At 70.6% G+C, this 55,631-nt stretch carries 51 protein-coding genes and 3 pseudogenes (1 of these 54 running past the window's edge); 26 read left to right on the top strand and 28 right to left on the bottom strand.

Features of this window, described 5'->3' with window-relative positions:
* The 3 genes and pseudogenes from ACFU8W_RS22265 to ACFU8W_RS22275 all read left to right on the top strand — a co-directional run.
* Positions 1-95 (top strand): annotated as a pseudogene (locus tag ACFU8W_RS22265) (electron transfer flavoprotein subunit beta); the annotation flags it as partial.
* Positions 96-159: 64 nt separating this feature from the next.
* Positions 160-1,122 carry an electron transfer flavoprotein subunit alpha/FixB family protein gene (locus ACFU8W_RS22270; RefSeq protein ID WP_384039808.1) on the top strand — a complete coding sequence of 321 codons (963 nt, stop codon included), beginning with the start codon at positions 160-162 and terminating at the stop codon, positions 1,120-1,122.
* Between the two features lie 173 nt (positions 1,123-1,295).
* Complete coding sequence (locus ACFU8W_RS22275; protein ID WP_384039811.1) at positions 1,296-2,594, top strand: DUF6986 family protein; 1,299 nt, start codon at positions 1,296-1,298, stop codon at positions 2,592-2,594.
* 16 nt (positions 2,595-2,610) lie between these two features.
* On the opposite strand, the gene ACFU8W_RS22280 is transcribed toward ACFU8W_RS22275, so the two are convergent.
* Positions 2,611-3,453, bottom strand: a complete 843-nt coding sequence (locus ACFU8W_RS22280) for an alpha/beta fold hydrolase (RefSeq protein ID WP_384039814.1) — start codon at positions 3,451-3,453, stop codon at positions 2,611-2,613.
* A 147-nt stretch (positions 3,454-3,600) separates the two neighbouring features.
* Between ACFU8W_RS22280 and ACFU8W_RS22285 the strand changes: the two genes are divergently transcribed.
* Positions 3,601-4,818, top strand: a complete 1,218-nt coding sequence (locus tag ACFU8W_RS22285; protein WP_384039817.1) for a M20 family metallopeptidase — start codon at positions 3,601-3,603, stop codon at positions 4,816-4,818.
* A 19-nt stretch (positions 4,819-4,837) separates the two neighbouring features.
* Here the strand turns inward: ACFU8W_RS22285 and ACFU8W_RS22290 are convergent, their stop codons facing one another.
* Positions 4,838-6,028 (bottom strand): MFS transporter, encoded by a 1,191-nt coding sequence (locus ACFU8W_RS22290; RefSeq protein ID WP_345511506.1) that lies wholly within the window; start codon positions 6,026-6,028, stop codon positions 4,838-4,840.
* Positions 6,029-6,127: 99 nt separating this feature from the next.
* On the opposite strand from ACFU8W_RS22290, the gene ACFU8W_RS22295 reads away from it, so the two are divergent.
* Entirely contained in the window at positions 6,128-7,120 is a 993-nt protein-coding gene (locus ACFU8W_RS22295; RefSeq protein WP_384039820.1) for a DUF5937 family protein, read from the top strand.
* Positions 7,121-7,146: 26 nt separating this feature from the next.
* Here ACFU8W_RS22295 and ACFU8W_RS22300 read toward each other — a convergent pair whose 3' ends face one another.
* Positions 7,147-8,175 (bottom strand): LacI family DNA-binding transcriptional regulator, encoded by a 1,029-nt coding sequence (locus ACFU8W_RS22300; protein ID WP_345511925.1) that lies wholly within the window; start codon positions 8,173-8,175, stop codon positions 7,147-7,149.
* A gap of 183 nt (positions 8,176-8,358) precedes the next feature.
* Between ACFU8W_RS22300 and ACFU8W_RS22305 the strand changes: the two genes are divergently transcribed.
* Positions 8,359-9,324: an ROK family protein gene (locus ACFU8W_RS22305; protein ID WP_384039823.1), complete on the top strand. Its 966-nt coding sequence runs from the start codon at positions 8,359-8,361 to the stop codon at positions 9,322-9,324.
* A 198-nt stretch (positions 9,325-9,522) separates the two neighbouring features.
* Here the strand turns inward: ACFU8W_RS22305 and ACFU8W_RS22310 are convergent, their stop codons facing one another.
* Positions 9,523-11,565 carry an NPCBM/NEW2 domain-containing protein gene (locus ACFU8W_RS22310; RefSeq protein WP_384039826.1) on the bottom strand — a complete coding sequence of 681 codons (2,043 nt, stop codon included), beginning with the start codon at positions 11,563-11,565 and terminating at the stop codon, positions 9,523-9,525.
* A 267-nt stretch (positions 11,566-11,832) separates the two neighbouring features.
* Here ACFU8W_RS22310 and ACFU8W_RS22315 point away from each other — a divergent pair, with 267 nt between their 5' ends.
* The 4 genes from ACFU8W_RS22315 (at position 11,833) to ACFU8W_RS22330 (ending at position 15,293) form a co-directional block, all read left to right on the top strand.
* On the top strand, positions 11,833-13,122 hold the full coding sequence (locus ACFU8W_RS22315) for an ABC transporter substrate-binding protein (RefSeq protein WP_384039829.1): 1,290 nt from the start codon (positions 11,833-11,835) through the stop codon (positions 13,120-13,122).
* A 16-nt stretch (positions 13,123-13,138) separates the two neighbouring features.
* The gene (locus tag ACFU8W_RS22320) at positions 13,139-14,053 is read left to right on the top strand and encodes a carbohydrate ABC transporter permease (RefSeq protein WP_266988736.1); all 915 of its coding nucleotides are present in this window, start codon (positions 13,139-13,141) and stop codon (positions 14,051-14,053) included.
* On the top strand, positions 14,050-14,976 hold the full coding sequence (locus ACFU8W_RS22325; protein WP_384039832.1) for a carbohydrate ABC transporter permease: 927 nt from the start codon (positions 14,050-14,052) through the stop codon (positions 14,974-14,976). The genes ACFU8W_RS22320 and ACFU8W_RS22325 overlap by 4 nt, the downstream gene beginning before the upstream one ends.
* A gap of 125 nt (positions 14,977-15,101) precedes the next feature.
* Positions 15,102-15,293 carry a hypothetical protein gene (locus ACFU8W_RS22330; protein ID WP_327247859.1) on the top strand — a complete coding sequence of 64 codons (192 nt, stop codon included), beginning with the start codon at positions 15,102-15,104 and terminating at the stop codon, positions 15,291-15,293.
* 273 nt (positions 15,294-15,566) lie between these two features.
* Here ACFU8W_RS22330 and ACFU8W_RS22335 read toward each other — a convergent pair whose 3' ends face one another.
* On the bottom strand, positions 15,567-16,526 hold the full coding sequence (locus ACFU8W_RS22335; RefSeq protein ID WP_384039835.1) for a DMT family transporter: 960 nt from the start codon (positions 16,524-16,526) through the stop codon (positions 15,567-15,569).
* A 68-nt stretch (positions 16,527-16,594) separates the two neighbouring features.
* Here ACFU8W_RS22335 and ACFU8W_RS22340 point away from each other — a divergent pair, with 68 nt between their 5' ends.
* The 3 genes from ACFU8W_RS22340 to ACFU8W_RS22350 all read left to right on the top strand — a co-directional run bounded on the left by ACFU8W_RS22340 (position 16,595) and on the right by ACFU8W_RS22350 (position 19,578).
* Positions 16,595-17,455, top strand: coding sequence for a LysR family transcriptional regulator (locus ACFU8W_RS22340; RefSeq protein ID WP_384039838.1), 861 nt, complete (start codon positions 16,595-16,597; stop codon positions 17,453-17,455).
* 91 nt (positions 17,456-17,546) lie between these two features.
* Entirely contained in the window at positions 17,547-18,185 is a 639-nt protein-coding gene (locus tag ACFU8W_RS22345; protein WP_384039841.1) for a LysE family translocator, read from the top strand.
* 1,126 nt (positions 18,186-19,311) lie between these two features.
* Complete coding sequence (locus ACFU8W_RS22350; RefSeq protein ID WP_266988742.1) at positions 19,312-19,578, top strand: hypothetical protein; 267 nt, start codon at positions 19,312-19,314, stop codon at positions 19,576-19,578.
* Position 19,579: 1 nt separating this feature from the next.
* Here the strand turns inward: ACFU8W_RS22350 and ACFU8W_RS22355 are convergent, their stop codons facing one another.
* Together ACFU8W_RS22355 and ACFU8W_RS22360 are read right to left on the bottom strand one after the other, a co-directional pair.
* Complete coding sequence (locus tag ACFU8W_RS22355; RefSeq protein WP_266988743.1) at positions 19,580-19,804, bottom strand: hypothetical protein; 225 nt, start codon at positions 19,802-19,804, stop codon at positions 19,580-19,582.
* A gap of 203 nt (positions 19,805-20,007) precedes the next feature.
* Positions 20,008-20,088, bottom strand: a pseudogene (locus tag ACFU8W_RS22360) (transposase); the annotation flags it as partial.
* Positions 20,089-20,260: 172 nt separating this feature from the next.
* Between ACFU8W_RS22360 and ACFU8W_RS22365 the strand changes: the two are divergent.
* A complete protein-coding gene (locus ACFU8W_RS22365; RefSeq protein WP_384039844.1) occupies positions 20,261-20,668 on the top strand; it encodes a PPOX class F420-dependent oxidoreductase in 408 nt (135 codons plus the stop codon).
* A 37-nt stretch (positions 20,669-20,705) separates the two neighbouring features.
* Here the strand turns inward: ACFU8W_RS22365 and ACFU8W_RS22370 are convergent, their stop codons facing one another.
* Positions 20,706-20,882 (bottom strand): hypothetical protein, encoded by a 177-nt coding sequence (locus tag ACFU8W_RS22370; RefSeq protein ID WP_345510710.1) that lies wholly within the window; start codon positions 20,880-20,882, stop codon positions 20,706-20,708.
* A 197-nt stretch (positions 20,883-21,079) separates the two neighbouring features.
* Here ACFU8W_RS22370 and ACFU8W_RS22375 point away from each other — a divergent pair, with 197 nt between their 5' ends.
* Positions 21,080-22,117, top strand: a complete 1,038-nt coding sequence (locus ACFU8W_RS22375; protein WP_384039847.1) for an NUDIX domain-containing protein — start codon at positions 21,080-21,082, stop codon at positions 22,115-22,117.
* Here the strand turns inward: ACFU8W_RS22375 and ACFU8W_RS22380 are convergent.
* On the bottom strand, positions 22,076-22,786 hold the full coding sequence (locus ACFU8W_RS22380; RefSeq protein WP_384039850.1) for an MBL fold metallo-hydrolase: 711 nt from the start codon (positions 22,784-22,786) through the stop codon (positions 22,076-22,078). The two genes, ACFU8W_RS22375 and ACFU8W_RS22380, sit on opposite strands and share 42 nt — an antisense overlap.
* Positions 22,787-22,967: 181 nt before the next feature.
* Positions 22,968-24,332: a dipeptidase gene (locus tag ACFU8W_RS22385; RefSeq protein WP_384039852.1), complete on the bottom strand. Its 1,365-nt coding sequence runs from the start codon at positions 24,330-24,332 to the stop codon at positions 22,968-22,970.
* 184 nt (positions 24,333-24,516) lie between these two features.
* Here ACFU8W_RS22385 and ACFU8W_RS22390 point away from each other — a divergent pair, with 184 nt between their 5' ends.
* Positions 24,517-25,731: a geranylgeranyl reductase family protein gene (locus ACFU8W_RS22390; RefSeq protein ID WP_327247867.1), complete on the top strand. Its 1,215-nt coding sequence runs from the start codon at positions 24,517-24,519 to the stop codon at positions 25,729-25,731.
* Positions 25,732-26,009: 278 nt separating this feature from the next.
* On the opposite strand, the gene ACFU8W_RS22395 is transcribed toward ACFU8W_RS22390, so the two are convergent.
* Entirely contained in the window at positions 26,010-26,459 is a 450-nt protein-coding gene (locus ACFU8W_RS22395; protein WP_384039855.1) for a nitroreductase family deazaflavin-dependent oxidoreductase, read from the bottom strand.
* A 130-nt stretch (positions 26,460-26,589) separates the two neighbouring features.
* Here ACFU8W_RS22395 and ACFU8W_RS22400 point away from each other — a divergent pair, with 130 nt between their 5' ends.
* The 3 genes from ACFU8W_RS22400 (at position 26,590) to ACFU8W_RS22410 (ending at position 29,509) form a co-directional block, all read left to right on the top strand.
* Positions 26,590-27,333 (top strand): TetR/AcrR family transcriptional regulator, encoded by a 744-nt coding sequence (locus ACFU8W_RS22400; protein ID WP_384039858.1) that lies wholly within the window; start codon positions 26,590-26,592, stop codon positions 27,331-27,333.
* 134 nt (positions 27,334-27,467) lie between these two features.
* Positions 27,468-28,847, top strand: a complete 1,380-nt coding sequence (locus ACFU8W_RS22405) for a sensor histidine kinase (RefSeq protein WP_384039861.1) — start codon at positions 27,468-27,470, stop codon at positions 28,845-28,847.
* Entirely contained in the window at positions 28,844-29,509 is a 666-nt protein-coding gene (locus ACFU8W_RS22410) for a response regulator (RefSeq protein ID WP_384039864.1), read from the top strand. The genes ACFU8W_RS22405 and ACFU8W_RS22410 overlap by 4 nt, the downstream gene beginning before the upstream one ends.
* Here ACFU8W_RS22410 and ACFU8W_RS22415 read toward each other — a convergent pair.
* Entirely contained in the window at positions 29,470-29,784 is a 315-nt protein-coding gene (locus ACFU8W_RS22415) for a DUF6332 family protein (RefSeq protein ID WP_384039866.1), read from the bottom strand. The two genes, ACFU8W_RS22410 and ACFU8W_RS22415, sit on opposite strands and share 40 nt — an antisense overlap.
* Before the next feature lie 103 nt (positions 29,785-29,887).
* On the bottom strand, positions 29,888-31,387 hold the full coding sequence (locus ACFU8W_RS22420; RefSeq protein WP_384039869.1) for an MFS transporter: 1,500 nt from the start codon (positions 31,385-31,387) through the stop codon (positions 29,888-29,890).
* Positions 31,388-31,474: 87 nt separating this feature from the next.
* Here ACFU8W_RS22420 and ACFU8W_RS22425 point away from each other — a divergent pair, with 87 nt between their 5' ends.
* Positions 31,475-31,876, top strand: coding sequence for a MarR family winged helix-turn-helix transcriptional regulator (locus tag ACFU8W_RS22425; protein WP_384039872.1), 402 nt, complete (start codon positions 31,475-31,477; stop codon positions 31,874-31,876).
* Between the two features lie 49 nt (positions 31,877-31,925).
* On the opposite strand, the gene ACFU8W_RS22430 is transcribed toward ACFU8W_RS22425, so the two are convergent.
* From ACFU8W_RS22430 to ACFU8W_RS22440, 3 genes are all read right to left on the bottom strand, one after another.
* A complete protein-coding gene (locus tag ACFU8W_RS22430; protein ID WP_384039875.1) occupies positions 31,926-32,696 on the bottom strand; it encodes a maleylpyruvate isomerase family mycothiol-dependent enzyme in 771 nt (256 codons plus the stop codon).
* Between the two features lie 30 nt (positions 32,697-32,726).
* On the bottom strand, positions 32,727-33,095 hold the full coding sequence (locus tag ACFU8W_RS22435) for an SCO4225 family membrane protein (protein WP_345510990.1): 369 nt from the start codon (positions 33,093-33,095) through the stop codon (positions 32,727-32,729).
* 110 nt (positions 33,096-33,205) lie between these two features.
* Positions 33,206-34,423 (bottom strand): MFS transporter, encoded by a 1,218-nt coding sequence (locus ACFU8W_RS22440; protein WP_384039878.1) that lies wholly within the window; start codon positions 34,421-34,423, stop codon positions 33,206-33,208.
* Between the two features lie 165 nt (positions 34,424-34,588).
* Between ACFU8W_RS22440 and ACFU8W_RS22445 the strand changes: the two genes are divergently transcribed.
* Positions 34,589-35,803, top strand: coding sequence for an ROK family protein (locus ACFU8W_RS22445; RefSeq protein ID WP_384039881.1), 1,215 nt, complete (start codon positions 34,589-34,591; stop codon positions 35,801-35,803).
* A gap of 24 nt (positions 35,804-35,827) precedes the next feature.
* On the opposite strand, the gene ACFU8W_RS22450 is transcribed toward ACFU8W_RS22445, so the two are convergent.
* Complete coding sequence (locus ACFU8W_RS22450) at positions 35,828-36,241, bottom strand: RidA family protein (RefSeq protein WP_345510725.1); 414 nt, start codon at positions 36,239-36,241, stop codon at positions 35,828-35,830.
* A 145-nt stretch (positions 36,242-36,386) separates the two neighbouring features.
* A complete protein-coding gene (locus tag ACFU8W_RS22455; RefSeq protein WP_384039885.1) occupies positions 36,387-36,965 on the bottom strand; it encodes a TetR/AcrR family transcriptional regulator in 579 nt (192 codons plus the stop codon).
* Between the two features lie 203 nt (positions 36,966-37,168).
* Between ACFU8W_RS22455 and ACFU8W_RS22460 the strand changes: the two genes are divergently transcribed.
* The 3 genes from ACFU8W_RS22460 to ACFU8W_RS22470 are packed head-to-tail and all read left to right on the top strand — an operon-like array spanning position 37,169 to position 40,811.
* Positions 37,169-37,471, top strand: a complete 303-nt coding sequence (locus ACFU8W_RS22460) for an SHOCT domain-containing protein (protein ID WP_345510727.1) — start codon at positions 37,169-37,171, stop codon at positions 37,469-37,471.
* The gene (locus ACFU8W_RS22465; RefSeq protein WP_384039888.1) at positions 37,468-38,244 is read left to right on the top strand and encodes an ABC transporter ATP-binding protein; all 777 of its coding nucleotides are present in this window, start codon (positions 37,468-37,470) and stop codon (positions 38,242-38,244) included. Before ACFU8W_RS22460 ends, ACFU8W_RS22465 begins: the two co-directional genes overlap by 4 nt.
* Complete coding sequence (locus ACFU8W_RS22470; protein WP_384039891.1) at positions 38,241-40,811, top strand: ABC transporter permease; 2,571 nt, start codon at positions 38,241-38,243, stop codon at positions 40,809-40,811. The genes ACFU8W_RS22465 and ACFU8W_RS22470 overlap by 4 nt, the downstream gene beginning before the upstream one ends.
* 78 nt (positions 40,812-40,889) lie before the next feature.
* On the opposite strand, the gene ACFU8W_RS22475 is transcribed toward ACFU8W_RS22470, so the two are convergent.
* Both ACFU8W_RS22475 and ACFU8W_RS22480 read right to left on the bottom strand, forming a co-directional pair.
* On the bottom strand, positions 40,890-41,414 hold the full coding sequence (locus ACFU8W_RS22475; RefSeq protein ID WP_384039894.1) for an ATP-binding protein: 525 nt from the start codon (positions 41,412-41,414) through the stop codon (positions 40,890-40,892).
* A gap of 222 nt (positions 41,415-41,636) precedes the next feature.
* Positions 41,637-41,945 (bottom strand): annotated as a pseudogene (locus ACFU8W_RS22480) (hypothetical protein); the annotation flags it as partial.
* A 245-nt stretch (positions 41,946-42,190) separates the two neighbouring features.
* On the opposite strand from ACFU8W_RS22480, the gene ACFU8W_RS22485 reads away from it, so the two are divergent.
* Positions 42,191-43,324 (top strand): PLP-dependent cysteine synthase family protein, encoded by a 1,134-nt coding sequence (locus ACFU8W_RS22485; protein WP_345510734.1) that lies wholly within the window; start codon positions 42,191-42,193, stop codon positions 43,322-43,324.
* A 79-nt stretch (positions 43,325-43,403) separates the two neighbouring features.
* Here ACFU8W_RS22485 and ACFU8W_RS22490 read toward each other — a convergent pair whose 3' ends face one another.
* The 5 genes from ACFU8W_RS22490 to ACFU8W_RS22510 form a co-directional block, all read right to left on the bottom strand.
* On the bottom strand, positions 43,404-43,883 hold the full coding sequence (locus ACFU8W_RS22490) for an SRPBCC family protein (protein ID WP_384039897.1): 480 nt from the start codon (positions 43,881-43,883) through the stop codon (positions 43,404-43,406).
* Positions 43,884-43,981: 98 nt separating this feature from the next.
* Positions 43,982-45,496 (bottom strand): SDR family oxidoreductase, encoded by a 1,515-nt coding sequence (locus ACFU8W_RS22495; protein ID WP_384040242.1) that lies wholly within the window; start codon positions 45,494-45,496, stop codon positions 43,982-43,984.
* A 165-nt stretch (positions 45,497-45,661) separates the two neighbouring features.
* Positions 45,662-47,683 (bottom strand): hypothetical protein, encoded by a 2,022-nt coding sequence (locus ACFU8W_RS22500; RefSeq protein WP_384039900.1) that lies wholly within the window; start codon positions 47,681-47,683, stop codon positions 45,662-45,664.
* A gap of 187 nt (positions 47,684-47,870) precedes the next feature.
* A complete protein-coding gene (locus tag ACFU8W_RS22505; RefSeq protein ID WP_345510737.1) occupies positions 47,871-48,317 on the bottom strand; it encodes an SRPBCC family protein in 447 nt (148 codons plus the stop codon).
* Between the two features lie 76 nt (positions 48,318-48,393).
* On the bottom strand, positions 48,394-49,236 hold the full coding sequence (locus ACFU8W_RS22510; RefSeq protein WP_384039904.1) for a DeoR/GlpR family DNA-binding transcription regulator: 843 nt from the start codon (positions 49,234-49,236) through the stop codon (positions 48,394-48,396).
* Between the two features lie 215 nt (positions 49,237-49,451).
* Between ACFU8W_RS22510 and ACFU8W_RS22515 the strand changes: the two genes are divergently transcribed.
* Positions 49,452-51,860 carry a hypothetical protein gene (locus ACFU8W_RS22515; RefSeq protein ID WP_384040245.1) on the top strand — a complete coding sequence of 803 codons (2,409 nt, stop codon included), beginning with the start codon at positions 49,452-49,454 and terminating at the stop codon, positions 51,858-51,860.
* A 26-nt stretch (positions 51,861-51,886) separates the two neighbouring features.
* Here the strand turns inward: ACFU8W_RS22515 and ACFU8W_RS22520 are convergent, their stop codons facing one another.
* The 3 genes from ACFU8W_RS22520 to ACFU8W_RS22530 all read right to left on the bottom strand — a co-directional run.
* A complete protein-coding gene (locus ACFU8W_RS22520) occupies positions 51,887-54,319 on the bottom strand; it encodes a right-handed parallel beta-helix repeat-containing protein (protein WP_384039907.1) in 2,433 nt (810 codons plus the stop codon).
* 150 nt (positions 54,320-54,469) lie between these two features.
* On the bottom strand, positions 54,470-55,078 hold the full coding sequence (locus tag ACFU8W_RS22525) for a hypothetical protein (RefSeq protein WP_384039911.1): 609 nt from the start codon (positions 55,076-55,078) through the stop codon (positions 54,470-54,472).
* A 130-nt stretch (positions 55,079-55,208) separates the two neighbouring features.
* Positions 55,209-55,631: the 3' portion of an MOSC domain-containing protein gene (locus tag ACFU8W_RS22530; RefSeq protein ID WP_384039914.1), read on the bottom strand. The gene runs 402 nt beyond the window's last position; the window shows 423 of its 825 coding nt (coding positions 403-825); its start codon lies beyond the right edge, outside the window; its stop codon occupies positions 55,209-55,211.

Raw genomic sequence — 55,631 nt, forward strand, 5'->3', positions numbered from 1 at the left:
AGCGTCCGGCCCGCACGGCGGGCACGATCGTCAAGGACGAGGGCGAGGGCGGCAAGCGGCTGGCTGAGTTCCTCGCGGGCCAGAAGTTCATCTGATCGGTCGGCCTGTTCGGCCCCGTACGTTCCTCTCACCCTCGTTTGTGCAGGAGATTGAAGTCCCATGGCTGAAGTTCTCGTCTATGTCGATCACGTGGACGGTGCCGTCCGCAAGCCCACTCTGGAGCTTTTGACGCTGGCCCGCCGGATCGGTGACCCGGTCGCGGTCGCGTTGGGCGGTGGTGCGGCCGGTACCGCGGCGGTGCTTGCCGAGCACGGTGCGGTCAGGGTCCTGACCGCCGAGGCGTCGGAGTTCGCCGATTACCTGGTCGTGCCGAAGGTCGATGCGCTGCAGGCCGCGTTCGATGCGGTGTCCCCGGCCGCGGTGCTGGTGCCGTCCTCCGCGGAGGGCAAGGAGATCGCGGCCCGGCTCGCGGTCCGGATCGGGTCCGGGATCATCACGGACGCGGTGGACCTGGAGGCCGGTGAGCTGGGTCCGGTCGCCACCCAGTCCGCGTTCGCGGCGTCGTTCACCACCAAGTCCCGTGTCTCGCACGGTGTCCCGGTCATCACGGTCAAGCCGAACTCGGCGCCCGTCGAGCCGGCCCCGGCCGCCGGTGCGGTCGAGGCCCTGGCGGTCTCGTTCTCCGCGCAGGCCACCGGCACGAAGGTTGTCTCGCGCACCCCGCGCGAGTCGACCGGGCGCCCGGAGCTGACCGAGGCCGCGATCGTGGTCTCCGGCGGCCGCGGGGTCAACGGTGCGGAGAACTTCGCGATCATCGAGGCGCTCGCCGACTCGCTCGGCGCGGCCGTGGGTGCCTCGCGCGCCGCGGTCGACGCCGGCTGGTACCCGCACTCCAGCCAGGTCGGCCAGACCGGCAAGAGTGTCTCCCCGCAGCTCTACATCGCCTCCGGTATCTCCGGCGCGATCCAGCACCGGGCCGGCATGCAGACCTCCAAGACCATCGTCGCGATCAACAAGGACGCCGAGGCCCCGATCTTCGACCTCGTCGACTACGGCATCGTCGGCGACCTCTTCCAGGTCGTCCCCCAGCTCACCGAAGAGGTCAACTCCCGCAAGGGCTGACCTGTCGGGGGGCTGTACCCCTGCTCGATGGTCCGGGGCCGCGTGGTGTTCTCACCGCGCGGCCCCGGACCGTTTCTGATCACCATTGACGCAGGTCCGGTGGCCTTATAACTTCACTATACGGATTGTTGATTCCGGGAAGCGGAAACAGCGGCACTGTGGAGGGTGTGGACATGGGTCAGCAGGAGAAGGTGGCAACGAGCCTCGCCGGTGCGGTCAGCGAGGAGATCAGTGCCTCCCTCACCACGGTGGACGCCGAACTCGCCCGCCGCTACCCGGGAGACCCCGGCACCCGCCAGCCCGTCCACACGGTCTACGTCCCCGGCGACACCTTTGCCGCAGAGACCATCCGTTCCTGGGGCGACCGGGCGCTCCGAGCCCTCGACGAGCATGCCCCCGATGCGGCCTCGTTCGCCACCGTCCTCGGCATCCCGGAGGAGCTCGCCGCGCCCGTTCACGACCGCGTCCGCGCCAAGCTGGAGCGCGAGCCCGTCGAAGACCTGCGCATCGACTTCGAGGACGGCTACGGCCCCCGCCCCGACGCCGAGGAGGACGAGGCTGCCGCCCGCGCCGCGCGGCTGGTCTCGGAGGCGTACGAGAACGGCACGGCGGCCCCGTACATGGGCATCCGGATGAAGTGCATGGAGGCCGCCGTGCGAGACCGGGGCATCCGCACCACGGACATTTTCCTCACCGGCCTGATGCAGGCGGGCGGGCTCCCCGAGGGCCTGGTGCTCACCCTTCCCAAGGTGACGTACCCCGAACAGGTCACCGCCTTCGTCCGGCTCCTCGACGCCTTCGAGCAGGCCCACGGCCTGCCGTCGGGCCGGCTCGGTTTCGAGATCCAGATCGAGACCAGCCAGTCCATCCTCGCCGCCGACGGCACCGCCGCCGTGGCCCGCATGATCGATGCCGCCGGGGGCCGCGCGACCGGCCTGCACTACGGCACCTTCGACTACAGCGCCTGCGTGGGCGTCAGCGCCGCTTACCAGGCCAGCGACCATCCGGCCGCCGACCACGCCAAGGCGGTCATGCAGGTGGCTGCCGCGGGTACCGGCGTACGTGTCTCCGACGGCTCGACCAACGTCCTCCCGGTCGGCCCCACCCACCAGGTCCACGAGGCGTGGCGGCTCCACTACGGGCTCACCCGCCGTGCGCTGGCCCGCGCCTACTACCAGGGCTGGGACATGCACCCCGGCCACCTGCCGACCCGTTACGCGGCCGTCTACGCCTTCTATCGCGAGGGCCTGGAACAGGCCGCCGCCCGGCTCGCCGCGTATGTCGCCAAGGCCGGCGGCGACGTCATGGACGAGCCCGCCACCGCCAAGGCTCTCAGTGGATACCTGCTGCGCGGCATCGACTGCGGTGCACTCGACACCGCCGAGGTCGCCCGCCTGACGGGGCTGACGCGGGCGGACCTCGACGCGTTCGCCTCGCCCCGGCGCGGAGGACTCACGGTGACGGCGCCGTAGGCCGTGGGCCGTACCGTCAGCCCCGCAGGAAGGTCTCGACGGTCCCGCTGAAGCGGACGGGATCGTCGAGCCACGGGAAGTGACCTGCGCCGGGCTGGACGGCCAGTTCGGCTTTGGGGAACAACCCTGCGACGGTGGCCGCGACGCGAGGAAGCGGACCGCTGTCCAGCTCGCCCGCGAGGACCAGGACCCGGGCGTCCAGCGCGGCAACGGCCTCGCGGGTCGTGGCAGGGGCGAAGGCATCGGGGGACGCGTAGACGTCCGCGGCCCCGTAGTTGCTCTGCTCGGCATCGGCCGCGGCGTGCGCCTGGGCGGCGGTGTCCCAACGGCCGTAGAAGAACGGGGCAATGGCATCCCAGTCGGCGTCGGTGGCGGAGCCTGCCCAGACGGCCTCGTACGCGTCGTGTGCGGCCTCGAACCACGGCTCGGCCCTGCGCAGCGCGGCGGCCTCGCGGCGATGCTCCTCGGTGAAGTCGACACCGAGGGCACGCGCACGGGCGGTGATCAGCGTGAGGGTCCGGACGCGCCGGGGGTGCCGGGCCGCGTGGAGGATCGCGAGATCGCCGCCCGCGGAGTGCGCCAGAACGTCCACGCGGTCCAGATCGAGGTGATCGCGGAACGCCTCCACATCGGCCACCTGCCGGTCGACGCGGTAGGTGGCCGGGTCGGCGGGGATGCCTGAGCCGCCGGTGCCCCGCAGATCGAGCATGACCAGTTGGCGCCGGCTCGCCAGGCCGCCCAGATCGCCGAGGTAGGCGGAGGCGCGCATGGGTCCACCGGGCAGGACGAGCACCGGCTCGCCCTCACCCACGAGGTGATAGGTGAGTTCGGTTCCGTCGGGAGCGGTGAAAGCAGGCATGGGGCCATCCTGGTGACCGTACGACAGACACAACAAGCGGTTTACGCGGAACTCCCCGTCGATACGCCGATTGCCGCCGGGAGGACCGGGGGTGGCGCGGGAGCCGAAAACGGCGAGGATGGCGGGACCGACTCGCGAGGAGACGCCATGACCGATGCCGCTCGCCGCCACGCCGACCTCCGCGGATCCGCTGCCGCGCTCCTGCCCGAACTGGTCGGGCTGCGCCGCGCGCTGCATCAGGAGCCGGAAATCGGCCTGGAACTGCCGCTGAGCCGGGCGAAGGTGCTGGCAGCGCTGGAGGGACTGCCCCTCGAGATCACCCTCGGCAAGCAGCTCACCTCGGTCACGGCCGTGCTCCGCGGCGCGCTGCCCGGACCGGTGGTGCTGCTGCGCGGCGACATGGACGCGCTGCCGGTGCAGGAGACCAGCGGACTGCCGTACGCCTCCGCCGTCCCCGGCGTGATGCACGCCTGCGGCCACGACCTCCACACCGCAGGACTGGTCGGCGCCACGCGGCTGCTCTGCGAGCGGCGCGACACTCTGGCCGGAACCGTGGTGTTCATGTTCCAGCCCGGCGAGGAAGGCGACGCCGGGGCCCGGGTGATGATCGACGAAGGTGTGCTCGATGCCGCGGGGACCAGGCCGGTGGCCGCGTACGCCCTCCATGTTGCGTCCGCCCTGCTGCCGCACGGTTTCGTCAGCACCCGCCCCGGACCGATCCTGGCCGCCGCCGACAGCCTCGACGTGACCGTGCGCGGGCGCGGCGGGCACGGATCCAGTCCGCACAGCGCCCTGGACCCCATCCCGGCTGCCTGCGAAGCCGTCACAGGGCTGCAGACCATGGTGACGCGCCGCTTCGACGCCTTCGACCCGGTCGTCGTGACCGTCGGCAGCTTTCACGCGGGCACCGCCCACAACGTCATTCCGGACGAGGCCGTGTTCTCCGCGAGCATCCGGTCCTTCTCGGCCGGGGCGCGGGCCCGTGTGCTCCAGGAAGCGCCCCGGGTCGTACGCGGCATCGGGGAGGCCCACGGGCTGACCGTGGAAGCAGTCGTCGACGAGGGCTATCCCGTCACCGTCAACGACCCCGTCGAGGCGGCGTACGCAGCCGAGACGGCGGCCCAACTGTTCGGGGCGGACCGCTGCTTCGAGCTGCCGCACCCGATCGCCGGGGCCGAGGACTTCGCCTTCATCGGTGAACACGTCCCCTCCGCCTATCTGATGCTCGGTGCCTGCCCGGCCGATCGCGACCCCGCCACAGCTCCCTACAACCACTCCCCGGAAGCCGTCTTCGACGACTCCGTACTGGGTGACGCCGCGGCGCTGCTCGCCGGGCTGGCGCTCGGACGGCTCAGCAGAGGCTGAGACCGGGCTCTCCGGTGTCTCAGGCCGCCAGCTCGTGGTTCATGCGACCTGTGATGCGGCCCGCGAGGGCAAGCGGCGCGACCGAGCAGAGGACACCGCCCAGCAGTGCCGACCACCAGAGGACCGCCGGACCGAGAGCCGTATAGACAGTGACGCCCAGGGTCAGGGCCGCGAACCGGGAGACCCCCCAGGTCCACTGGAACGCCCCCTGATAGCGGCCCCGTGCGTGGGCCGGGGCGAGGTTGGCGACGATCGCGGAGGCGATCCCGGACACGCACGCCTCGCCCACGGACCAGACCACCACCGACAGCGTGTAACCCGCGACGCTGTCCGCGACACCTGTGAGCGCCACACCCACGGCGATGAGAACGCTGCCGGCGGCGTGCACCGGAATCTGCGGCAGCCGTGCGAGGTGGGCTGTGGCGAACGGCTGCAGGACCACCACCAGCACCGCGTTGACCGCCGCCATGGCCCCGTAGACCGCAGGGGAAAGCGCACTGTCGTGGACGGCCAGCGGCAGGGCGACCTCGGTCAGTGAATAGACGAAGAGCTGTACCCCGAACAGGGGGAGCAATGCGAGCAGCAGCCGGTCGCGGAGGACGACGCCGTATCCGATGCCGTCGTGCGCCTCGGCCCGGTCCTTCGGCGTCCGTGTCTCGGCCACCCGGGTGGCGACGACGACGGCGTACAGCAGCATGGTCCCGGCGTCGACCGCGAAGAGCAGCCAGTAGCCGTGGGCGGCGAGGAATCCACCGAGGACGCCTGCCGCCGCCGTACCGATGTTGATGCCCCAGCCGAACAGTGCGTACGCCCGCCGTCGGCGCTCCGCGTCCACGGAGTCGGCCATCAGCGCGTACACCGCAGGGCTGATCATCGCGCCTGCCGCACTGAGCAGCAGCGCGGCGCCGGCCATCGTCAGCACACCCGGTGCGAGGAAGAGCGCACCCTGCGCTCCGGAGGCGCCGAGGAGACCGATGAGCATCGTCGGGCGGCGGCCGATCCGGTCGGCGAGCAGTCCTCCGACTGCGGGGCCGAGCAGGTTGCCCGCGCCCAGGGCGCCGAGGACGTACGAGGTCTGGGTGCCGGTGACGCCGCGTGCGGCAAGGAAGAACACGAGGAACGGAGTGACCAGGTAGCCGAGCCGGTTGATGATCGTGCCGGCGAAGAGGGTCCAGACCGTGGGCGGAAGGCCGCGAAAGGTGGAGAGCATGCGAGGAGCGTGCAGCCCCACCGCGATACCGGACCATTGATTAAGGTGGGACCGAATCCAACGGGCGATCGGCCCGAGGGACCGGGACAGCGGGGGCACATGGAGTCGGAACTGAGCTTCTCCACCGCAGACTTGGCGCAGACCCGCTTCGCCATCTCCCCGATGTGGGAGGTCGTCACCAGCTTCCGGCTGCTGCGCGCCGAGAGCGAACCGCCGCTGCACCGGCGCTGGGCCGCGCAGGTACGGCCCCGGCTGGCGGAAGCGGGGCTCGACCGCGGGTGGCTCGCCGAGCTGATCCCCGCCGGTGGATATCTCGCCGACTTCCTCAACCCGACACCGCCCGCCCCGTTCCCGGAACTCGCGGCCGAACTGGAGGCGATCCGGAAGACCCCGCCCGAGCGGGTGCGGACCGATCTCGACAGGCTCGGCGTCGAGCGGGACCTCGGGCGGTCCGCGCGGCTCGGACTGCTGCGCGAGGCTCCGGAACCGGCGCTGGAGAAGGTCGCCGCCGAGATCGAGACCTACTGGGAGCTGGCGCTCGCGCCGTACTGGGCCCGGATCCGCCGGCTGCTCGAAGCCGATGTGTTCCGCCGGGCGCGGCAGGTTGCCGAGCTCGGGGCCGCGCAGGTCCTCAATGAACTGCACGACTCGGTGCGATGGGACGAGAGCAGCCTGCGCCTGGTACGCCGCCACTGCGCCCTGACCCGCGCCGACTCGGGCGCGGGGATGCTGCTGGTGCCCTCCGTGTTCGCCTGGCCGCGGGTGCTCACCCGCTCGGTGGCGCCGGACCCTCCTCAACTCGCCTATCCGGCAAGGGGTATCGGCACCCTCTGGGAGCCGCGCAGCACCGCAGCCGCCGATGCGGTTGCCGCTGTCCTGGGCCGCTCCCGCACCCTGCTTCTGACCGAGCTCGACACCCCCGCGTCGACCACCGCGCTCGCCCGGCGTTCCGGACTGTCCGCGGCCGGCGTCTCCCAGCACCTCACGGCCCTGCGCGACGCGGGCCTGGTGACCGCCCACCGCGCCGGACGCTCGGTTCTCTACGCACGCACGTCAGTGGCGGACGCGCTGCTGACGCCCGCCGGAAGCTGATCGAGCCGGTCCGTCGACGCCCCGGCTCAGGCGGGCGGCAGTTCGCCCGAGCCGCGGGCGATGAGGGACGTCGGCAGTTCCACCCGCGCCGGGGCGTCGTCCGCGCCGTCCAGCCGGCGGAAGAGATGCTCGGCCGCCGTCCGGCCCACGGCCGCGGCGTCCTGGGAGATGACCGTGATGCCCAGCAGGTCGGCCAGTTCGATGTCGTCGAAACCGACCAGGGCGACCGGACGCTCCCGCTCCGCCAGCACGCGCACCGCGGTGACCGTCACCCGGTTGTTGCCCGCGAAGAGCGCGGTGACCGGTTCGGGACCCGAGAGCATCGCCTCGGCGGCCGCCCTGACCCGCGCCGGGTCGGTGGAGCCGAGGGAGACCCAGGAGTCCTCGACGGCGATCCCGGCGTCCGTCATCGCGGCGTGATACCCGCGAAGACGCTCGGTGGCCGTGTGGATACGCGGCTGGTCACCGATGAAGCCGATCCTGCGGTGTCCGTGCGCGATGAGATGGGCGACACCCTGCCGGGCGCCGCCGAAACTGTCGGAGAGGACGATGTCGGCGTCGATCCGGCCCGCCGGGCGGTCCACGAAGACGGTGGCGATCCCCGCCTTTATCTCCGGCTCCAGGTAGCGGTGGTCGTCACCGGCCGGAATCACGATCAGCCCGTCCACCCGGCGGGCGCACAGCGCGAGCACGAGTTCCTGCTCGCGCTCCGGGTCCTCGGCGCTCGAACCGTTGATGAGCAGGGCACCGTGGGCGCGGGCGACCTCCTCGACGGCGCGGCTCAGCGGCCCGTAGAACGGGTCGGCGAGATCCTCCAGGACCAGGCCGATGGAGGCGGTGCGACCCTTGCGGAGCACACGCGCGCTGTCGTTGCGGCGGAAGCCGAGCGCATCGATCGCCTCCTGGACCCGGCGCTCGGTGTCCGGTGTGACCCCCGGCTCGCTGTTGACCACGCGGGAGACCGTCTTGAGGCCCACTCCGGCCCTGGCGGCCACATCCTTCATGGTCGGCCGGTTGCCGTAGCGGGGCTCGGAGTGACGGGCGGTCTCTGCCACGATGCGCTGTCCTGTCGTCGGGTGCGGGCTGTCCGGCCGGTCGCAGACGGCTGCCGCGGAGGTGCCGGAGGCTGTGCCGTCGAGCATAGGCCCTGGACAACGTTGTCAACTGAATAGAGACTAGGCAGACTATTTACTGAAGCTGCAGGTCCCCGACCCCTCACTCATCCGGAGCCCACACCGATGCATACCGACCTCGTCGCCGCGCTCGACATCGGCGGCACCAAGATCGCCGGCGCTCTGGTGGACGGCAGTGGCACGCTCCTCGTGCGGGCGCAGCGGCCGACGCCCGCCCGGGAGAGCGGCGAGACGGTGATGGGCGCGGTGACGGACGTGCTGGCCGAGCTGACCGCATCGCCGCTGTGGGACCGGGCGACTGCCGTCGGCATCGGCAGCGCAGGTCCGGTGGATGCCTCGGCGGGGACGGTCAGTCCCGTCAACGTTCCCGGCTGGCGCGACTTCCCGCTGGTGGACCGGGTGCGGAGGGCCGCCGGGGGGCTCCCCGTGGAGCTGGTCGGTGACGGGGTCGCGATGACCGCGGCCGAGCACTGGCTCGGTGCGGCCCGCGGTTACGACAACGCGCTGTGCCTGGTCGTGTCGACAGGGGTCGGCGGCGGTCTGGTCCTCGGCGGCAAGCTGCACCCGGGGCCTACCGGCAACGCCGGTCACATCGGTCACATCAGTGTGGATCTGGACGGCGACCCGTGTCCGTGCGGTTCGCGTGGCTGTGTGGAACGGATCGCCAGCGGGCCGAACATCGCCCGCCGCGCCCTGCAGGGCGGTTGGCAGCCCGGCCCGGACGGCGACGCCACGGCCGCCGCCGTGGCCGCGGCCGCACGGGCCGGACACCCGGTGGCGGTCGCCTCCTTCGAGCGCGCCGCGCAGGCGCTGGCCGCCGGAATCGCCGCCACCGCCACGCTGGTCGAGATCGACATCGCCGTCATCGGTGGGGGAGTGGCCGGTGCGGGCGACGTCCTCTTCGCTCCGCTGCGCCGCGCCCTGCGCAGCTACGCCACACTCTCGTTCGTCCAACAGCTCACGGTGGCACCCGCGGTGATGGGTACGGACGCGGGTCTGGTGGGCGCCGCGGCCGCCGCCTCGGCGGTCAGGCCGGGTGGGGCGGCGGCCGCGGCCGTACTGAGCGGCTGAACACGGTCCGGCTGCCGGGCGGTGCGCGGCGACCCGTCCCCTCCGGCAGCCCAACCAGGTTCGGAAGCCGGGCGTGCCCGGTGGCCGCGCCCCTGCCCGGAACCGTTCGGGAAGCGCCTCCAGGCCCGTACTCGGTGCCCGCCCGGCCCTCTTACCGGGCGGGCACTCCTCCTACGGCGCCCGGCACCCGTGCCGGACTCAGCACCCGATCCGCAGGTTCGCCCAGTCGGCGTGGTCGTAGTTGATCCCGTCCCCGCCGTCGGTGACCACCAGACGTACCACCTGCGCGCCGCTCACATCCGCGGTGATCGGCTGCGCGGCCATCGCGTTGGTCAGGACACCGGTCGATGCCACCTTCGTGCCGTCCGCCCAGATCTCGAACGACACCGTGCCATTGGTCCCCGTCTCGTCGTCGACTCCGACCTGGGCGGTCACGGCGCTGCACGCACCACCCGTGTAGAACTCGACGGCGCTGTCCGCGTGTACCCCGAGCCCCTTGGCGAAGACGGTGCCGCCGATGGTCATCGGATTGCCGTCGCCCGCCTTGCTCTCACCGTTGCTGGTGTCCTTCTCGACCGGACCCCAGCCGTTGGACGCGGAGAGCTGCGGCAGATCGCTCAGATAGCTGTTGCCCGCCGGGGGTGCCACCACCACATGCGCCTGGAACGGCACCGAGGACCGCACGTGCGTCCCGGTCGGTGACCGGTACTGGGCGCTGAGCTTCAGATCGTACGTACCGGTGGCTGTGCCCGCGGGAGGCGTCACCTGCCAGCGTGTGGTCAGCGCACGGCCGGTGGGCACGGCGTCGGTGCCGGTCGGCGACAGCGCCTCGATCTGCCAGCCCGAGGGGCCGGTGAGTGTCGCGGAGACGCTCTTGGCAGGCGTACGGCCCAGATCGGTGACCGTCGTCGTCAGCGGCGCGCTGCGGCCGGCCTCCACCAACGGGCTTCCGTTCAGGCCGAGTTCCACGGCCGGCGGGTAGGCGGCCCACTTGCTGTCGGCGGCGACGCGCAGCAGTACCGTGCCGTGCGCCGGGACGGTCGCAGAGATGCCGCCCGCCGTGTTGTACGTCGTGTGCTGCCACAGGTCGCGCGTCGTGTAGGCGTCGGCCTCCGGCAGACCCACCTCCTTCGCGGTCGTCGAGATGCGCTGCGCGGACCCGGTCTCGTTGAAGAGCGCCACGACCCGGCTGCCGTCCTCCATCTCCTTGGCGACGACCCAGCGCCCGCCGGTGGAGGAGACCACGGCGCCCTGCTTTCCCAGCGGGTCCTGATCGACCGCGATGACCTCCCGGTTCGAGAGGATCTCGAAGGTCTCCGGAGTCGCCTTGCGCAGATCGGAGCCGATGAGCAGCGGCGCCGCCATCACGGACCACATGGAGAAGTGGGTGCGGTACTCGGTGTCCGTCATTCCGCCGTTGCCGACTTCGAGCATGTCGGGGTCGTTCCAGTGCCCCGGTCCCGCGGCGGCGGCGAGCGGCAGGTTCTGCTTCATGATCGACAGCATGCTGCCCCAGCTGTCGCTGATGTCACCCGTCGTGCGCCAGAGATTGCCGACGTCGGCGGCCCACTCCCAGGGCTTGTTCTGGCCCCACTCGCAGATGCTGTAGACGATGGGACGGCCGGTGGCCTCCAGTGCCTCGCGCATCGTCGTATAGCGCTTCTTCGCGTCGACGCCCTGGTTGTTGCAGTTGTCGTACTTGAGGTAGTCGACGCCCCAGTCCGCGAACTGCTGTGCATCGCTGTACTCATGGCCGAGTGCCCCCGGCAGTCCGACGCTGTCGCACGTCTTCGTGCCCGCGCTGGTGTAGATGCCGAGCTTGAGCCCCTTGGAGTGGACGTAGTCCGCGACGGCCTTGATGCCGTTCGGGAAGCGCACCGGGTCGGCCTCCAGTTTGCCGTCCGCGTTGCGCTGCGGCTTCGCCCAGCAGTCGTCGAGGTTGACGTACTGGTAGCCGGCTTCCTTGAGGCCCTTCTCGACGAAGATGTCGGCGATTCCCTTGACCATCGCCTCGTTGAACTCGGCCCGGCAGTGGGTCGAGTTCCAGTTGTTGAATCCCATCGGTGGGGTGAGCGCGAGCCCGTTGTCGGACTGCGGGCTGATCGCTGCGGCAGGCGCCGTCGTCGGTGAGTCCGCGACGGCGGGAGCGGTTGCGCCCGCTGCGCAGAGCAGACCGGCGGCCAGCGCTCCGATGACTGTTCTGCCGCTTGTGCGGGTCGTACGGGTTGGAAGATGACGCATCGTAACGTTCCTCCACACTCGTGTCAGATCGGATGACAACATGTGCACGCCAAGGGCGCGCGATTACGTTAGGGCGTGTTGGAGTCTGTTGGAAGGGGTGCGGTAAAGGTTGTTCGGTATCTCGTCAAAACCCTTGACGACACCCCTACTTGGGGGTGGGATCCAATCGCACGTTCGGTTGTGTTGGGTTGCATCCCGGAGGAGGGGGTCATGGCGCACTCGTCGTACGACAGGTCAAGCGTGCCCGGCAGTGTGGCAGGACATCGGATGTCTCGGCGAAATCTGCTGCGTGGTGCAGCAGTTGGCGCGGGCGCGATCACGCTTCCCTCGCTGCTCACGGCATGCAGCAGTGGCCCCGGTGGTGACGGCAAGACGATCCATCTGGGGTCGAATTCGTCCGACCCCATTCCCAAGAAGGCTTTCGCCGACGCGTTCAAGGCATACGAGGCGCAGTCCGGAGGACGGAAGATCGTGGTCAACACCGTTGACCACAACACCTTCCAGGAGAACATCAACAAATACCTGCAAGGCAATCCGGACGACGTGTTCATGTGGTTCGCCGGCTACCGGATGCAGTTCTTCGCCAAGAAGGGACTGCTGCACGACATCAGCGACAACTGGCAGCACTACGAAGGGTTTTCGTCCGCGCTGAAGGCCCAGTCCACCGGTGAGGACGGCAAGCAGTACCTCACGCCGTACTACTACTACCCGTGGGCCGTCTTCCACCGGAAGAGTCTCTTCGCCGACCGCGGCTACCAGGCGCCCACGACCCTCGACGAGTACGTGGCGCTCGCCAAGCAGATGAAGAAGGACAAGCTCGACCCCATCGCGTTCTGCGACAAGGACGGCTGGCCCGCGATGGGCACCTTCGACTACATCAACATGCGGACCAACGGCTATGACTTCCACAAGAGCCTGATGGCCGGCGAGGAAGCCTGGACGGACAAGCGCGTCAAGGACGTCTTCGACACCTGGCGCCGCCTCCTTCCGTACTGCCAGCAGGGTGCCAACGGCCGCACCTGGCAGGAGGCCGCAACCAGCCTGCAGAAGAAGGAAGCCGGCATGGCGGTCTTCGGGCTGCCGCACCCCGGCGCCCAGTTCCCCAAGGGCGAACAGGAGGACATCGACTTCTTCCCGTTCCCGGTCATCAACCCGGAGCACGGCCAGGACGCCGTCGAGGCGCCGATCGACGGGTTCCTGCTGGCGAAGAAGTCGAAGAACCTCAAGAACAAGAAGACGCTGGAGAGCGCCAAGGACCTCGTGAAGTGGCTGGCCACCGGCAAGGCCGAGGACATCTACCTCAAGAGCGACCCCAACAACATCGCGGTCAACGATCAGGCGGACATCTCCCAGTACTCGGCGCTGCAGAAGAAGGCCGTGGAACTCGTCTCCGGTGCCAAGCAGATCTCCCAGTTCCTGGACCGCGACACCCGGCCGGACTTCGCCTCGACCGTCATGATTCCCGCCATCCAGAAGTTCATCAGCAACCCGAACGATGTGGACGGCCTGGTCAACGACATCGAGCGGCAGAAGAAGACCATCTTCGCCTCCGACTGAATCTGGAGTACCGACCGTGTCGTTCCTCTCGGAGCGGCGCACCGAACGGCGGGGCCCGCGGCGATTCTCCGGCCGCGACCTCGCCGTCATCGGTCTGCTGCTCGGCATACCCGTCCTGCTCGACATCGCCATCGTGTGGGGCCCGACCCTCGCCTCGATCGTGCTCTCCTTCACCAGCTGGGACGGCATCGGCGACATCAACTGGGTCGGTACGCAGAATTACGTGAACCTCTTCACCAATTACCCGCAGTTCTGGCCCGCCGCCCGGCACAACCTGCTCTGGCTGGCCTTCCTCGGGCTCGTCGCCGCGCCGTTCGGGCTGTTCCTCGCCGTACTCATCGACCGGGGCGTGCGGTTCAGCCGCTTCTACCAGTCGACGCTGTACATGCCGGTCGTGCTGTCGCTCGCCGTGGTCGGCTTCATCGCGCAGCTGATCTTCTCCCGCGACCAGGGGGCCCTCAACGCGATCATCGGGGACACCCGGTCGCCGACCGACTGGCTCGGCGACCCGGACCTCAACATCTGGATGGTCCTGCTCGCCGCGGCGTGGCGGCACACCGGCTATGTGATGATCCTCTACCTGGCCGGGCTCAAGGCCGTCGACCCCTCGCTGAAAGAAGCGGCCGCCATCGACGGGGCCAACGAGGCCCAGACCTTCTTCCGCATCGTCTTCCCCACGCTGCGGCCGGTCAACGTCATCGTCGGCGTCATCACCGTCATCGAGTCCCTGCGCGCCTTCGACATCGTGTACGCCGTCAACCACGGCCGCAACGGACTCGAACTTCTCTCGGTGCTCGTCACCGACAACATCATCGGCGAGGCGAGCCGCGTCGGCTTCGGATCCGCCATCGCCGTGGTCCTGCTCACCGTTTCCCTCGGATTCGTCGTGACGTACCTGGTCCAGGAGCTCCGAGGGGAGAAGAACCGATGACCGTCGACACCGCCCCCGCCCGCCCCGCCGCACAGCCCGCGCCCCCGCCACCCGCTGCGGTGCGCCGCGGCCTCCGCCCGGGCCGGCTCGGCGTGCACGCCTTCCTGATGGCGGTCTCGCTCGCCTTCCTCGCGCCGCTGCTGCTGGCGGTGTACGCCTCGCTGCGACCGTACGACGAGACCTCCGAGTACGGTTACTTCTCGCTGCCGAGGCATCTGTCGTTCGACTACTACCGGCAGGCGTTTGCCGACTCCGGGATGACGAAGTACTTCGTCAACACCATGATCATCGCCGTTCCGGGAGTGCTCGTCACCCTCTTCCTCGCCTCGTTCGTGGCCTTCGCCCTGGCCCGGCTGAAGATGCGCGGCGGGATCGTGCTGCTGATGCTCTTCACGGCCGGGAACCTGCTGCCCCAGCAGGTGATCGTGACTCCGCTGTACGTGGTGTTCAACCGCATCCCGCTGCCGTACTGGATGTCCGACTCGATGACGATGTACGACTCGTACTGGGCCGTCGTCGTCGTCCAGATCGGCTTCCAGATCGGCTTCTGCGTCTTCGTCCTCGCCAACTTCATGCGCACCCTGCCGCAGGAGATCCTGGAAGCCGCCATCGTCGACGGCGCGGGCGTCTGGACGCAGTACTGGCGGATCACGCTGCCGCTGTGCCGCCCGGCCCTCGCCGCGCTCGGCACGCTGCAGTTCACCTGGATGTACAACGACTTCCTCTGGGCCCTGGTCTTCGTCTCCGACGGCGACAAGCTGCCGATCACCTCCGCCCTCAACAACCTGCGCGGGCAGTTCTTCACGGACTACAACCTCCTCGCCGCGGGCTCGGTGATCGTCGCCCTGCCGACGCTCGTGGTCTTCCTGCTGCTGCAGCGGCACTTCATTGCGGGGCTCACCTTGGGATCGAGCAAGGGATAGGTCCGACCTGGGCACACCGCACCCGAGCGCCACAGAAGCGCCCCGCCGCGCACCTCCCCCCGACTCGGCGGGGTCGCCCGGCAGGTGCTGGTGATTCCCGGCCGCACCTGGGGAAGGATCGGTTCATGCCACCCACATGGATATCCCAAGAGCCCGCCAGGAACGGACAGGAACTGACCCTCGGGGAGCTCGGCGACTTCGTACAGAAAGCCATCGAGAGCGGAACACCGCTGACGCAGCCGCTCTCGATCGAGGCGAACAACCGCGGCAGGCGACTCAAGTGGATCGGTGTCGAAAGCCCCGCGAAGAAGAGCTGATCAGTTATCTCCGCCCGCGGCCCGCCGTTGAACCGGGTGATCACACTCAGGTTTGAGGGCGGGCCGCGCGACGGCGATGAGATCGGCGTCGACACCCACCACACCTGTCACCCGGCACAGCCCGCCCCGCCCGGCGACGACGGCCTGTACGCCCATGCCATGGTCGTGCGACTCGTCGGCCGGGCCCCGATTTACGGGGCCCCGGCCACATGCTGGTGGCGAAACGCCCCACGCCCCACGCCCCGCGGCCCGCCGGGCCGCTGTCAGCCACGGTCAGTCCGCGATGTCCCGGAGCGCCGCAGCTCGCACCCGTTCCTTGGACGAGGTGAATCCCTGTGCGGAGACCACGACGTTGCTGATGACGATCATCCCGATGCCGATCCATTCGTTGAGGTCGAGGGCTTGGCGGAGCAGGCCCCAGCCGGCCAGGGCCGCCCAGACGGGGTTGATGCTGGCGAAGGTGCCGAACATCCGGGCGGGTACTCGGCGCAGGGCGAGCAGGTCGGTGACGTAGGGCACGATCGAGGACATCAGTCCGCAGGCGACAGAGAGGGCGATTGCTGCGGCGGTGGGGGCGTGGAAGGCGAACCAGGTCACGGCGATCGGGGTCCAGGCGGCGGCGGTGACGAGGCCGGCCACGGCGGTTCCTTGCAGGCCGGGAAGACGCTGGCCGAGGGTGCGGTTGAGCAGGATGTAGGAGCCCCACGCCGTCGCGGCGAGCAGTGCCAGGGTGATGCCGATGATGTCGGCAGTGGGGCCGGGGTTGGTCAGCACCAGCACGCCGGCACCGGCCAGGACGGCACAGGCGATGTCGAGCACACGTCGTGAGCTTGCGATGGCGACGGTGAGCGGGCCGAGGAACTCCAGGGTGACGGCCAGGCCGAGCCCGATTCGGTCGATCGCGGCATACAGGCTGAGGTTCATCACACTGAACACGACCACCAGACCGAGGATCGGCCACCACTGGTCCTTGCGCAGGCCACGGAGGTTCGGGCGCACGATCGGCGTCAGGACGATTGCGGTGACGAATTGACGGACCGCGACCACGCCGACCGGACCGATCGCCGGGAACGCCAACGCACCCAGGGCGGCGCCGGTCTGGTTCGACGCCGAGCTGGTGAGCATCATCACGATGCCGGCACCACGCTGACGCGAGGTCGCCGTCGCAGCAGAGAGCTGCTCGCCGCCGGCCGGTGCGTTGTGCATGCGATCCGTGGTCTCAAGAGTGTCCATACGCCCATGGTGGGATCACGGAGCTGCATAACCTATTGCATGTTGCGGCCTTGCCATACGCTTGGGTTATGGATTGGAGTCTTCGAGAGCTGCGGTTCTTCGTCACTGCCGCCGAAGCGGGGTCGTTCACCGATGCCGCCGCGCAGTTGTACGTCTCGCAGGCGGCGGTCTCGCGCACGATCGCGGGCCTGGAGAAGACCGTCGGGGACAGGCTCTTGCGGCGGGTGCCGCGAGGGTGCGAGCTCACCATTACCGGACAACAGGTCCTGCCTCATGCGCGGAGGGTGCTGTCCGAGGCTGAGAGGTTCACCGAGTTCCTGACCTCGCGCCACGGCGTCCTGCGGCTGGGATATGCGTGGGCGGCTCTCGGGCGGCACACCGCGCGCCTGCAAAGGGACTGGGCTCAGCGCCACGATGCCATCGAGCTGGAGCTGGTCCGGCACAACTCGCCCACCGCAGGCCTGGCCGAGGGCCTGTGCGATGTGGCGATCGTGCGAAGACCAGTCGATGAGAAGCGATTCGACTCGCTCGTGGTAGGGCTGGAACGCCGGCTGGTCGCCTTCGCCTCCGACGACCCGCAGTGGTCGCGCCGGCGCCGACTGAGCATGGCCGAGATCGCCGACCGCACCGTGATCATCGATCCGCGGGTCGGGACCACCAGCAGCCAGCTGTGGAACGGCGCCGACCATTCACCCCAGTTCATCGAATCCACCGATGTCGACAGCTGGCTCGACGCCATCGCCGCCGGGCGCGGCGTGGGAACCACAGCCGAGGCGACCGCGCACCATCACCTGCGCCCTGGAGTGACGTACCGGCCCATCAAGGACGGCCCCCGCATCCCCGTCAGACTCGCATGGTGGCACGACCACCACCCCAACGGCCTGGGCGACCTGGTCGATGCCATCACCCAGCTCTACGCGATGGCCTAGAGCCTGTCTCTCAGGAGTAGAAGCCGAACGGCGCAAGATCCACCGGACCCGCCAAGAAGGCAGGCGATCTGCCGGGGTAGGCTGGCATTCCATGGCAATAAGCACTGCCCTGTGGTCCTTCGCCCTAGTCGTAGGGCTCCTCACTCTGACTCCTGGCCTCGACACGGCGCTGATCTTGCGCACGTCGGCCCTTGGCCGGCGCAGGAGAGCCTGGGGCGTCGTCCTCGGAATCCAGACCGGCACCCTGGTGTGGGGTGCGTTCACCTCCCTCGGAGTGACCGCGCTCCTCACGGCCTCTCACCTCGCCTACACCGCGTTGCGCTGGATCGGCGCCGTCTACCTGATCTGGATGGGGGCACGCATGCTCCGGGACACCTTCCGGGGTCTGCCTACACCGGGCATGGACGATTCCGTTCTGGCCGCCGGCGCGGACTCGGTCGGCGGCGGCTGGCGGCAGGGAACGCTCACCAACCTCCTGAACCCGAAAATGGGCGCCTTCTACGTCGCTGTCCTGCCCCAGTTCATCCCCCCAGGCACCGGCCACTTCACCATGGGCCTCCTGCTCACCACCGTGCACATCCTCATCGGTCTGCTCTGGTCCGCCGTCCTCATCGGCTTCGCTCGCATCCTGCACGGCTGGCTCCGCACGCCCCAGGCCCGCCGCCTGCTGGACCGAATCACCGGCACCGTCATCGGTATCTTCGGTATCAGGTTGGCCCTCAGTAACTGACGCTCCGACTGGCAGGGGCAGCGACCCGATCGGGTCGGCGGGCTGGGGGACCTGAACGGTGCCCCACAAGCGGATGTGCTAGGGCGTGTGTCGGAAGTCCCGCCTGCCCGGCGACGCCTGGCACGCACGCTCGCTGCGTTGTCGGGCTCGCCCGAGTACGTCCCGTACGAGGACGACCCTCCGCCTTGCGATCGCACGCACCAGACGCCGCCGGGCCCGCCCTTCGGGCGGACGGCGGGACTTCCGACACACGCCCTAGCAGTACCGATCCTCGGCCCGGCTGAAGCCACTGGTGTATCCACTGTTGTAGCCATCCGCGTAGCCCTGGGTGCGGAAGTTGGGGAACAGCCGTAGTTGCTGCTGATGCAGCTGTAGGGCTGTCTCAACCCGGCAGCTGTCCCTACCGTCCGTATACCCGGTTCTGAAGCCGTCTCGGTAACCGTCTCGGTAACCCTGCTGGTAGCCGTCCTGGTTTGGATAGCGTGCGGCTTCCAGTGCTGCAGAACTCGGCACGGCTGAGACCTGGGCGGCGACAGCCGCCGGCGAGAACGCGAGAGTGGCGACAACGAGCGCTGGGCTGAGCCGAGCAAGCAGGCGTCTGGCAGTCATGATTCACTCCTCGGACCGGCACTGGTTCAGAGTGGCAAAGCCCCTGGCAAGGAGCCCAATGCCCAGTTCTCTGCGCCTGATTGGCCGCCAAGGTGCCACCCGGTCTGCCTCTCCTAGCTTGCGCTTCCTCTCAGGTGATGTCATGTCGAGAAGGACCTTGGATCCGCATGCCTGGAGACCCGGGACCTGACCGCACAGGACCGCGCCACTGCGCGGGGCCTCAGTATCGCCCAGGAGAACGACGACCCCGGCTGGTGGACGCCGACATGGATTCCCTTCGGCGAGGCAACCGAAGGCCACGAGGGATTTCTTCTCGACACCGGAAACCCGACCTGCCGCGGGCGTCAGGAGCCCCGGCGAGGCGCCGCCGATCGCGGCTTCGTGGCGCGGCGGGAACGCGGGCACTGCGGAAGCCGGCCCACGGCAGCATCAGGAAGGCGATCCGTCCACGTGGGTCCGGAGCGGCGCAGTGCCGTGAGGCGTGGGCCATGTCAGTGGCGGCTGCGATGCTGCCTGCATGGACGAAATCATGCGACGGCGGGTGTACGGCGCCGACCACGACGATCCTGATCCGGGCCCGCAGCCCGGGCGTGCATACCGCGAGCTGGTCGGCGGCCCGCTCGACGGGCTGCTCCTCGACGTGACGGGCTGGTCGGAGGTGGCACTCGCCGACGGGGCCGCATTGATCACCGAGATCGGCATGCACGGCCCGGGTGGCAGGTCGGAGTACGGGCCGCGGGCGGACGATTCACTGAAGTGGGACTGGCGGGGAGACACGCCCTGAATCAGGTCGCCTCGTACTGGTGCGCTGCGGCGCCCTGCCATTCCACCAGGGCGGGGGTGTCGAGGGCCCGCTCAGGGTCCGCCATGCCGGCGTCGGCGAGAAACACAATGATGTCGCGGTCGCTGTGCGCCAGCCCGAGCTGTTCGTCGCGACCGTTGATATGGACGGTCACGAGCCTGGCGCCGGACGGTGTGGGGGCGTGAACGATGATCGGTGGAGTCGACATGGTTCCAGGGTGGCGCGTGATGCCGGTGTGCGCGCATCTGGCTGGTCCGGATGTGTGGTCCCCGAGGATCAGGGGTAAGGGCCGTGGTCCGGTTGCCCCGTCCTTCGGCCGATGGCCCTTGGTCGGCGGCGGGGGTCCTCGAGGTACCTGCCTGACCAGATGTTTGTGATCACCGGTCCGGGGGCGAATGGTGCGGTCAGGCTTCCCTCGAGTGAGTTGATCAGCTTCGGCAGGGCGACCTTCGGCGGGTAGTGCACCAGCAGGTGCACGTGGTCGGCTTCGCCCGGAGCGTGTCCACCAGCCGTCCGAGGTCGTCGCGAGACACCTGCGCATCGACGCGTGAACGGGTCGCCGCCGGAATTTCTGTTGCGGTGACGGGAGTTGACCCCGATGAACTCCCGGGGTGCCGAAGCGCCCACGACCCCGGACCTCGACCTCGAACGAAGGATTCCGACTGTGGCAGCCGAGCTCTCCGATGATTTGAAGAAGTACCTCGACGACTCGAAGGCCTTCGCCACCGTAGCCACCGTCCTGCCGGACGGGCGGCCGCATCTGACTGTTGTCTGGATCACGCGCGACGGAGACGACCTGTTGTTCTCCACGACCGTGGACCGGCTGCAGGGCAAGAATGCTGCCCGCGACCCGCGCATCACCCTGCTGATCAGCCCGCCCGAGAACCCGTACACCTATGCAGAGATCCGCGGTACCGCCACCGTCACGCCCGACAGCACCCACGAGCTGTTGAACGAGCTGGCGCACAAGTACACCGGTCAGGACTACGCAACGTTCAATCCGGCCTCGAAGAACGACGGTCAGCGGGTTGTCGTGCGGGTCTCCCCCGTCAGGGTCACCGGCAGGCTCTGACACGACGACCGGATTCCGGCCGCAGGCCGTGGCGGGGTCACCGGCCCCGGTCCGCCGCCTGCGACGGTACGACCACCAAGAAGGCGTCCTCCTCCAGGTCCATCACGACCTCGGCCGCCATACCCTCGCCCCGGCGCGCAGCCGCGAACTCCTCCGCAGGCCAGCTGCCTCGCGGACCTCCCGCGGGAAACCGCTCCAGTACTGTGCGCTGCACCGTGCACCCCCTTGCCTCGTCGGCTCCAACGACGCCCCGCCGTCCCCGTTACGGCCGCTCGCGCGCCCGACTCGTACGGTGGGACGCCTGCCGACGGGCGTCCGGCACTCGCTTTCGTGCAACAACATCGCCACAGCCGGGTTTTCGCGGCAGGGTGTTGCGGGCAAGCCACAGAGGGCTACGGAAGAGGGGGAACCGTGATCGTCTGGATCAACGGTGCGTTCGGGGCGGGCAAGACGAGCGCCGCGCGCGAACTGATCGATCTGATCCCGAACAGCACCTTCTACGACCCCGAACTGATCGGCGGGGAACTGCGGTACCTACTGCCCCAGAAGAGGCTTGCCGAGGTGACCGACTACCAGGACCTGCCGATCTGGCGGCGGCTGGTGGTGGACACGGCTGCCGCTCTGCTCGCCGAGGTGCCCGGGGTGCTCGTGGTGCCGATGACGCTGCTGCGACAGGAGTACCGCGACGAGATATTCGGAGGGTTCGCCTCCAGGCGCATTCCCGTGCGTCATGTACTGCTCTCATCTGAGGAAACGATCCTGCGGCAGCGGATCGCCGACCGTGAGGAAGTACCGGACGACCCGGAAGCCGGCGAGCGGGTACGGCAGTGGGCGTACGACCACATCGAGCCCTACCGGACAGCGCTCGGCTGGATCTCCGCGGACGCGCACACCATCGACACCAGCGCGCTGACCCCGTCCGAGACGGCCGAGCGCATCGCCGACGCCGTACGCACCGGGGCCGCCGGCGTGTGCGAGATCGTGCAGACGCCCGCGCCGACCGCGGAGACCCTCGCCGCCGGGGTGCTGCTCTTCGACGAACACGACCGGGTCCTGCTCGTCGACCCCACCTACAAGCCCGGCTGGGAATTTCCCGGCGGGGTGGTGGAGCCCGGCGAGGCACCGGCACAGGCCGGGATACGGGAAGTGGCCGAGGAGATAGGGATTCAGCTCGACCGGATCCCGAGCCTCCTCGTCGTCGACTGGGAGCCGCCGGACCCGCCCGGGTACGGAGGGCTGAGGCTGCTCTTCGACGGCGGGCTGCTGCACTGCCAGGACGCCGAACGGCTGTTGCTGCCCGGCTCCGAACTGCGCGGCTGGCGGTTCGTCACCGAGGCGGAGGCCGCAACGATGCTGCCGCCGAACCGGTACGAGCGGCTCCGCTGGGCGCTGCGGGCCCGCGAGCGGTCAACCGTGCTCAACCTGGAGGCCGGAGTCCCGGTCGGCTGACAGCTGCAGCACGGCCGCGGCGTCGACAGTGAGGGGATCACCGTGCCCGAAGCAGACCGTGGACGGGGCCAGCGCCGCCAGCCGCCGGAACGAGGCCAGTGCCTCGGCCCGGTCCGTGTTGAAGACACCCAGCATCACTTGACCGACCCCGGCCACGCAGTCGCCCGTGAACAGCACATCATGGTGCGGCAGATGGATGGCGAGTGACCCGGGTGTGTGCCCGGGGGAGTGGACCACGCGCGCCCCGCCGCCGAAGGGGAGTTCGTCGCCGTCGGTCAGTTCACGGTCGACCCGGGTCGGCGGGGCCGCGGGCACGGTCAGCGCATGCTCGTACAGCGGACGTTCCCAGTCGAGCAGTACGGGATCGGGGACCCGTTCCTCGCCACGGATCGCCGGGGCGTCGAGACGGTGGGCCAGGATGTCGGCCCCGTACCGGTCGGCGAGCTCCTGAGCGGCGCCGTAATGGTCGCGGTGGCCGTGGGTGATGACGATCCTGCTGATCCCGGCCGGGTCCAGGCCCAGGCCGTGCATGGCGTCCTCGATGCCGGTCGCCGCATCGATGGCGCCTGCATCGATCAGGGTCAGGTCCGCACCGTCGCGCCAGAGATACGCCTGGCCGACAGGGAAGCGGAACATGTGCAGCCGGGGGAGCACCTCTACGAGATCCATGTGGCGAACGTACGCAGACCCGTCCGTCCGCCGCACGGCTCTACGCTCTGGGCGAGCTTCGCTCAGCGCGTAGCCCGGAAGAACCGCGGGCCGTGCGCGTGCGGGCCGGGATCCGGATTCCGGGGCGGCCGTGCCCCCCGCGTACGAGAGGTGCGTCCGCCCCGGAACAGGTGTCGCGACGTCAGGAGCGCTTGGACTCCGCGTAGTTCTGCAGGAACAGTGCCTCGGCGACCGACAGCCGCTCCAGCTCCTCGGGCGACACGCTCTCGTTCACCGCGTGGATCTGCGCCTCCGGCTCGCTCAGACCGATCAGCAGGATCTCCGCCTCCGGGTAGAGCGCGGCGAGGGTGTTGCAGAGCGGGATCGAGCCGCCCATCCCGGACGTCTGCATCTTCTCGCCGGGGTACGCGGCTTCCATGGCCTGCGCCATCGACGTGTACGCCGGGCTGGAGGTGTCCGCACGGAACGCCTGGCCCTGGCCGACCTGCTCCACCGAGACCCTCGCCCCCCACGGGGCGTGCGCCTTCAGATGGGCGGTCAGCAGCTTCGTCGCCTCGGCCGCGTCCTGGCCCGGCGGCACCCGCAGGCTGATCTGCGCCCGCGCACTCGCCTGCAGCGACGGCGTCGCGCCGACCACCGGCGGGCAGTCGATCCCGATGACGGTGACGGCGGGCCGCGCCCAGATGCGGTCGGCGACGGTACCCGTGCCGATCAGCTCCACACCGTCGAGGACCTTCGCGTCCTTGCGGAAGTCGGACTCCGGATACTGCAGCCCGTCCCACTCGGCGTCCGTGGTGAGCCCGTCGACGGTCGTGGTGCCGTCCTCGGCACGCAGCGACGCCAGCAGCTGGATCATTGCGGCCAGCGCGTCGGGGGCTGCGCCGCCGAACTGCCCGGAGTGCAGGTTCCCTTCGAGGGTGTCGAGGGTGACCCGCAGCATCGTCATGCCGCGCAGTGTCGCGGTGACCGTCGGCAGACCGACCCGGAAGTTGCCGGTGTCGCCGATGACGATGGTGTCGGCGGCCAGCAGCTCGGGGTGCGCCTCGGCGTACCGCTCCAGGCCGCCGGTGCCCTGCTCCTCGGAACCCTCGGCAATCACCTTGACGGAGACCGGGACGCCGCCGTTGGCCTTGAGAGCGCGCAGGGCGAGGAGATGCATGATGAAGCCGCCCTTGCAGTCGGCCGCGCCGCGGCCGAACCAGCGGCCCTCGCGCTCCGTCAGCTCGAACGGCGGGGAGATCCAGGCCGACTCGTCGAGCGGCGGCTGCACGTCGTAGTGCGCGTAGAGCAGTACGGTCGGGGCGCCGGCCGGGCCGGGCAGGAAGCCGTAGACCGACTGGGTGCCGTCGGGGGTGTCGAGCAGGGCGACGTCCTGGAAGTCCTCGGCGCGCAGTGCGTCGGCGACCCAGGCTGCGGCCGCCTCGCACTCGCTCTTCGGGAACTGCGCGGGATCCGCCACCGACTGGAAGGCCACCAGCTCGGTCAGCTCCCCCTTGGCACGGGGCATCAGCGAGGCAATGGTCTCGGAAATCGGATGGGCGGTCATGGGCACGCTCCTCGTGGGTGCGACGTTATGTGTACGAATCCGTCTGCATGAACGCCGTGTGTGCGGCGCTGCATGTATGGCGAACGCACGGTCGATCCTCCCACAGCGGGGACCGGTCGCAAGGCGCCGTAGGATGCCGTGAGCAGCTTGGGCCACTGGTCGGGATCGGGAGCAGAAGCACATCGTGAGCAGCGAGAACGCAGACGCCGGACGTGAGCTTGAAGAGTCGTCCGTGTGGGATGTCGTCGTAGTCGGCGCCGGACCGGCCGGAGCCTCCGCGGCATATGCGGCGGCGGTCGCCGGGCGGCGGGTGTTGCTGCTGGAGAAGGCGGAACTGCCCCGCTACAAGACCTGTGGCGGCGGCATCATCGGCTACTCCCGTGATGCGCTGCCACCCGGATTCGAACTGCCCTTGCAGGACAGGATCCATGCGGTGACGTTCTCGCTCAACGGCAGGCTGGCGCGGACCCGCCGCTCCAGGCGGATGCTCTTCGGGCTCATCAACCGGCCCGAGTTCGACGCGGGTCTGGTCGAGGAGGCGCAGAAGGCGGGCGCCGAACTCCGCACCGGGGCATCGGTGACCCGGGTCGAGCAGCACGGCGCCTCGGTCCCGGACCGGCGCACGGTCGCCGTGGTGCTCGCCGGCGGCGAGACCGTCCTGGCCCGCGCGGTCGTCGGCGCCGACGGCAGCGCGGGACGCATAGGAGCCCATGTCGGGGTCAAGCTCGACCAGGTGGACCTGGGCCTGGAGTCGGAGATCCCGGTCCCGGCCACCGTCGCGGAGGACTGGGCCGGGAGGGTGCTCATCGACTGGGGTCCGATGCCCGGCAGTTACGGGTGGGTGTTCCCGAAGGGCGACACCCTGACCGTCGGTGTGATCTCGGCGCGCGGTGACGGCGCAGGGACCAAGCGGTATCTGGAGGACTTCATCGCCCGGCTCGGTCTCGCCGGGTTCGAGCCGAAGATCTCCTCCGGTCATCTCACCCGCTGCCGCAGCGACGACTCGCCGCTGTCGCGCGGGCGGGTGCTCGTCTGCGGTGACGCGGCGGGGCTGCTGGAGCCGTGGACCCGCGAAGGCATCTCGTTCGCACTGCGTTCCGGTCGGCTCGCCGGTGAGTGGGCGGTCCGGATCGCGGAATCGCACGACGCAGTGGACGCCCGCCGCCAGGCGCTCAACTACGCCTTCGCCATCAAGGCCGGGCTGGGCGTCGAGATGGGGGTCGGTCGGCGCATGCTGAAGCTGTTCGAGCGCCGCCCGGGAATTCTGCATGCGGTGCTGACCGGGTTCCGCCCGGCCTGGAAGGCGTTCGCCGGGGTCACCCGCGGGACGACCTCGCTGGCCGAGCTGGTCCGTACCCACCCGCTGGCGCAGCGGGCCCTGTCGGCGATGGATCGTTAGCCCGTTTCTCGGCGCTCACCCTGCCGACCGGACCAGGACGCCGGCGGGCCGGAGTTCGGGCCGATGGACGGTGACGGTCCCGTCCCGGCGGGTGGCCCGGGCCTCGCCGTCCCATGCGTCGGTTGATGCATCGACGGGCAGTGCTGCGCCCGTCGGAGGCGAACCCGTCGATCCCCGGTGGTTGCCACAGGCCCGGCCGCGACGTCTGCGACGGGCGATCTGTCGAGGCCGTCGACCCTTGCCCGACATGGGCGCAGGCAGTTCGGTGCCCGTCCGGGTCAGGATGTGATCGTGATCCGGAAGACGGGGTGGTCGGGGGCGATGCGGCGCAGCTCCTCGACGGACGAATCCGGGCCGACGCCGCCGAAGAACACCCCTACCTCCGCCTTCCAGCGCTTGAGGTAGGCCCGCAGCAAGTCCGGCTTCTCGTCGTCGGCGATCTCGACGGCGGTGAATACGTCGGTTTTCTTGCCGAGGTGGAGCTCACCGCCGCCGGCAGCCCGCATGTTGTGCGTCCACTGGACATGGCCGCGCGGCGCGACGAGATACTGCTGCCCGTCCACGGTCAGGAGGTTGACCGGGGTGCGGCGCCACTCGCCGCTCCTGCGGCCGCGGACGGCCAGGACCCTCGATCCCCAGACGCTGATGCCGCGCCGGGTGATCCAGGCGACGGTGCGGTTGAAGACGTTGACCGTGAACCAGCCGGGCTTCTGAACATGCACGGACATGAGATTCCCCTTGTCGGAAAGTGTGAGCACTGCTCTCGTTCGAGATCAGTGTGCACGGGGTTGGTGCTCAAAAGCAAGAGCGCTGCTCTCTTTGTTGGTCGGTGCTCCAATTCGTGGCAGACTGAGCTCCATGAGCACCATCCGAGGAGCCAGGGAACGGGCCCGTATCGAAGTCACCGCGGCCATCAAGGACGAGGCGAGGAAGCAGCTCGCAGCCGAAGGCGCCGCGAAACTCTCCCTGCGCGCCGTCGCACGTGAGCTGGGCATGGTCTCGTCCGCGCTGTACCGCTACTTCCCCAGCCGCGACGAGCTGCTCACGGCCCTGATCGTCGATGCGTACGACGCTGTGGGCGAGGCCGCCGAGACCGCTCACCGGGCCTCGTGCGACGTCCCACCCGTACCCGCCGCCCATCTCGCCCGCTGGATCGCGGTCGCCTGCGCCGTACGCGAGTGGGCCCTCGCCCACCCCCATGAATACGCCCTGATCTACGGCTCGCCCGTGCCCGGTTACACGGCACCTCAGGCGACCGTCGGCCCCGCCTCCCGCATCGGCCTCGTTCTCATCGGGATCGTCGAGGACGCCCACCGCACGGACGGCCTCGCCGTGCCGACTCTCGCCCCCGAGCTGCGGCCCGAGGCCGAGCGGATGGCCGCCGACCTCGCGCCCGATCTCCCTCCGGCGGTCGTCCCCGCTCTCGTGGCCGCCTGGTCGCAGCTCATCGGGCTGATCTCCTTCGAGATCTTCGGCCAGTTCAAGCGGATCGTCGAAGCTCGGGAGGCCTTCTTCCGGCAGGCGGTCGCCGACCTGGCCCGTAACGTCGGACTGCTCGACGACCGGGCCGACCGTACAGCCACCGACAGCGCCGGTGCCTGAGCCGGCCCGTTTGTCGGCCCGTCGGCCCGGCTCGATATCTCGCCTGCGCCGGCCGGGGTACTCCACGGGGAGTACGTGTGATCACCACGCCCGGCTGACGCCGCCGTCGAGGCCCGCGGTCTAGCGTTGCCGATATGGAAGAGCAGCGCTCACACGAAAGCGGCGCTCCCCCCTCGGCGCAGGGCGGACCGCCGCAGCGGCAGCCCTGGGCGCACGCGGCCCCAGGAGGCCCCCGGGGGCCTTGGGGACCCTGGGGGCACGACGGGCCGCCGCGCTGGCTGACGGGGATGCGCGAGCGGTCCGCCGCCCGGCTGCCCTGGCCATCCACCGTCCTCCTCGGCGCCCTTGTCATGATCGGCTCTTCCGTCGCGGCCCGCGGTCAGCTCGGTGAGCGCGCCCCGTTGGACCTCTTCGCCCGGGCGCTGCTCTTCATCGCCGTCGCCGTGCTGCTGCTGCGCCACCGCCACCCCGTCCTGGCGGTCTTCGTCAGTGCGGCCGCGGCCACGGTCTATCTGGGCGCCGGGTATCCGTACGGCCCGGTTTTCCTCGCGGTCGCCGTCGGCTGCTTCAGCGCGGTTGTTGCGGGGCACCGGCGGGCGGCCTGGACGGCCGTGGGAATGGTGTGGCTGGGCCACCTGCTGATGACGCACTGGCTCTACCGCTGGCTGCCGCCGAGCGGCGACTCGGCTGCGCCCTGGGGGCAGGAACTGGGCGTCGCCGCCTGGGTGGTGGCGATCGTCGCGGCAGCGGAGTTCGTACGCGTACGCCGCGAGCAGTGGGCCACCCAGCGTGCCCAACGGGCGGCCGCCGAGAAGCGACGGGCCGACGAGGAGCGGCTCCGGATGGCCCGGGAGCTCCATGACGTGCTCGCCCACAGCATCTCCGTCATCAATGTCCAGGCAGGCGTCGGACTCGCGCTGCTCGACTCCGACCCGGAGCAGGCCCGGAACGCCCTCACCACGATCAAGGCGGCCAGCAAGGAGGCGCTCGGCGAGGTCCGTCAGGTCCTCGACACACTCCGTACCCCGGGGGACGCCCCCAGGGCCCCGGCCCCCGGACTCGACCGGCTGCCCGAGCTCGTCGACCAGGCGGCGAGCGCCGGACTGGCCGTCACGGTGGAGACGGAAGGCGTACGCGGCGCCGTCCCGCCCGGTACGGATCTGGCCGCCTTCCGGATAGTGCAGGAGGCGCTGACGAACGTCGTGCGGCATTCGGGCTCGCGCACCGCACGGATCCGGATCGGCTACGGGACCGGCCGCGTACGGCTCCGTATCGACGACGACGGCCCCGCCACCGGCAGCGAGGCGGGCGGCAGCGGCAACGGGCTGGCCGGCATGCGGGAGCGGGCCGCCGCACTGGGCGGCACCATCGAGGCGGGCCCCCGGACCGACGGCGGTTTCCGGGTACGGGCCGAGCTTCCCCTGCACTCGGCGTCGGACGGGGACCCGGCGTCGAGCATGGACTCCGCGTCGACCATGGACACTGTGCACGACACGACGGAGGAGAGACCGTGATCCGCGTACTGCTCGCCGATGACCAGCTGCTGGTCCGCGCAGGATTTCGCGCCCTGTTGGACGCCCAGCCGGACATCGAGGTGGCGGGCGAGGCCGCCGACGGGGCGGAAGCCGTGCGGCTGGTGCGCGAACTGCGCCCGGATACCGTGCTGATGGACATCCGCATGCCGCATCTCGACGGTCTCGCCGCGACCCGCACCATCACCGGCGACCCGGAGCTGGACGACGTCAAGGTGGTCATGCTCACCACCTTCGAGCTCGACGAGTACGTCTTCGAGGCGATCCGGTCCGGCGCCTCGGGTTTTCTGGTCAAGGACACCGAACCGGAGGAGCTTCTGCGGGCGGTACGGGCCGTGGTGGCCGGTGACGCCCTGCTCTCGCCGGGGGTGACGCGCCGCCTGATCGCCGAGTTCGCGGCCCGTTCCAAGGAGCCCGCGGCCGCGGCCGGTCTGGGTGAACTGACCGAACGGGAAAGGGAAGTGATGGCGCTGGTCGGCATCGGTCTGTCCAACGAGGAGATCGCCCGCCGGCTGGTCGTCAGCCCGCTCACCGCCAAGACCCATGTCAGTCGCGCCATGGTGAAGCTGGGCGCACGCGACCGGGCCCAACTGGTGGTGCTCGCCTACGAGTCGGGCCTCGTGCGTCCCGGCTGGCTCGGCTGAGACGGAGCCTGCGGGCGGCGCGTGACCATCGGGCGATCGCGCCTGTGGCGGGGGAATCCCCACAGCACATCGACGAGGCGGGCGACGAAGACGACGGCCGAGACGACGGCCCCGCTCAGGAGCACCACTCGCTCCGCCGCGCGCGACAGATCGAGGAAGACGGTGGTCGCGGCGACGGCGATGAACGCGGCCGCGGCCAGAGCGGCCCCGCTGACCAGGGCGAAGACGATCTCGACGGTCATTGCGTCCCGGTCTTCCTGACTTCGTCGCCCCATGTCGGAAGTGTCACAGGGGCGGTGGGCTGCGGGCAAGGATGCCTCGCCGCCCACCGCCCTGTTTCCCCGCGCCGGTCGGTCATCGGGGCGGCGGACCGGCCGGTCAGTCCCGGACCGCCACCTTCTCGGCGGCTGCCGCCTCCGCGGCCGCCCGGTCGCCGGCGGACGAGGCGACCAGCACCGTGTGCTGAGCGGGTCGGCTGCGGCGCAGGCCGGTCAGGGTGATCAGCAGTCCGATGAACGCGATCACCGTCACCACCAGCAGGCCGGGGCGGTAGCTGTCGAGGACCGCCTGGGGGGAGCCGTCGCCGCTGCCGTGCGCCGTGATCACCGCGGTGACGACGGCCAGGAAGATCGCCCCGCCGACCTGGATCGAGGTGTTCAGAAGACCGGAGACCATGCCCTGCTCCTCGTCGTCCACTCCGTTGGTGGCCTGGATGTTGAGCGACGGGAAGGTCAGCGCGCACGCCGCCCCGAGCAGCAGCATGGACGGCAGGATGACCGCCGCGTACGACGGAGCGAGGGTGATCCGCAGGAAGAGCGCGTAGCCCACGACGAGGAAGGTGAAACCGGCGGCGATCACGCGCGGCGTCCCGAACCGGTCCACGACATCGCCGATCTTCGTGGACGACAGTGCGACCAGCACACCGGCGGGCAGGAAGGCCAGCGCGGTCTCAAGGGCGGACCAGCCGAGGAGCGACTGCATGTACTGGGTGACCAGGAACTGGAAGCCGACATAGCTGCCGAAGAACGCTGCCGCGCCGAGCTGGGCCCTGACCTGGCTGCCGGAACGGAGTACGCCGAGCCGGATCAGCGGGTTCGCGGTACGCCGTTCGATGGCGACGAAGACGGAGAGCAGGACGGCGACGGCGAGGAACGAAAGCAGCGTGCGGGCGGACGCCCAGCCGGCCTCAGGGGCCTGCACGACGGTGAATACCAGCAGGAGCATGGAGGCCGTGCCGGTGACGGCGCCCGGCAGGTCGTACCCGCCGTGGGTGTTCTCGCGGTCGCTGTGCGGGATCAGCTTCAGACCCGCGACCAGTGCGAGCAGTGCGATGGGGGCGGGCAGCAGCATGGTCCAGCGCCAGGACAGCTGGGTGAGGAGCCCCGACAGCACCAGGCCCATCGAGAAGCCGGTGGCCGCGCAGGTGGTGTAGATGGACAGGGCGCGGTTGCGCTGCGGTCCCTCCTTGAAGGTCGTGGTGATGATGGAGAGCCCGGCCGGTGCGGTGAATGCGGCGCTCAGACCCTTGATGAAGCGGCTGGCGATCAGGAGAGGTCCGGAGTCGACGAATCCACCGAGCAGCGAGGCGAGGGCGAAGACGCCGAGGGCGATCAGGAAGACCTGGCGCCGGCCGAGGAGGTCGGCCGCACGTCCTCCGAGGAGCAGCAGTCCGCCGTAGCCGAGGATGTAGCCGCTGACGATCCACTGCAGGGTCGAGGTGGTCAGACCGAGATCGTCGGCGATGGACGGCAGAGCGACGCCGACCATGGAGACGTCGAGCGCGTCCAGGAACATCGCGGCGCAGAGCACGAGCAGGGTGCCCCACAGCCGCGGGCTCCAGCGCGCATGGGAATCAGGGACGTTGAGCGGAGTGGTCATGGCGAGGACAGTACATGTACATGCATTGAATGCAAGTGCATTTAATTCCGATGCAACAATCGACCTTTTCTCTGCTAACGTGCGGACATGGCCGCGAACAAGCCCGAGCACGTGCTCGTCGACGAATGGCGGGACATCCTCGCGCTGCACGCCAGGACGTTGTGCGAACTCGATCGCGAGCTGCATCGGTACGGCCTCGGCGCCAGTGACTTCGAGGTGCTCGACGTCCTCGCGGAGGGTGCGTCGGAGGACGGCGGCGCCGCCTATCGTGTACAGGAGCTGGCGTCCCGGGTCCACCTCAGCCAGAGTGCGCTGTCGCGCCTGGTCGCGCGGCTGGAGAAGGATGATCTCGTCTGCCGCGGGATGTGCAGCGAGGATCGCCGAGGCGTCCGGGTCGAGCTGACGGCGAAGGGTCGGGCGCGCCATGCCGAAGTGAAGCCGTTGCAGCGCTCGGTGCTCGCCCGGATGCTGAACGGCGCGACCGGCTGAGTGCGGTGCGGACCACGGCGGGGGCGGTCCGCGGCTGTCCGTACGCCGGTCAGGACCAGGTGATCCCGGAGTTCTCGCACCACAGGCGTGCGAGCCCTTGGTCGCCCGATACCGCTACCGTCGTGAGCGGCTTCCGGTTCCAGAGCGTGAGATAAAGGTCCTCGGCTGTTCCGTTCAACTCGCAGTCCGCGGAACCGTCTTCGGGCTCACCTGCCTCCGTGGTGCGGACGGCCTGCGGCGGCTCCGCCGAGAGGCGCACGGTCCATGCGGCGTCCGTGTCCGCGGCGCGCACCCGCAGCGTACGCGGGACGTCGGTGCGCACCCGGCTCTTCGGGCGGGCGTGGAACCCGCGCAGCAGCTCGTCGATGCCGTCCAGCGCAAGACCGGCCGCCACCGGTGACAGGGGACCGCCGCGCGCGGACTCGGCGTCCACCCGGTGAATCGTTGTTTCGTGCGCCTGCCGTCGGGCCCAGAACGCAAGCGAGGACGGCGCGGGAAGAAACGTCCAGCACTCCAGATCGGCGGGGGCGCCTGCCAATGCGGCCACCAGCCCGCCGTGCCCCTCGCGGAACCAGTCGAGCAGCGCGCCCCCGTCCAGATCGGGCTCCCCGCCGTCGGGGTGGTACGCGGTGTGGCCCTCGATGACATACGCGGTCGCCCAGCGGTGCACCATGCCGGTGTGCCGGAGCAGATCGCGTACCTGCCAGCCGGGACAGGTCGGCACCGGTGCGCCGGGCCCTGCCTGTTCCGCCGCGGCGGCCAGCAGGTGTCCCGCGCCGGCGAGCGACCTGATGTGGTCGGCGATTTCCGTCGTCTCCATGCTTTCCATGGTCGAGATTGTGACAGCGACTCAGGCGCCCTGGGGGTGGGTGGAACGGGACCGGCCGCCACGGTGCACCAGCCTGACGAACCAACCGAGGGCGAGCGCCTGCACCAGGACGGACACGACGAGGGCGAGATAGAGGAACCAGGCCGGACCGGCGGCGTCCGCCCCCCACAGCGTGCTGCCGACGAAGAACACGAACACTGTCGGCGCCGCGAGCAGGAACAGCCACACGCCCGCGAACGACGCGTCCTCGTGCGGGACGAAGAGGGTGTCCACGGCGACGAACACCGCTGTCGCCAGAACCACGCCGAGGTAGATCAGCGAGGCGGGGTTGCCGAAGGTCAGTCGTGCGAGCGCGCGGAGGTGCTGCTTGTTCATGACCGGCTTGTTCATGGCCTGCTCCCCGTAGACGGTTGACACTTCCATGGTGCGACCGGGGAGCGGCACCTGCCTGAGTACACCTACTCAATCGGGCATCGGTACGTGAGACGTGCGTACGTCGATCAGGCGCGGGTCACCGCATGGCGAGCCGCATGGCCCAGCACGGATGCCGCGCCCGCCAGCACCGCCACCGTCGTCAGAGCGACGGGCAGCGAGAACCAGTCGGCCAGGAACCCGATCGCGGGCGGCCCCAGCAGCATCCCGCCGTAGCCGATCGTCGACGCGGCGGCCACTCCGCTCGGACCGGCCAGCTCGCCGGCCCGGCCGACGGCGACGGGGAAGATGTTGGCCAGCCCGAGACCGGCGACGGCGAAGCCGAGCAGGGCGAGCCAGGTCGTCGGGGCGAGCGAGCCGAGGAGCATGCCGGCCGCACCGGTGGCGCCGCCCGCGACGAGCGTGCGGGTCTGCCCGAGTCGTTCCAGCAGCATGGTGCCGGTGAGCCGGCCCGCGGTCATGGCCAGGGCGAACAGGGAGTATCCCGCTGCGGCGATGCCCGGGCGGGCATGCAGGTCCTGTTCCAGGTGGAGCGCGCTCCAGTCGGCCAGTGCGCCTTCCCCGTACGCGGTGCAGAGCGCGATCACGCCGAACAGCAGCACCACCTTGCGGGCGCGCCCGGTCATCCGGCGTGGCTCCTCGGTGCGGTCGGCCACGGATACGGTCCGGGGAGCCCGGTGCCGCAGCAGGGTCGGTCCGGCGGCGGCCGTGACGAGCAGTCCGACCCCGGTGAGGATGAAGAGATGGGTGGCGGGGGAGAGTCCGCCGGCGACCAGTCCGCCGAGGCCGGCTCCGAGCATGCCGCCGAGGCTGAACGCGGCGTGGAAGCTGGGCATCACGGGGCGCCGCAGGCCGGCGACGAGATCGACCGCTGCGCTGTTGATCGCCACGTTCATCGCGCCGTACGCCGCGCCGAAGACCAGCAGCACCGAACCGAGTGCGAGCGCCGAATGCGTCTGCGCGGGCAGGGCGATGGCGAGTGAGAGGAGCACTCCGCACACCACGGTCACGGGGTGGCTGCCGAATCGTCGGCAGAGTCCGCCGGCGAGCATCATGGTGATGACCGCCCCGGCGGAGACGCCGAGCAGTGCGAGGCCGAGGGTGGAGGCGGAGGCGCCGGTCTGGTGCTTGATGGCCGGGATGCGGACCACCCAGCCGGCGAAGAGGAAGCCGTCGAGGGCGAAGAACACGGTCAGTGCGGTACGGAGGCGGGCTGACGAGGGTGGGGCGGTGTCTTTGCCCGGTCCCCCCGGTAGGGCCGTCCGCAGTTTGTTTAGTTGCGGCACAAACTCAGCATAGGGGCCCACGGACAACAGACGCAAGACGGTCTCCTGCCGGAGTGGGCAGCGGCATCCGACCCGGCTGCGCAGGGCGGCCTCCGTGACCGAAGCGGGCAGAAGTCGGCCACCGGGGCGTCGGCAGCGGCTCCGGATCATGGGAGACTCGGCCCCATGAACGGCAAGGCGACCACCACCCGGACGAAGTTGGAGAGGGGCCGGAGCGCGCTCGGGCCCGCGCTGGAGCTGGTCCACACCGGACGCGCGCCCACCCGCGCCGTGCTCACCTCCGAGCTCGGCGTCACCCGCGCGACCGCCGGCGCGGTCGCCGCGGAGCTGGAGGCACTCGGCCTCATCCGCGTCGACTCAAGCCCCGGTTCCGCAGCGGGCTCACAGGGCCGCCCCTCGCACCGGCTGGCCGTCCGGGAGTCCGGTCCGGTCGCCATCGCCGCACAGGTGCATGCCGACGGGTTCCGCGCCGCGCTGGTCGGGCTCGGTGGGCGGCTCGTCGCCACCGCCCCCGGCTGTGTCACGGTCACATCGGACCCGGCACAGGTCGTGGGCGAAGTCGTCGACGCGTGTGCCCGGTTGCTGCACGACAGCGGACTGCGCTGCGTCGGCGCGGGACTCGCCGTCCCCTCCGCCGTGGCCGAACCGGAGGGCACCGCGCTCAACCCGCTGCACATCGCCTGGCCGGCAGGCGCTCCGGTCCGCCAGATCTTCGCCACGTGCGTACGGGAAGCGGGCATCCCCGGCCCCGCGTTCACCGGCAACGACGTCAACCTCGCCGCGCTCGCCGAACACCGGCACGGTGCCGGCCGCGGGGCCCAGCACCTGCTCTGCGTGGCCACGGGCCACCGCGGCGTCGGCGGTGCTCTTGTCCTGGACGGCCGCCTGCACAGCGGCAGTTCGGGTCTGGCCCTGGAGGTCGGTCATCTCACCGTGAACCCGGAAGGGCGTCCCTGCCACTGCGGCGGGCGCGGCTGCCTCGACGTCGAAACCGACCCGCTCGCCTTCCTGACCGCCGCCCGCAGGGAACCGGGCCCCGAGGAATCCCTGCTCAAGCAGGCGAGTGACCTGCTGCGCACCGAGTACGAGGACGTGGCGGTACGGAACGCGGCCGAGGAGCTCATCGACCGGCTCGGCCTCGGTCTGGCCGGCCTGGTCAACATCCTCAACCCGGACCGCATCATCCTCGGCGGGCTGCACCGTGCACTGCTCGACGCAGACCCGGAGCGACTGCGCGCGGTGGTCGCCGACCGCAGCCTCTGGGGCCGCAGCGGCAGCGTGCCGATCCTGCCGTGCACCCTCGACCACAACAGCCTCGTGGGCGCTGCGGAACTGGCTTGGCAGCCCGTCCTCGACGATCCGCTGACCGCACTCGCCTGAACCGGCGGCCGAGCTCCGGCGCCGCTACCGTGCGGCCTCGGGGACGAGAGCGAACGCCTCGATCTCCAGCAGCAGTTCGGGGCGGAACAGCGCAGCGACCTGGACGGCGGAGCTTGCGGGCAGGTGTTCGGAGTCGATGTACGCGTCGCGCACCGTGCGGACGGCGGGCAGATGGGCGATGTCGGTCACGTAGTAGGTGAGCTTGACGACGTCGTCGAAGGACGCACCGGCGGCCGCCAGACAACGACGCAGGTTCTCGAACACCTGCCGTGCCTGCGCGGCGGCATCACCCGCTCCCACGACGTGGCCGTTCGCGTCGAGTGCCACCTGCCCGGACACGGCGACGAGTCGGCCGGAGCCGGTGACGACGTGGGTGTACCCGACTCCCGGGGTGACGCCCTCCGGAGCCGTGATGTGTGTGAGATGCGTGTTGTCCATGGCGGCATCCTCACCCGCAGACGAGCGTTGGCACCAGCGTATATGTGGCGGGATCAGAGGCGGTTGACCCGGCACACGTCCGGCACGCAGAGGTTGGAGCGGTGGCTGTTGTACTCCTCAGGCAGTAGCGGCGCGTGAGAGAGGGTCAGGCAGGGGAGGCGGAGCCGGTTCGTGGAGCCAGCAGGGAGAGCAGTCCCCTGACGCCCGCCTCGAAGGCCGCCGTCGAGCCCGAGGCGCGGGCCAGCACATAGCCGCCCTGCACCGTCGCGACCACGGTTGCCGCGATCTCGTCGGGCACCAGCGCCCCGTCGAACTCGCCTTGGTCCAGGCCCTCCTGGACGATTTCGGCGAGCCGTGCGCGCAACCGGCCGATCGTCTCCTCGACCGGGGCGCGCAGCTCGTCGGCGGCCATGACATCCGAGTCCATCGTCAGCCGGCCGACCGGGCAGCCGCGCAGTACGTCACGCTCGCACAGAAGATAAGCGGAGATCCGCTCGTACGCCGATCCCCGGCCGCCCAGCACCTGTTCGGCGGTGGCCCGCATCGCCGCGGCCGTGCGACGGATGGCCGCCAGCGCCAGGTCGGGCTTGCCTGTGAAGTGGTGGTACATGCTGCCTTGGCCCGCGCCCGCGTGCTGCTGGACGGCCTTCGGGCTCGTGCCCACATAGCCGCGCTCCCACAGGAGCTCCTGGGTGGCTTCGATCAGACGATCCCGGGTGCTCATGCAGCTCACTGTACATACCAGTAGGTACAGAACCCGGGAATGTTGGCCGGCCAACGGGAGCAGCCGCGGGACCGCCACATACTCCCGCGGGGGTACGTGCGCTGCCGCTGGCCGTACGACGACTCGGACCCCCTCCCGGGGCCAGGCTCGGAAGCGTCGGAAGAACGCCGACCGAGAACTCTGAACCGAGGGAGCTGACCGAGATGAACACCCTGGCCCATTCCGGCGGACCCGGACCGTGGATCCTCCTCTTCCCGCTGGTCTGGGCGGCCGTCGCCGTCACGGTCGTCACCGTCCTGCGCCGTACCGTGTGGCGAGGCGGCCGACGCGGTCCGTGGGGCCCGCGCGCCGCGCACAGCGACCCCGCCGCCCTCGGCGAACAGTCGCCCATCACTCTGCTCGGCCGCCGCTTCGCCGCGGGCGAGATCGACGAGGACGAGTACTGGCGCCGGCTCTCCGTCCTGGACGAGCAGTTCGGCCGTGCCGACCGGCGAGGTGCGGCATGACCACGACCATCCGCACCGGCGTCGTCGCCGCCGCCCGCGTCGTCGACGCCGTGAAGGTCTACGGCACGGGCGACACCGAGGTCAGGGCCCTGGACGGGGTGAGCGTCGATTTCCCGGTCGGCCGCTTCACCGCGATCATGGGGCCCTCCGGCTCCGGAAAATCCACCCTGATGCACTGCGCCGCCGGACTCGACACGCTCACCTCCGGCTCCGCACTCATCGGCGACACGGACCTCAGCACGCTCGACGACCGCAGGCTCACCCTGCTGCGCCGACAGCGCATCGGCTTCGTCTTCCAGGCCTTCAACCTCATCCCGACCCTCACCGTCGCCGAGAACATCACCCTCCCCATCGACCTCGCGGGGGAGCGCGGCGACCGGGAGTGGATCGACGCGCTCATCGACACCGTGGGGTTGCGGGACCGGCTGCACCACCGGCCCAGCGAACTCTCCGGCGGGCAGCAGCAGCGCGTCGCCGTGGCCCGCGCCTTCGCCGGCACCCCCGACGTCGTCTTCGCCGACGAACCGACGGGCAACCTCGACTCCCGGGCCGGACAGGAGGTGCTGCGACTCCTCGGCCGCACCGTTCGCCGGACCTCCCGTACGGTCGTCATGGTCACCCATGACCCGGTCGCCGCAGCGCACGCGGACGAGGTCGTCTTTCTCGCGGACGGGCGCCTCGTCGACCGCATGCAGGACCCCACCGCGGAGCGCGTGCTCGACCGGCTCAAGGCCTTCGACCCGTCGCCGGGCGCAACGGCGGTGACGCCATGACCGGTGCCCGCGCCTCCGTGCGCCTCAGCGTTTCCTCGCTCCGTGCCCACAAGCGTCGGTTCGCAGGCATGTTCACCGCCGTTCTGCTCGGCGTCGCCTTCCTCACAGGCACGCTCGTCATGGGCGACACCCTGCGCGCCGGCTTCGACACGATGTTCGCGAACGCCGCAGGCGGTACGGACGCCGTCGTCCGCAGCACGAATGTGGTGACCGTGTCCGGTGAAGGGCCGGGCACCCGGCAGCCGGTGAGCACCACTCTCGTGAAGACGATCGAGCAGACACCGGGCGTCGCCGCCGCGGCCCCCGACATCCAGGGTGCCGGGCAGCTGATCGGCGCCGACGACAAGCCCATCGGCGGCCAGGGGCCGCCCACCGTCGCCGGCAACTGGATCCAGGACCCGAAGCTCAACCCTTACAAGCTCGCCGAAGGGCGTGCACCGTCCCGGTCCGGCGAAGTCGTCATCAACCGCGGCACCGCCGACAGGGGAGGGCTGAAGATCGGCGACACGACGGTACTGCGCACCCCCGACCCGGTGCGCGTCACCGTCGTCGGCCTGGTCACCTTCGGCGGTGAGGACGGCATGGGCCAGGTCACCTACACCGGGATGACGCAGGCCGATGCCGAGAAGTACCTGACCCCGAAGCCCGGCGAGGCGTCGAGCATCCAGGTGCGCGCCGTCCCCGGCACCAGCCAGCAGGAACTCGTCGACGCGCTGACTCCCGTGCTGCCCGCCGACACGGAGGCCATCACCGGACAGGCCTCCGCAGCCGAGAACCAGAGCATGATCTCCGGTGCGTTCCTCAGCCTCTTCACCACGCTGCTGCTGGTGTTCTCCGGGATCGTCCTGCTGGTCGCCACCTTCTCCATCCACAACACGTTCGCGATCGTCGTCGCGCAGCGCACCCGGGAGAACGCCCTGCTGCGCGCCCTCGGCGCGTCCCGCCGTCAGATCCTGGGCTCGACCCTCGTCGAGGCGACCGCGGTCGGCGTGCTCGCCTCCGCCGCCGGACTGGCCGGGGGCATCGGGGTCGCCGCCGGACTACAGGCGCTCTTCCCCGCCGTCGGCTTCCCGTTCCCCGACGGTGCGCTCGTGATCAGCGGGATCTCGCTGCTGCTTCCGCTTGCCGTCGGCGTACTCGTCTGTCTCGGCTCGGCCGTCCTGCCCGCCGTCCACGCGGGGCGCACCGCACCGCTCGCGGCCCTGCGCGAGACCGCCGTCGACGACTCGGCGGCCTCCCGGACCCGAGCCGTCACCGGTGTCCTGCTGCTGCTCGCGGCGTTGGGCGCCATCCTGATCGGCGTCCTGGCCCATCCGTCCGTCTGGCCGTCGGCCACCGGTGCGGTCCTGGCGCTCGCCGCCTTCGTGGTGCTCGGCCCGGCCGCCTCCACATACGCCGTACGGATCCTCGGCGCTCCACTCGACGGGCTGCGTGGTGTCACCGGCGCACTGGCCAGGCGCAACGCGCTGCGCAGCCCCAAGCGGACCGCCGCCACCGCGACCGCGCTGATGATCGGCGTCGCGGTCGTCTCGCTCTTCAGCGTTTTCGGCGCCTCGCTGAAGGCGACCATGAACCAGGCCGTGGACCGGTCCTTCGCCGGTGATGTCGCCATCAGCGCACCCACGTTCGGCGCCGGTGGCAGCGGTCTCAGCCCCGCACTCGCGCCCGCCGTCGGCCGGCTGCCGGAAGTGTCCACCGCGGTCGGGCTCGGCAAGGGCGTTGCGGAGGTCAACGGCGCGGGACGCGCCCTGACCGTCACCGACCCTGCCGCGCTCGCCAGGGTCTTCGACCTCGGCCCGGTCCGCGGATCCATGAACGCACTGGGTCCGAACGGCATCGCCGTGTCCGGCGCGGAGGCAGCCGAGCGCGGTCTGCACACCGGCTCCACGGCCCGGCTCACCTTCACCGACGGCAAGCAGCAGACCTTTACCGTCCGCGCGGTCTACGACCGGTCGGAACTGGCGGGCACCTACATCATCACCCGGCAGGCCTGGGCGCCGCACCGCGCACAGGACTCCGACAGGCTCATCGCCGTGTCGTTCAAGGACGGGGTGACGACCGCCGACGGAAAGACGGCAGTCGAGAAGACCGCTGCGGCGTACGGCAGTCCGGACGTGCAGACGCGCGGCGAGTACGCGCGGTCCTCGGCCGGCTCCATCGACATGATGCTCACGCTGGTCTACGCGCTGCTGGCACTCGCCGTACTGATCGCTCTGCTCGGGATCGCCAACACCCTCACCCTGGCCATCCATGAACGCACCAGGGAACTGGGCCTGTTGCGGGCCGTCGGACAGACCAGGAGTCAGCTGCGGACCATGGTCCGCTGGGAATCCGTCCTGGTCGCCGCGTTCGGCACAGCAGGCGGTCTGCTGCTCGGCGGCTTCCTCGGCTGGGTGCTCGTGAAGGCGTCCGAAGATGCGGGCGACACTCCGTTCGCCTTCGCGCTGCCGCCCACGCGGCTGCTGGTGATCGCGCTGGTGGGGATCACCGCCGGGGCGCTGGCCGGCTGGCGACCGGCTCGGCGTGCGGCGCGCCTGGACGTGCTCCGTGCCATCGCAGCCGACTGAACACAGGCAGCGAGGAGCGGGGCGCCGGCGGGCGCCCCGCTCCTCGCTGAGTCCAGGGCCTGTCTGTCGAATCAGGCTCTAACCGACCACGGCGGACCGGGCGTCGGTGTGCGCCACGGCCTCCAGGGGAGACGTGGTGGTCACGGCGCCGAACGGGCCGTCGGTCGTCGCGCCGTACAGCGAGTTCGGCGGCGGAGTCACCGTCGGGGACGGAGCCGACAGCGTGAACCAGACGACCTTCCCGGCCCGGCCCCACGGCCGGAAGCCCCAGCTCTCGCTGACTGCGGCGATCATCGCGAGTCCGCGCCCCGAGGTGCTGGAGGCATCGGCCGCGCGCACGGTCGGCAGCCGCGGGTCGTGGTCGTGGACGGAGACCGTCAGACGTTCGAGCAGCAGCTCTATCTCGACGGTGCACGTCTTGTCCGGCTGTGCATGCCGGTGGACATTGGTCAGAAGCTCCGTGACGCCGAGCGCTGCCTGGTCGATCAGAGGGTCGAGATGCCAGTAGCGCAACTGCGCCGAGATGATTCTGCGGACCTGACCGATCCGCGACGGCAGGGCCTGGAGCTCCACCGTGCAGTGCCTGCTTGGCTCGCTGACCACGGCTGCGACTCCCCGAAATAGGTCCGGAAGAAGACGACGGAACGGAGTCGGCGGGTGGCCTACTGTCGTTCCTGGTCCGGCGGGCTGGATCACAGTGTCACCGCCGGTAAACCATGAGTGACGCGATTCCAATGTCACTCAGGGGTCAGGGCTCCGCAACTCGCGGTGACCCAGTCGTGGCGCACCGTCAGCCCGCTCGGCCGGCCCCCCTTCTCCGCCCGGCCGGGCGCCCGCGCTGCGCAGCGCCTCCAGGAAACGCTGCGACGGCCCCGCACGGGCCGGCCCGCGGTCGCGCTGCCCCATGGTCAGCCGGTACCACGTCCCGTTGACCCGCGCCACCGTCGAGTCGACTCCGGCGAACCATGGCCTGCGCGCACGCACCGCCCTCGCCGGGGCGCTGTCGATCTCCCGCCCGTAGCTGGTCAGCAGGGCCACCCGGCCGTCCTTGACGATCACTTGACCGGCCCTGGTGAGCGACCGGGCCCACCGCTCGATCCGTACCCCTGTCGCGCTGAACTCCGGTTCCTTCATGACTGGTTCGACCCCTTCGTTACCCTTCTGGCGGTCAGTCTGCCCACACGGCCGCGGGCGCACCAGGTCGCGGCGAGGCGGCATGCCGCGAATGCGCCACGGCGTGCCGCGGTTGTCGCGCGCCCCCTCGCACCAAGGCAGTGCTATGGATCCCCAAAGTCAAAGTTTGTGCAGGTGGGGGGCCTATCGTGGGATGCGGGGGCCGGTGGCCCGCAAGTCCGGTCACGACGAGCAGGAGCGTGCTGATGAACACCAGTGAGCGCAGGCCCGACGGCGATGTCACGGCAACCGTCGACATCGACCGCACCGATCATGACTACAGGGCCTGGCTGAAGGAGGCCGTCCGCAAGGTCCAGGCCGACGCCAACCGCTCCGCCGACACGCACCTGCTGCGCTTCCCGCTGCCCGAGGCCTGGGGGATCGATCTCTACCTCAAGGACGAGTCGACGCACCCCACGGGCAGCCTCAAGCACCGGCTGGCCCGCTCGCTCTTCCTCTACGGGCTCTGCAACGGCTGGATCCGGCCGGGCAGGCCGGTGATCGAGGCGTCCAGCGGTTCGACGGCCGTCTCGGAGGCGTACTTCGCGAAGCTGATCGGGGTGCCGTTCATCGCGGTGATGCCCCGCACCACCAGCCCCGAGAAGTGCCGGCTGATCGAATTCCACGGCGGCCAGTGCCACTTCGTCGACGACGCCCAGAAGCTGTACGAGGAGTCCGCCAGGCTCGCCGCCGACTCCGGGGGCCACTACATGGACCAGTTCACCTACGCCGAGCGGGCCACCGACTGGCGCGGCAACAACAACATCGCCGAGTCGATCTACCAGCAGCTGCGACTGGAGCGCTATCCGGAGCCCACCTGGATCGTCGCCACCGCCGGGACGGGCGGCACCTCTGCGACCATCGCCCGGTATGTGCACTACATGCAGTACGACACCCGGATCTGTGTGCCCGACCCGGAGAACTCCTGTTTCTTCGACGGCTGGACCGACCACAACGCCCTCGCCACCAGCGACTGCGGTTCACGCATCGAGGGGATCGGCCGGCCCCGGATGGAACCGAGCTTCGTGCCCGGCGCCATCGACCGGATGATGAAGGTGCCGGACGCGGCCAGCGTCGCCGCTGTGCGCGCCCTGGAACAGGCCATCGGTCGGAAGGCGGGCGGCTCCACCGGCACCGGGCTGTGGAGCGCGTTCAAAATCGTCGCCGAAATGGTGGACCAGGGCCGCACCGGCAGCATCGTCACACTGCTCTGCGACCCGGGAGACCGCTACCTCGACAAGTACTACTCCGACAGCTGGCTCGCGGAGCAGGGCCTGGACATCGCCCCCTACGCCGCGACGATCCGACGCTTCCTGGCCACCGGCAACTGGCCCTGCTGAAGCCCGGACGTCACCACGGGCAGGCCGACCTGATACACGAGGCCGCCGACGGCGAGGTGGGGGAGTGACCGCCCCGCTCTCAGGCGGAGGCTGCGGCCAGCCGCTTGTCGAGATTGCGCACCGCGTCCCTGAACGCCCGGCCCAGTGCCGGTCGGCCCAGTCGCAGGACGTACCGGAACGCCGCGGGGCCGTCGGCGGCGAAGGTCCACTGCACGCGCGTCCCGGTTGCCGTGGGGATGAGCCGCCACTCCTCCAACAGGGCCCGCAGAGCGGGTGCGTTGGTCTCATCGACCCGGTACGCGTACCGCTCGCCGGGCTCCTTCGCGACGATCGTCTCGTGGAACACCGTGCCACCCTTGAGCCGGATCTCACGGCCCGCGCCCGCCCCGGTGGACCGGGCCGCCGTCACCGCGGTGAACCAGCCGGGCCAGCCGTCGACTTCCTCGGCGAGCGCCCGGTACACCGCCGTGGGAGCCGCCGACGCCTCGGCGGCGAAGACCAGCCGTAGCGGGGCGGTCCGGACGAAGTCGAGGTCCACGGAGCGGAGCCGACGTGCCATGGGGCGCACCTCCCGTGCGATCGGCGGCGGACGCACCCGGTCCGCGGTGACCGGTACCATATCTGTCGCATCATCAGATGTCTTCAGCTGTACGGACGTTAAGAGGGGCGCCCGTTTTGTGAGCTCCTCCAAGGCGCGGTCCGCTGCGGTGCTGCCCGGGCGGCCGCCGTGATGTTACGTGCCATGCCGCCGAAGACCACCGAATGGAACGGCCACACACTCCACCAGTAGGCGTGGCCGAGCAGCCCGCGGGGATGGAACAGGGCCCGCTGTCCGTACACGGTCCGCCCCTCCTCGTCCCGGCCGACCGACAGCTCCAGCCACGCGGGACCGGGCAGCCGCATCTCCGCACGCAGCCGGAGCAGCCGACCCGGAACGATCTCCTCCACCCGCCAGAAGTCCAGCGAGTCGCCCACCCGCAGCCGTTGTGCGTCCCGTCGTCCGCGCCGCAGCCCCACGCCTCCGACGAACCGGTCGAGCCACCCCCGTACCGCCCAGGCGAGCGGGAACGAGTACCAGCCGTTCTCCCCGCCGATGCCCTCGATCACCCGCCAGAGCGCATCCGGCGCCACGGGCACGGTCAGCTCGCGCTCGTCGCGGTAGAGGCTGCCGCCCGACCAGTCGGGGTCGGTCGGTAGCGGATCGCTGGGCGCGCCGGGTACCGCGGCGGACGACCACCGGGTGTCCACCCTGGCGTCCTTGATCCGTTGCAGTGCCAGCCGCAGGGCCTGGTCGAAGTCGATCGGGCCACCCGGAGGATCGGGCACGTAACGGGTGATGTCCTGCTCGCGACAGACGACCTCGTTGCGCAGCGACTCCGCCAGCGGACGGGCGATGGACCGCGGTACGGGCGTGACCAGACCGATCCAGTGGCTGGACAGCCCCGGTGTGAGCACGGGGACGGGAAGGATCACCCGGTGCGGCAGCCCGGCGACCCGCGCGTACCGCTGCATCATGTCGCGGTAGGTCATCACGTCCGGGCCGCCGATGTCGAAGGTGCGGTTCACGTCCGCCGGGAGCGAGGCGGAGCCGACGAGGTACCGCACCACGTCCCGTACCGCCACCGGCTGGATCGAGGTACGCACCCAGCTCGGCGTGACCATCACCGGGAGCCGCTCCGTCAGATGGCGCAGGATCTCGAAGGACGCCGAACCCGACCCGATGACGACCGCGGCCCGCAGAACAGCCGTCGGCACCCCGGAGTCCAGCAGGATCCGCCCGACCTCGGCCCGTGAGCGCAGATGCGGTGACAGTTCGCGATCCGGCACCCCGGCCGGGGTGAGGCCGCCGAGATAGACGATCCGGCGGAGTCCGGCCGTGCGCGCCTGCTCGCCGAAGATCCGGGCCGACCGGCGGTCCGTCTGCTCGAAGCCACGCCCCGTTCCGAGGGCATGGACCAGGTAGTACGCCACGTCCATGTCCGCCAGCGCCGCCCGCACCGATGCGGCATCGGCGACATCCCCCTGCACCACCTCGACCCGGTCCGCCCACGGATAGTCGCGCAGTTTGCGTGGGGTGCGGGCCAGGCAGCGGACCCGGTGGCCGGCTTCGAGCAGCGCGGGCACCAGCCTGCCGCCGATGTAGCCGGTGGCACCGGTCACCAGACAGCGCAGCTGCGTACCACCGGGAGAGCCGGAGCCGTGGTCGGAGTCGGCGTGGGACGCGGAGCCGGAGAATTCGGTCACGCGGCCGAGTCTCGCACCGGACCGCCGCACCGACCTGGCGGACGACGCCGAACGGCCTCTCCCGGCCCTCGCCCCTTCCCCGTTCCGCCCCTCTCAGCGCACCGCGGACAGCGTCCCGCCCTCGCGCAGCCGGGCCTTCAGCTCCAGCTGCGCGTCCTGCGGCCCCCGTACCGCCAGCGTCGTACCGTCCGCCGACCCGCGCACGGTGCCCGTCACCTCGATCCGGTTCACGGCCCGGCTGCCCGCCGCCAGCACGTACCACCGGGCGGACGGTGCTCTCCAGTGCGTGCCCGCCAGAACGTGCTGCCCGAACCGGCTGCACAGCGCCGTATCGGGCCGGTCGGCCACCACCGCACCAGGGGCGTTGAGCGACGCGGCGGGCTGCAGGAACTGGACCAGCACCCGGCCGGGCCCCTGCCAGGTGTCGGCCCGGGTGCACACCCAGTCCGCCGGTGTCCCGCCCTCCGGCAGAGGCTGCCGGGCAAAGGCCCAATTGTTGACGGCACGGACCCCGCTGCCCCGCAGTGCCCGCAGCGAGCACACCGTGCGTGCCCAGCTCAGCAGGGCCGGACCATCCGTTGCCTCGCGCGGCCCGCGCGGCGGTGCCCCTTTGCCGGGCAGCGGTGTGTACGTGAGATGGACCGGAGCGAGATCGCCCAGATCGGTGAGGAGGAAGGCGTGGTTCTCGGCGATGCGCTCCGAGGAGCGCAGCTGCATCACCGGCCAGGAGCCACAACTGCCGCCCGGCGAGGGGCTCGATACGGGTGCGGTGACACCGTCGCGGCCCACCGTCAGCGACCGCGCCGGAGCGTTCGGCGCCAGCAGATCGCGCGTGGTGGTCTCCGAGACCCACGGGGCGAGGAGGAACCGGGCCCCGTCCCCCCTGCGACTGACCACGACGGCTGCCCCCGTCGTCACGTCCGCGTCATCGGTCCGGGCGAAGTCGAGCGCGGTCGCCCCGGCCCCGGTCAGCGGCTCCGCGTAACGCACCACGCGTACGCCGCCGTCGTGGAACAGCACCACGGCCGCACCGTCCACCTCGCCCGCGTACAGCAGCCGGGGCGGCTGGGCGGGCGGTACGGAGAGTGTCCCGGGCGACGTGGAGACGTGGACGGTGCGCGGCGTGTGCCCCCAGGTACGCAGCGCCCGGCCGAGCAGGTCCCGGTCCCGGGCACGGTCCCCGCGGGCCGGCCACGCGGTGAAGTCGACGCGTGAGGTGTCCGCCCATTCCGTGACAGCCATACGCAGCAGCGCTGCCGGATCGACGGCGGCGGAACCGGCCCGCGCGGGACCGTCCTGCGGGCCGTCCGGACCGTTCTCCGCAGCCAGGACGACCAGACCGCCCGCCATCACGCACAGCGCGGCAGCGGAGGCCACCGCCCGCAGCCGGTGCCTGCGCCGTAACAGATCGCTGGGGCGGGTCTGGAGCGTGCACGGGTCGAACTCGGCGGAGAGCAGCAACGATTCGGTCCGCGGCCGGTCGGCGGACCCCAGTCGTCCGGCCGCACGTACCGCGCCCGCCGCATCGCTCGCCCCCGCCCGTGCGAGCAGCACCGTTGCCTCGAGATCGGTCAGCTCCTCCAGCAGCCGCAGCGCGAACGCCGCCCGCACGGCGGCGGACACCGTGGACAGTGTCCGGTCCAGGGCCAGTTCCTCCGCGCCACCGGCGCGCGGGAAGAGCCGCAGCCCCCGGACGAAGGGGAGCGCGGGGCGCAACGCGGCCGGTGCCGGGATCCGCGCGGGCCACCAGCGGGGCCGCCGCCCGTACGCCAGCGCGGCACGCAGCACCCGCAGCCTCACCCAGGCGTATGCGGAGGAAGCGACGTGCGCCGCGGCGAGATGCCTCGGGGACGGTACGCCCCGCCCCTGTGCCGGGACCCGGGTCCGGAGCGGTACGGGAGGTCCCGCGGTGGCGGTGCGCCGGGCGGGCAGGGCGCGCTGGACGGCCGCATGGGCGGCGAGGACCCGTCGGTGCCGGCCGAGCGACGGCGGCAGAACGAGGTAGGCGAGCCGGACGAGACGTGGGTAGTGTTCCACGAGCGCGGCTTCGGCCTGCTGGACGCCGGGGCGTTCGCTGCTGCGGGTGGAGCGATGCCGGGATGGGGGGATCGGCATGGGATCGGTGCCTTCCGAGCCGTTGGCGATAACCGTCGTACCGACAAACGAGTCGATCGTGTGACGGTCACATCGGGCGCAGGTCCGGAGGCCGGTGACCGGCTGTCGCGTCGGCTGCACCGCCGAGGCGGCGGCCGCGCACCACGGGAGTTACGACCTGGTGCACGACAGAGAGTGGATCAGGTCGTTACGGCCGCACCGTGCCGTCGAGCAGACCGTCCAGCACCCGGCCGAACAGCCGGCGGCCCGTTCCCGCGATCAGCGGATCGCCCCATTGCGGCAGCAGCCGGATACGGAGTTCCTCCACCCACACGACATGGGACCCGGAATCCGTCGGATACACATCGATCGACGCCCGGCCCAGCACCACCGAACCGCGCTTCTCCAGTCGGCAGAGCCCGGCCCGCCCGGTCACCGGCGGCATCCAGCGCACCACTTCCATCGGATCGTCGAACGCCAGTGGGCCCACACCCGTGCGGGCCACGAAGACGGTCCCGATCGTGGTGGGCAGCCCGGTCGGGACGGTGATCCGGGTCAGCGGGACGTGTGCGCAGTGCCGTTCCCAGTCGGTCACCCGGCGCCAGGACTCGGCGGCGGGGAGGGCGGTGAATCGTTCGATCCGGAATACGGCCACAGCAGGATCCTAGGACGTCCCGGCCACGGCGCGAGCCGAGCGGAACCTCTGGCTCGCCCTCGGGATCCCCGTTCCCTCAGCTCTCGGAGAGGTCGGCCGCGGTCTGGCCCGCAACCACCAGGCCCGGCAGATGTTCCTCGATCTCCTCGCGAGCGCCCGCGGACAGACCGGAATCCGTGATGAAGGTGTCCACCTGCTCCAGCGTCGCGAACGAACTCAGGCCCACCGTGCCCCACTTGGTGTGATCGGCGACCACCACCACCCGCCGCGCCGACTGCACGAAGCGCCGATTGGTCTCGGCCTCCGCCAGATTCGGCGTCGAGAGCCCGGCCTCGACCGAGATCCCGTGCACCCCGAGGAACAGCACATCGAAGTGGAGCGAAGCGATCGCCTGATCGGCGACCGGGCCGACCAGAGAGTCGGACGGAGTCCGCACCCCACCGGTGAGCACCACCGTGGCAGTCCCGGCCCGCGGGCCGCCCGTCGCCGTCGACCGCTGCGCGGCATGGAACACATCGGCGACCCGCACCGAGTTCGTCACCACCGTCAACTCTGGTACGTCCAGCAGGTGCTGGGCCAGCGCATACGTCGTCGTACCACCGGAGAGCGCGATCGCACTGCCGGGAACGGCCATCGCCGCGGCGGCCCGCGCGATGTCCTCCTTGGCGGTCAGCTCCAGCGTCGACTTGGCCTCGAAACCGGGCTCGTGCGTACTCGCCTCGACGACCGGCACGGCGCCGCCGTGCACCTTCTCGATGACACCCTGACGGGCCAGCGCGTCCAGGTCCCGGCGCACGGTCATGTCGGAGACGCTCAGCTTGCGGGTCAGCTCATTGACCCTGACCCCGCCACGCCGACGCACCTCGTCGAGGATCAGTGCACGCCGCTGCTCCGCGAGGAGATTCTGATTCTCGCTCAACGCCGGGTCCGGTCCTTCCCTCTGGTATCCGTACAGCAGCCCGTCGGTTCAACAGTCTGTCGGACGGGCTCATCCTGCCACGCGGCTCCGTTCGGCGCCGCACTGGGGAGATTCGGTGATCCGGGTACCGGCTCGGCCAAGGTTCCGGGATTCTGGTGACTACGCATCAGTACGCGGGCCGGAACGCCGCGACAGCAAGAGAGCGAGTCATCCACGTGCCCCCTGTCACCGAGGCCCCGCACAGCACGGAGGCCGCGCTGGAACTCCTGGTCCATGGCGTCGGCGGAGCCACGCCCCAGTCGATGCTCCGGGATCCGCGCGTCGCCCGGGTCACCGGTGATGCGACGGCTGCCATATTCCGGCGCTCGGGGGACATCGACGCCGAGCAGCATCCGGAGCGGTACCGGGACCGGCCCATCGAGGAGGCGTACTGCTGGTCCAATCTCACCTCCGGCAACGGCTCGCGCGCACTGTGGCTGCTGCTGCTCCCGTTCATGGTCGTCAACCTGGCCCACTGGATGCGGCCCACGGCCACGGGCCGCACCCGCGCGGTCCGGCTGTACGGCGTTCTCGTGCGCCTCGTCGCCCTCAGCCTGACCGTCCTGCTGACGGCCGCGGCGTGCGAGGTCGCCCTGGATCTGGTGGCCTGGCAGTGCGCGGGTGTACCGGAGTGCTCGAACCAACGGTCCTGGCTCGGCTTCCTGTCGACGGCGCAGGGCGGCTGGTGGTCGCAGCCGGGTCGGCGGCTCGCGCTGGCGGCTCTGGTGCCCACCCTGCTGGTGGGGCTGCTCTGGTTCCTGTCCAACCGGACCTGGAGCGCCTACGAGTCGCAGCGTCCGCTCAACGGCGTGGAACCGGATGAGGACGTCCTCGACAACGGGACCGAGGCCACCCCCACGACCGAGGGCCCTGGCGCCGAAGCCCCCGCCGCCGTAACGCCCGTCGTCCGCCCCGCCCTCGGCCGCCCCGGCTTCTGGTACGGCCGACGGCTCGTCGCCCGGTTGCGGGCCGCGCACACCGCCGCCGGGTTCCTGACCGTGGCGGCCTCCGTCGCGGGCGCCGCGGCCCGTCACGACCGCGCCGTCACCGGCCCCGTACCCGAGTTCCTGGGGCAGCTGATCGAGGCGATGCTCGTGCTGGGCACGCTCGTCGTGCTCTGGGTGGTCTGCCGCCGTGGTCGCAGCGAGCGGCGGCTCGACAACCGGCTCGACGGCGCCGTCATCAGCTGGCTGCCCGGCACCGCCCTCACCCTGCTCGTCGTCACGACGGTGTACGCGGCCTGGTCCCGTCCCGGCTGGGTCTCCGCCGGCACGCTTCCCGGAGACGTCACCTTCCGTGTCCTCACCGTCGGCCAGGGCATGCTCGTGGTGGCCCTCGCGGCAGTCGCGCTCGGCCTGTACCGCAGGACGCCCGAGACCCGTACGGTCATGTACGGACTCGGCGGCCCCGCGGTCGCGATGCTCGCCTGCGCCCTCGGCGGCGTCATGACCGGCGGGGTAGCCCAGCGCGTTGCCGACTGGCTCGACGGACCGGGCACTCCCGGCATGGGCCGGAGCTCCCTCATCGACGGGCCGCCGGTCCTGCTGAGCTGGCAGGCCTCGGTCATCCCGGTACTCCTGGCCCTGCTGCTGGTTCCCGCCGTCGTGCTGGGCGTACGCACCTGGCTCGCCGCCCGCGCCATGGAACCCGAGGTCAACAAGGAGTACGGGGAGAAGCGGCCGGACGCCGCCCGTACCCGGCAGATCGCCAGGACCCGGGCCCTGGCCGGGCTCACCGACTCCGCGCCCTGGCTCCTCGGGCTGGTCTCCGGCGCCACCCTGCTGCTCGGCGCGGGGGCGGTCGCCGGGGCATGGGTGAGCGGGGAGGTGCCGGGGCTGGCCCTGGACGGTGCCGGCCCGTTCATCGAGTCGGTCGCGGAAGCCGCCCAGTCGACCGGCTCCTGGATGATCGGCTTCGGGTTCATCGTCTTTGTGACCTGTGGCCGGCGTGCCTACCGGGACGCCTCCACCCGGCGCACCATCGGCATCCTCTGGGACGTCGGCACGTTCTGGCCGCGCGCAGCTCACCCCTTCGCGCCCCCCTGCTACGCCGAGCGCGCCGTCCCCGACCTGGCCTCCCGGATGTCCGGCTGGACCGGCCGCACCCGGGGCAGGCTCGTCATCTCCGGGCACTCCCAGGGGAGCGTCCTCGCGGCGTCCGCCGTCTGGCAGCTGCCCGCCGAGGCCCGGAAGCGGGTTGCGCTGCTCACCTACGGTTCGCCGATCGAGCGGCTGTACGGGCGCTGGTTCCCGGCCTACTTCGGTCCAGGACCGCTGCATGGACTGCACCGGTCGGTGCACTGCTGGCGCAACCTGTGGCGGGCCACCGACCCGATCGGTGGGCAGGTCCGGCTCGACGTGGGTGCCGGGCCCGAGGTGGACCGGGGGCCTCTGCGGGACCCGCTGGTCTACGGGCGTACGCCGGAGCACCCGCTGCCCGAACCGGTGCTGGGCCACTCGGACTACCAGGCCGACCCGGTCTTCGCCGAGGAACGGGCGGCGCTGCTCGTCCGGCTGGAGCCGGTGCTGCCCCGCCAGACCGACGGGGTCTCCGGGGAGACTCAGAGCCTGTCGGGTGACCTCTGATCGGGCGGAGGTCACCCGACAGGCTCTCAGGGCAGTTCCGGCAGGTCCTCCGGGTGGAGCAGGGTGAGGTCGTCCGTGCTCGCTTCGGCGAGCTGGGCGACCCGGCCGGCATGCCGCTCGACCATCGACTCGAAGGTCTGGCGGGCGGTCCGGCCATTGCCGAACGCCGGGCCCTTGGGCAGCGCGGTGAAATACTTCAGCAGCGTCTCCCCGGTGCCCTCGGCGAGGCTGTACTCGTGCTCCTCGGCCTGCTGTTCGACGATCCGCAGCAGTTCGGCGGGCTCGTAGTCGCTGAAGGTGATGGTCCGTGAGAAACGGGACGCCACGCCGGGGTTGACGGTGAGGAACCGCTCCATTTCGTGGGTGTAGCCGGCGACGATCACGACCACCGCGTCCCGGTGGTCCTCCATCAGCTTCACGAGCGTGTCGATCGCCTCCCGGCCGAAGTCCCGGCCGGAGTCCTCGGGCGACAGCGCGTACGCCTCGTCGACGAACAGCACTCCGCCGCGCGCCCGCTCGAACGCCTCCTGGGTACGGATGGCGGTCGAGCCGATGTGCTCGCCGACCAGATCGACCCGGGACACCTCGACGAGATGCCCCCGCTCCAGCACCCCGAGCGAGGCCAGGATCTCGCCGTACAGGCGGGCCACGGTCGTCTTGCCGGTGCCGGGGGAGCCCGTGAAGACGAGATGGCGTCGCACCGACGCGGCCTTCAGCCCCGCCTCCTGGCGACGGCGGCCCACCTCGATCATGTCCGTGAGTGCACGCACCTCGCGCTTGACGCTGTCCAGGCCGACCAGCGCGTCCAGTTCACCGAGAACGGCGCCCGAGGTCCGCATCGGCTCGGCGGGTGCCTCGACGGCGGCGGTCACGGCCGGGCGCTGCGCGGGCACCGTACCGAGCAGCCCGGGGGCCGACTGGGCCGCCGTCAGCACCGTGGGTGGTGGGGGAGTGGCGGTGCGCAGTGCGCTCTCGTCGCTGGTGCAGTCCTCGACGACCGGGCCCGTTCCCTGCCCGTCGCCGTGCGAGCCGCCCTCGGCGAACTCGTAGCCGCCGCGCGCGCACCGCTCGGTACGGCACCGGGTCAGCGTCGAACGGCAGCCGTCCATGACATGGAAGCCGTATCCGTCACTGCCGGTGACCCGGCAGCTGTCGAAGGTGCCACGTCCCTCGGCGGAGACGTAGAAACCGGCCTCGGCGGGCGAAGTGACCGTGCAGCGCTCGATGGTCGGGTCGGCGCCCTTGGTGACGATGACCCCGGTCTGTGCCGTGTCGATGGTGCAGTTGTTCAACGTGCCGCCGCTGCCGTGGTCGCGGAACCAGGCGCCGGTGGACGCCTCCCGGATCCGGCAGTCGTCGAGTTGCGCGGTCGCCCCGTCGCTCACCGACACCGCCGTGTTGCGGACCTGGGTGAGATCGCTGTCGACGACATCGGCGCGCGAGCCCCGGTCGAGAACGAAGATCGCGTCCGGCACGTCATGGACCCGGCAGGAGTCCAGTATCACGGTCGCGCCGTCGCTCACCCAGACCGCCGGGTAGTCGCCCGTACTGTCGTGGATCTCGCACTGGTTGGCGTCGACCCGGGTGCCCGGGTCCCACACCGACAGGCCGTTGCGCCCGAAGCGGCGGACCGTGGAACGGGTCAGGGTGAGGACCGAACGGGAGCGCAGATCCACCGCGTTCTCCGGGATGTCATGGATGTCGCAGTCGGCGAGCGTCAGCACCGCGTCCGTGTCGAGCGTGACCCCGTCCGCCGAAGTGCGGTGCACGGTGCAGTCGGTGAGGTGCGCGGAGGCGCGGGCGGTGACCTGAATGCCGCTGCCCTTGATCTCGTACACCTCGCAGCCGACGGCCTCCAGCCCGCTGCCCTCACCGGTGATGCTCAGTCCGGCGCCCGATGAGTGATGGATCCGGCAGCGTTCAAGCCGCGGATGCGCACCGTCGCGCACCGAGACCCCGGACTGCCCGGCCGACACGATCTCGCACTCCTCGAACACCCCGCCCGCACCGTCCAGCACGGCAATGCCGACCCCGGCCGGATTGTCGACCGTGCAGCGGCGCACGGTCGGCCGGGCCGCACCGCGCACCTCTATCCCGGCCGCCGACCGCGTCACGATCCGCAGATCCGCCAGCTCCGGGGCGCCGTCCTCGACGAGCAGTGCGGGGGCCGCCGAGTCCTGGCCCTCCACATGCAGATCCTGGACGACGGCGGAGGAACGCACCGTCAGCGGTACGCCGTCGACCGGCGCGATCCGGACGGAGCCGACGGAGCCCTCCGGACCGCGCAGGGTCACCGCGCGGTGCAGGACGAGATTCTCCCGGTAGGTGCCCGGCGCGACGGTGAGGACATCACCGTCCGCCGCGGCCTCAAGGGCTGCGGTGAGGGAGGCGTATTCGCCAGTGCGGCGCCGCCACCGCGATGTGCCGGTGTGCGTCACCTGGACCGTGCCCTGTGCCATGGCGCTGTTGTGCCCCCACCTCGTGCGTGTCCGATGCCCGTGCGGCCGGCCTTGCGGCAGGGGTCGTCACGGGTTTGTCCGCCGAAGAGGTGAGCGGACCGGTCCACCGTAGCGCGCGCGGAGGGCGGGAGTTGACGGGATCCCAGCTCATCAGCTGCCGGTGCCCGTCCTGCCCCAGTCCGGACCGGCCTCGGCCCACGCCCGGTCGAGCCGCGCATACCGCCGTTGCACCATGCGCCATACGATCAGGCGCCGTCCGCCCTCGATCAGTGCGATGCCCAGCAGCATCACCCCGAATCCGGCCAGTGCCGCATGGGTGTGGGCCGTGGGGGCATCCATCGGGCGCAGCGCCGGGCGGCCGTCCGAATCGGTCCAGATCCGCACCCTGGCTCCGGGATCGGTGATCTTCGAAAAGGTCGCGACCCTTCCGCGGCGAGGGGTGCCGTCCGGGGCCTTCCAGCGCGCCACCACCGACGTCTGCGTCGTGCGCTCCGAGGAGACCTCGGGGTCGGAGACCAGACGCGGCGGCCCCGACGCCACGCGCACCACAACCGCCGTCGTGGCATGCCGCTGCGCCTGCTGGATCCGTACCGATTCCTGCAGGACGTCGTCCGTGCGCGAACCGCACAGCCACCCGAGCGCAGGCGCCGCCACCGTCATCAACAGCAGCGCCACCAGAGCCACCCACGCCTCGCGCCGGTCAGTGGCGCGGCGCAGGGGATTGTGCCGCCAACGCCATACTCCCGATACCGCTCGCACAGTCCTGCACCCCCTTCCGCATCCGTCATATCCCGATACGGCACAGCCCGCGCGCCGAGCAGACGAAGAGAGAGCTACCTCACCCCGTCCAACGCGCGGGCCGGTCCCGCGAGTTCCCCCGGCCGGGCCGTCAGCCGAGAATCCGAACCGGGTCCCCGACCCGGATCACTCCGGTCCCGTCCGGAATCAGATACTGGCCGAACAGCAGGTCCTGCCCGGCACGGCGGTGGCGCGCGAGCGTACGCAGCGGCTCCCTGCCGCGCTCCGCCGTGTCCTGGTCGGTGGTGGTGATGACACAGCGGCCACAGGGTTTGACCACACGGAACGGGACATCGCCGATGGCGATCCTGTCCCAGCCGTCCTCCGCCCACGGCGCCGTGCCGTCCACGACGACATTCGGCCGGAAACGGTTCATTGGCAGCGGGCCCTCGTCCGCATGGTCGCCCTGCGCGATGAGTGAGTTCAAGGCGTCCAGCGAGGCGCTGGAGGTCAGGAGCAGCGGGTAGCCGTCGGCGAATCCGACGGTCTCACCGGGGCGCGCGTACGCGGGATC

This window comes from Streptomyces sp. NPDC057565 (assembly GCF_042801455.1).
Classification (GTDB): Bacteria; Actinomycetota; Actinomycetes; order Streptomycetales; family Streptomycetaceae; genus Streptomyces; species Streptomyces yanii.

Coding starts and splice junctions, on each gene's coding strand:
- ACFU8W_RS22430 (WP_384039875.1), bottom strand. CDS start 32,696: ATGGAGACGACGGAAATCGCCGACCACATCAGGTCGCTCGCCGGCGCG.
- ACFU8W_RS22285 (WP_384039817.1), top strand. CDS start 3,601: ATGACCGATGCCGCTCGCCGCCACGCCGACCTCCGCGGATCCGCTGCC.
- ACFU8W_RS22420 (WP_384039869.1), bottom strand. CDS start 31,387: ATGACCACTCCGCTCAACGTCCCTGATTCCCATGCGCGCTGGAGCCCG.
- ACFU8W_RS22280 (WP_384039814.1), bottom strand. CDS start 3,453: ATGCCTGCTTTCACCGCTCCCGACGGAACCGAACTCACCTATCACCTC.
- ACFU8W_RS22520 (WP_384039907.1), bottom strand. CDS start 54,319: ATGGCACAGGGCACGGTCCAGGTGACGCACACCGGCACATCGCGGTGG.
- ACFU8W_RS22350 (WP_266988742.1), top strand. CDS start 19,312: ATGGACGAAATCATGCGACGGCGGGTGTACGGCGCCGACCACGACGAT.
- ACFU8W_RS22460 (WP_345510727.1), top strand. CDS start 37,169: ATGAACACCCTGGCCCATTCCGGCGGACCCGGACCGTGGATCCTCCTC.
- ACFU8W_RS22400 (WP_384039858.1), top strand. CDS start 26,590: ATGAGCACCATCCGAGGAGCCAGGGAACGGGCCCGTATCGAAGTCACC.
- ACFU8W_RS22490 (WP_384039897.1), bottom strand. CDS start 43,883: ATGGCACGTCGGCTCCGCTCCGTGGACCTCGACTTCGTCCGGACCGCC.
- ACFU8W_RS22275 (WP_384039811.1), top strand. CDS start 1,296: ATGGGTCAGCAGGAGAAGGTGGCAACGAGCCTCGCCGGTGCGGTCAGC.
- ACFU8W_RS22445 (WP_384039881.1), top strand. CDS start 34,589: ATGAACGGCAAGGCGACCACCACCCGGACGAAGTTGGAGAGGGGCCGG.
- ACFU8W_RS22335 (WP_384039835.1), bottom strand. CDS start 16,526: ATGGACACTCTTGAGACCACGGATCGCATGCACAACGCACCGGCCGGC.
- ACFU8W_RS22295 (WP_384039820.1), top strand. CDS start 6,128: ATGGAGTCGGAACTGAGCTTCTCCACCGCAGACTTGGCGCAGACCCGC.
- ACFU8W_RS22395 (WP_384039855.1), bottom strand. CDS start 26,459: ATGTCCGTGCATGTTCAGAAGCCCGGCTGGTTCACGGTCAACGTCTTC.
- ACFU8W_RS22385 (WP_384039852.1), bottom strand. CDS start 24,332: ATGACCGCCCATCCGATTTCCGAGACCATTGCCTCGCTGATGCCCCGT.
- ACFU8W_RS22435 (WP_345510990.1), bottom strand. CDS start 33,095: ATGAACAAGCCGGTCATGAACAAGCAGCACCTCCGCGCGCTCGCACGA.
- ACFU8W_RS22415 (WP_384039866.1), bottom strand. CDS start 29,784: ATGGGGCGACGAAGTCAGGAAGACCGGGACGCAATGACCGTCGAGATC.
- ACFU8W_RS22305 (WP_384039823.1), top strand. CDS start 8,359: ATGCATACCGACCTCGTCGCCGCGCTCGACATCGGCGGCACCAAGATC.
- ACFU8W_RS22500 (WP_384039900.1), bottom strand. CDS start 47,683: ATGCCGATCCCCCCATCCCGGCATCGCTCCACCCGCAGCAGCGAACGC.
- ACFU8W_RS22310 (WP_384039826.1), bottom strand. CDS start 11,565: ATGCGTCATCTTCCAACCCGTACGACCCGCACAAGCGGCAGAACAGTC.
- ACFU8W_RS22405 (WP_384039861.1), top strand. CDS start 27,468: ATGGAAGAGCAGCGCTCACACGAAAGCGGCGCTCCCCCCTCGGCGCAG.
- ACFU8W_RS22330 (WP_327247859.1), top strand. CDS start 15,102: ATGCCACCCACATGGATATCCCAAGAGCCCGCCAGGAACGGACAGGAA.
- ACFU8W_RS22325 (WP_384039832.1), top strand. CDS start 14,050: ATGACCGTCGACACCGCCCCCGCCCGCCCCGCCGCACAGCCCGCGCCC.
- ACFU8W_RS22290 (WP_345511506.1), bottom strand. CDS start 6,028: ATGCTCTCCACCTTTCGCGGCCTTCCGCCCACGGTCTGGACCCTCTTC.
- ACFU8W_RS22450 (WP_345510725.1), bottom strand. CDS start 36,241: ATGGACAACACGCATCTCACACACATCACGGCTCCGGAGGGCGTCACC.
- ACFU8W_RS22465 (WP_384039888.1), top strand. CDS start 37,468: ATGACCACGACCATCCGCACCGGCGTCGTCGCCGCCGCCCGCGTCGTC.
- ACFU8W_RS22340 (WP_384039838.1), top strand. CDS start 16,595: ATGGATTGGAGTCTTCGAGAGCTGCGGTTCTTCGTCACTGCCGCCGAA.
- ACFU8W_RS22455 (WP_384039885.1), bottom strand. CDS start 36,965: ATGAGCACCCGGGATCGTCTGATCGAAGCCACCCAGGAGCTCCTGTGG.
- ACFU8W_RS22425 (WP_384039872.1), top strand. CDS start 31,475: ATGGCCGCGAACAAGCCCGAGCACGTGCTCGTCGACGAATGGCGGGAC.
- ACFU8W_RS22380 (WP_384039850.1), bottom strand. CDS start 22,786: ATGGATCTCGTAGAGGTGCTCCCCCGGCTGCACATGTTCCGCTTCCCT.
- ACFU8W_RS22270 (WP_384039808.1), top strand. CDS start 160: ATGGCTGAAGTTCTCGTCTATGTCGATCACGTGGACGGTGCCGTCCGC.
- ACFU8W_RS22345 (WP_384039841.1), top strand. CDS start 17,547: ATGGCAATAAGCACTGCCCTGTGGTCCTTCGCCCTAGTCGTAGGGCTC.
- ACFU8W_RS22315 (WP_384039829.1), top strand. CDS start 11,833: ATGTCTCGGCGAAATCTGCTGCGTGGTGCAGCAGTTGGCGCGGGCGCG.
- ACFU8W_RS22355 (WP_266988743.1), bottom strand. CDS start 19,804: ATGTCGACTCCACCGATCATCGTTCACGCCCCCACACCGTCCGGCGCC.
- ACFU8W_RS22485 (WP_345510734.1), top strand. CDS start 42,191: ATGAACACCAGTGAGCGCAGGCCCGACGGCGATGTCACGGCAACCGTC.
- ACFU8W_RS22470 (WP_384039891.1), top strand. CDS start 38,241: ATGACCGGTGCCCGCGCCTCCGTGCGCCTCAGCGTTTCCTCGCTCCGT.